At 58.0% G+C, this 56,408-nt stretch carries 52 protein-coding genes, 3 tRNA genes, 6 pseudogenes and 1 other annotated feature (2 of these 62 running past the window's edge); of the genes and pseudogenes, 27 read left to right on the top strand and 34 right to left on the bottom strand.

Annotation, left to right across the window (positions count from 1 at the left end; genetic code table 11):
* The 4 genes from FFH21_RS08335 to FFH21_RS08320 form a co-directional block, all read right to left on the bottom strand.
* On the bottom strand, positions 1-324 hold the 5' portion of the coding sequence (locus FFH21_RS08335; RefSeq protein WP_011168116.1) for a helix-turn-helix domain-containing protein. It extends 18 nt beyond the left edge of the window; only the first 324 of its 342 coding nucleotides appear in the window; the start codon lies at positions 322-324; the stop codon falls past the left edge of the window.
* Between the two features lie 100 nt (positions 325-424).
* Entirely contained in the window at positions 425-877 is a 453-nt protein-coding gene (locus FFH21_RS08330; protein WP_004667796.1) for a YkvA family protein, read from the bottom strand.
* Between the two features lie 365 nt (positions 878-1,242).
* On the bottom strand, positions 1,243-2,013 hold the full coding sequence (locus FFH21_RS08325) for an FKBP-type peptidyl-prolyl cis-trans isomerase (RefSeq protein ID WP_005743816.1): 771 nt from the start codon (positions 2,011-2,013) through the stop codon (positions 1,243-1,245).
* Positions 2,014-2,219: 206 nt separating this feature from the next.
* A complete protein-coding gene (locus FFH21_RS08320) occupies positions 2,220-3,629 on the bottom strand; it encodes a DUF4329 domain-containing protein (protein ID WP_054073203.1) in 1,410 nt (469 codons plus the stop codon).
* Between the two features lie 246 nt (positions 3,630-3,875).
* On the opposite strand from FFH21_RS08320, the gene FFH21_RS08315 reads away from it, so the two are divergent.
* On the top strand, positions 3,876-4,394 hold the full coding sequence (locus FFH21_RS08315; RefSeq protein WP_005732893.1) for a hypothetical protein: 519 nt from the start codon (positions 3,876-3,878) through the stop codon (positions 4,392-4,394).
* 10 nt (positions 4,395-4,404) lie between these two features.
* Here FFH21_RS08315 and FFH21_RS08310 read toward each other — a convergent pair whose 3' ends face one another.
* The gene (locus tag FFH21_RS08310) at positions 4,405-5,325 is read right to left on the bottom strand and encodes a LysR family transcriptional regulator (protein ID WP_011168113.1); all 921 of its coding nucleotides are present in this window, start codon (positions 5,323-5,325) and stop codon (positions 4,405-4,407) included.
* A 134-nt stretch (positions 5,326-5,459) separates the two neighbouring features.
* Here FFH21_RS08310 and FFH21_RS08305 point away from each other — a divergent pair, with 134 nt between their 5' ends.
* Positions 5,460-6,515, top strand: coding sequence for a tartrate dehydrogenase (locus tag FFH21_RS08305; RefSeq protein WP_004657745.1), 1,056 nt, complete (start codon positions 5,460-5,462; stop codon positions 6,513-6,515).
* 105 nt (positions 6,516-6,620) lie between these two features.
* Entirely contained in the window at positions 6,621-7,964 is a 1,344-nt protein-coding gene (locus tag FFH21_RS08300; RefSeq protein WP_004664300.1) for a dicarboxylate/amino acid:cation symporter, read from the top strand.
* A gap of 1 nt (position 7,965) precedes the next feature.
* Here the strand turns inward: FFH21_RS08300 and FFH21_RS08295 are convergent, their stop codons facing one another.
* The 3 genes from FFH21_RS08295 to FFH21_RS08285 form a co-directional block, all read right to left on the bottom strand.
* Positions 7,966-8,343 carry a VOC family protein gene (locus tag FFH21_RS08295; RefSeq protein WP_002552629.1) on the bottom strand — a complete coding sequence of 126 codons (378 nt, stop codon included), beginning with the start codon at positions 8,341-8,343 and terminating at the stop codon, positions 7,966-7,968.
* Between the two features lie 55 nt (positions 8,344-8,398).
* A complete protein-coding gene (locus tag FFH21_RS08290) occupies positions 8,399-9,589 on the bottom strand; it encodes a CaiB/BaiF CoA-transferase family protein (protein ID WP_011168112.1) in 1,191 nt (396 codons plus the stop codon).
* Between the two features lie 119 nt (positions 9,590-9,708).
* A complete protein-coding gene (locus FFH21_RS08285) occupies positions 9,709-10,104 on the bottom strand; it encodes a hypothetical protein (protein ID WP_004643774.1) in 396 nt (131 codons plus the stop codon).
* A 334-nt stretch (positions 10,105-10,438) separates the two neighbouring features.
* Between FFH21_RS08285 and FFH21_RS08280 the strand changes: the two are divergent.
* A pseudogene (locus tag FFH21_RS08280) lies at positions 10,439-10,579 on the top strand (isocitrate lyase/phosphoenolpyruvate mutase family protein); the annotation flags it as partial.
* Positions 10,580-10,707: 128 nt separating this feature from the next.
* Here the strand turns inward: FFH21_RS08280 and FFH21_RS08275 are convergent.
* Both FFH21_RS08275 and FFH21_RS08270 read right to left on the bottom strand, forming a co-directional pair.
* Positions 10,708-10,784: transfer RNA gene (locus FFH21_RS08275), tRNA-Asp, on the bottom strand.
* A gap of 21 nt (positions 10,785-10,805) precedes the next feature.
* Positions 10,806-10,881, bottom strand: a tRNA-Val gene (locus tag FFH21_RS08270).
* 171 nt (positions 10,882-11,052) lie between these two features.
* On the opposite strand from FFH21_RS08270, the gene rdgC reads away from it, so the two are divergent.
* Positions 11,053-11,973 carry a recombination-associated protein RdgC gene (gene rdgC / locus FFH21_RS08265; RefSeq protein WP_002552626.1) on the top strand — a complete coding sequence of 307 codons (921 nt, stop codon included), beginning with the start codon at positions 11,053-11,055 and terminating at the stop codon, positions 11,971-11,973.
* Between the two features lie 89 nt (positions 11,974-12,062).
* Positions 12,063-13,010 (top strand): bile acid:sodium symporter family protein, encoded by a 948-nt coding sequence (locus tag FFH21_RS08260; RefSeq protein ID WP_004657741.1) that lies wholly within the window; start codon positions 12,063-12,065, stop codon positions 13,008-13,010.
* Between the two features lie 97 nt (positions 13,011-13,107).
* On the opposite strand, the gene FFH21_RS08255 is transcribed toward FFH21_RS08260, so the two are convergent.
* On the bottom strand, positions 13,108-14,970 hold the full coding sequence (locus FFH21_RS08255; RefSeq protein WP_011168111.1) for an MFS transporter: 1,863 nt from the start codon (positions 14,968-14,970) through the stop codon (positions 13,108-13,110).
* A 243-nt stretch (positions 14,971-15,213) separates the two neighbouring features.
* Between FFH21_RS08255 and FFH21_RS08250 the strand changes: the two genes are divergently transcribed.
* Positions 15,214-18,687 carry a PAS domain-containing hybrid sensor histidine kinase/response regulator gene (locus tag FFH21_RS08250; protein ID WP_004664297.1) on the top strand — a complete coding sequence of 1,158 codons (3,474 nt, stop codon included), beginning with the start codon at positions 15,214-15,216 and terminating at the stop codon, positions 18,685-18,687.
* 54 nt (positions 18,688-18,741) lie between these two features.
* Here FFH21_RS08250 and FFH21_RS08245 read toward each other — a convergent pair whose 3' ends face one another.
* Both FFH21_RS08245 and cysK read right to left on the bottom strand, forming a co-directional pair.
* Positions 18,742-19,680: an aspartyl/asparaginyl beta-hydroxylase domain-containing protein gene (locus FFH21_RS08245; protein ID WP_004657737.1), complete on the bottom strand. Its 939-nt coding sequence runs from the start codon at positions 19,678-19,680 to the stop codon at positions 18,742-18,744.
* Between the two features lie 177 nt (positions 19,681-19,857).
* Positions 19,858-20,832 (bottom strand): cysteine synthase A, encoded by a 975-nt coding sequence (gene cysK, locus FFH21_RS08240; protein ID WP_011168110.1) that lies wholly within the window; start codon positions 20,830-20,832, stop codon positions 19,858-19,860.
* A gap of 126 nt (positions 20,833-20,958) precedes the next feature.
* On the opposite strand from cysK, the gene FFH21_RS08235 reads away from it, so the two are divergent.
* Positions 20,959-22,026, top strand: a complete 1,068-nt coding sequence (locus FFH21_RS08235) for a DUF748 domain-containing protein (protein ID WP_011168109.1) — start codon at positions 20,959-20,961, stop codon at positions 22,024-22,026.
* Here the strand turns inward: FFH21_RS08235 and FFH21_RS08230 are convergent.
* Positions 22,023-22,511, bottom strand: coding sequence for a DUF2442 domain-containing protein (locus tag FFH21_RS08230; protein WP_004657733.1), 489 nt, complete (start codon positions 22,509-22,511; stop codon positions 22,023-22,025). The two genes, FFH21_RS08235 and FFH21_RS08230, sit on opposite strands and share 4 nt — an antisense overlap.
* On the bottom strand, positions 22,508-22,738 hold the full coding sequence (locus FFH21_RS08225) for a DUF4160 domain-containing protein (protein WP_004657732.1): 231 nt from the start codon (positions 22,736-22,738) through the stop codon (positions 22,508-22,510). Before FFH21_RS08225 ends, FFH21_RS08230 begins: the two co-directional genes overlap by 4 nt.
* 205 nt (positions 22,739-22,943) lie before the next feature.
* Here FFH21_RS08225 and FFH21_RS08220 point away from each other — a divergent pair.
* Both FFH21_RS08220 and FFH21_RS08215 read left to right on the top strand, forming a co-directional pair.
* Positions 22,944-23,776: pseudogene (locus FFH21_RS08220) on the top strand (AAA family ATPase).
* Between the two features lie 39 nt (positions 23,777-23,815).
* On the top strand, positions 23,816-24,994 hold the full coding sequence (locus FFH21_RS08215; RefSeq protein WP_011168108.1) for a VWA domain-containing protein: 1,179 nt from the start codon (positions 23,816-23,818) through the stop codon (positions 24,992-24,994).
* Between the two features lie 61 nt (positions 24,995-25,055).
* On the opposite strand, the gene FFH21_RS08210 is transcribed toward FFH21_RS08215, so the two are convergent.
* The 3 genes from FFH21_RS08210 to FFH21_RS08200 all read right to left on the bottom strand — a co-directional run bounded on the left by FFH21_RS08210 (position 25,056) and on the right by FFH21_RS08200 (position 26,967).
* Positions 25,056-25,580: a DUF2937 family protein gene (locus FFH21_RS08210; RefSeq protein ID WP_011168107.1), complete on the bottom strand. Its 525-nt coding sequence runs from the start codon at positions 25,578-25,580 to the stop codon at positions 25,056-25,058.
* 45 nt (positions 25,581-25,625) lie between these two features.
* Positions 25,626-26,414, bottom strand: coding sequence for a class II glutamine amidotransferase (locus FFH21_RS08205; protein ID WP_004657722.1), 789 nt, complete (start codon positions 26,412-26,414; stop codon positions 25,626-25,628).
* Positions 26,415-26,490: 76 nt separating this feature from the next.
* Positions 26,491-26,967: a hypothetical protein gene (locus tag FFH21_RS08200; RefSeq protein WP_011168106.1), complete on the bottom strand. Its 477-nt coding sequence runs from the start codon at positions 26,965-26,967 to the stop codon at positions 26,491-26,493.
* A 131-nt stretch (positions 26,968-27,098) separates the two neighbouring features.
* Between FFH21_RS08200 and FFH21_RS08195 the strand changes: the two genes are divergently transcribed.
* The 7 genes and pseudogenes from FFH21_RS08195 (at position 27,099) to FFH21_RS08165 (ending at position 33,972) form a co-directional block, all read left to right on the top strand.
* Entirely contained in the window at positions 27,099-29,159 is a 2,061-nt protein-coding gene (locus FFH21_RS08195; protein WP_011168105.1) for a S9 family peptidase, read from the top strand.
* 80 nt (positions 29,160-29,239) lie between these two features.
* Complete coding sequence (locus tag FFH21_RS08190; RefSeq protein ID WP_002552612.1) at positions 29,240-29,716, top strand: cyclic nucleotide-binding domain-containing protein; 477 nt, start codon at positions 29,240-29,242, stop codon at positions 29,714-29,716.
* A gap of 66 nt (positions 29,717-29,782) precedes the next feature.
* Complete coding sequence (locus tag FFH21_RS08185) at positions 29,783-30,157, top strand: YajD family HNH nuclease (protein WP_002552611.1); 375 nt, start codon at positions 29,783-29,785, stop codon at positions 30,155-30,157.
* Positions 30,158-30,243: 86 nt separating this feature from the next.
* A pseudogene (locus FFH21_RS08180) lies at positions 30,244-32,022 on the top strand (copper resistance system multicopper oxidase).
* 11 nt (positions 32,023-32,033) lie between these two features.
* Positions 32,034-32,918: a copper resistance protein B gene (locus FFH21_RS08175; RefSeq protein WP_041924757.1), complete on the top strand. Its 885-nt coding sequence runs from the start codon at positions 32,034-32,036 to the stop codon at positions 32,916-32,918.
* Positions 32,919-32,992: 74 nt separating this feature from the next.
* Positions 32,993-33,493: an RNA methyltransferase gene (locus tag FFH21_RS08170; RefSeq protein WP_002552608.1), complete on the top strand. Its 501-nt coding sequence runs from the start codon at positions 32,993-32,995 to the stop codon at positions 33,491-33,493.
* Between the two features lie 98 nt (positions 33,494-33,591).
* Entirely contained in the window at positions 33,592-33,972 is a 381-nt protein-coding gene (locus FFH21_RS08165; RefSeq protein ID WP_002552607.1) for a DUF2892 domain-containing protein, read from the top strand.
* A gap of 4 nt (positions 33,973-33,976) precedes the next feature.
* Here FFH21_RS08165 and FFH21_RS08160 read toward each other — a convergent pair whose 3' ends face one another.
* The gene (locus FFH21_RS08160) at positions 33,977-34,426 is read right to left on the bottom strand and encodes a YcgN family cysteine cluster protein (protein ID WP_011168103.1); all 450 of its coding nucleotides are present in this window, start codon (positions 34,424-34,426) and stop codon (positions 33,977-33,979) included.
* A gap of 211 nt (positions 34,427-34,637) precedes the next feature.
* On the opposite strand from FFH21_RS08160, the gene FFH21_RS08155 reads away from it, so the two are divergent.
* Positions 34,638-35,231 carry a nitroreductase family protein gene (locus FFH21_RS08155; RefSeq protein WP_004657710.1) on the top strand — a complete coding sequence of 198 codons (594 nt, stop codon included), beginning with the start codon at positions 34,638-34,640 and terminating at the stop codon, positions 35,229-35,231.
* Positions 35,232-35,312: 81 nt separating this feature from the next.
* On the opposite strand, the gene FFH21_RS08150 is transcribed toward FFH21_RS08155, so the two are convergent.
* The 6 genes from FFH21_RS08150 to gvpU all read right to left on the bottom strand — a co-directional run bounded on the left by FFH21_RS08150 (position 35,313) and on the right by gvpU (position 42,292).
* Positions 35,313-36,245, bottom strand: a complete 933-nt coding sequence (locus FFH21_RS08150; RefSeq protein ID WP_004664280.1) for a D-2-hydroxyacid dehydrogenase — start codon at positions 36,243-36,245, stop codon at positions 35,313-35,315.
* A 70-nt stretch (positions 36,246-36,315) separates the two neighbouring features.
* Complete coding sequence (locus tag FFH21_RS08145; protein WP_003407219.1) at positions 36,316-36,609, bottom strand: YcgL domain-containing protein; 294 nt, start codon at positions 36,607-36,609, stop codon at positions 36,316-36,318.
* Positions 36,606-37,739 (bottom strand): ribonuclease D, encoded by a 1,134-nt coding sequence (gene rnd, locus FFH21_RS08140; RefSeq protein ID WP_011168102.1) that lies wholly within the window; start codon positions 37,737-37,739, stop codon positions 36,606-36,608. The genes FFH21_RS08145 and rnd overlap by 4 nt, the downstream gene beginning before the upstream one ends.
* A 188-nt stretch (positions 37,740-37,927) precedes the next feature.
* Complete coding sequence (locus FFH21_RS08135; RefSeq protein ID WP_004664278.1) at positions 37,928-39,571, bottom strand: phosphoethanolamine transferase; 1,644 nt, start codon at positions 39,569-39,571, stop codon at positions 37,928-37,930.
* A gap of 235 nt (positions 39,572-39,806) precedes the next feature.
* Positions 39,807-41,498, bottom strand: coding sequence for an NAD-dependent malic enzyme (locus FFH21_RS08130; RefSeq protein WP_005732877.1), 1,692 nt, complete (start codon positions 41,496-41,498; stop codon positions 39,807-39,809).
* Between the two features lie 311 nt (positions 41,499-41,809).
* Positions 41,810-42,292: a gas vesicle accessory protein GvpU gene (gene gvpU, locus FFH21_RS08125; RefSeq protein ID WP_004657701.1), complete on the bottom strand. Its 483-nt coding sequence runs from the start codon at positions 42,290-42,292 to the stop codon at positions 41,810-41,812.
* A 268-nt stretch (positions 42,293-42,560) separates the two neighbouring features.
* On the opposite strand from gvpU, the gene FFH21_RS08120 reads away from it, so the two are divergent.
* Together FFH21_RS08120 and FFH21_RS08115 are read left to right on the top strand one after the other, a co-directional pair.
* Positions 42,561-42,809, top strand: coding sequence for a CopG family ribbon-helix-helix protein (locus tag FFH21_RS08120; protein WP_002552596.1), 249 nt, complete (start codon positions 42,561-42,563; stop codon positions 42,807-42,809).
* Entirely contained in the window at positions 42,787-43,098 is a 312-nt protein-coding gene (locus FFH21_RS08115; RefSeq protein ID WP_004657697.1) for a type II toxin-antitoxin system RelE/ParE family toxin, read from the top strand. The genes FFH21_RS08120 and FFH21_RS08115 overlap by 23 nt, the downstream gene beginning before the upstream one ends.
* A gap of 134 nt (positions 43,099-43,232) precedes the next feature.
* Here FFH21_RS08115 and FFH21_RS08110 read toward each other — a convergent pair.
* The 5 genes from FFH21_RS08110 to dapA form a co-directional block, all read right to left on the bottom strand.
* Positions 43,233-43,322: transfer RNA gene (locus FFH21_RS08110), tRNA-Ser, on the bottom strand.
* Positions 43,323-43,413: 91 nt separating this feature from the next.
* Positions 43,414-44,124 carry a phosphoribosylaminoimidazolesuccinocarboxamide synthase gene (gene purC / locus FFH21_RS08105; protein WP_002552594.1) on the bottom strand — a complete coding sequence of 237 codons (711 nt, stop codon included), beginning with the start codon at positions 44,122-44,124 and terminating at the stop codon, positions 43,414-43,416.
* 28 nt (positions 44,125-44,152) lie between these two features.
* A complete protein-coding gene (locus FFH21_RS08100) occupies positions 44,153-44,911 on the bottom strand; it encodes an MBL fold metallo-hydrolase (protein WP_002552593.1) in 759 nt (252 codons plus the stop codon).
* Positions 44,912-46,030 carry an outer membrane protein assembly factor BamC gene (bamC, locus tag FFH21_RS08095; protein WP_011168101.1) on the bottom strand — a complete coding sequence of 373 codons (1,119 nt, stop codon included), beginning with the start codon at positions 46,028-46,030 and terminating at the stop codon, positions 44,912-44,914. It abuts the gene before it with no gap.
* A gap of 18 nt (positions 46,031-46,048) precedes the next feature.
* Positions 46,049-46,927 carry a 4-hydroxy-tetrahydrodipicolinate synthase gene (gene dapA, locus FFH21_RS08090; protein WP_004657692.1) on the bottom strand — a complete coding sequence of 293 codons (879 nt, stop codon included), beginning with the start codon at positions 46,925-46,927 and terminating at the stop codon, positions 46,049-46,051.
* 325 nt (positions 46,928-47,252) lie between these two features.
* Here dapA and FFH21_RS08085 point away from each other — a divergent pair, with 325 nt between their 5' ends.
* Both FFH21_RS08085 and FFH21_RS08080 read left to right on the top strand, forming a co-directional pair.
* A complete protein-coding gene (locus tag FFH21_RS08085) occupies positions 47,253-47,816 on the top strand; it encodes a glycine cleavage system protein R (protein WP_003317383.1) in 564 nt (187 codons plus the stop codon).
* 9 nt (positions 47,817-47,825) lie between these two features.
* Complete coding sequence (locus tag FFH21_RS08080) at positions 47,826-48,299, top strand: peroxiredoxin (protein WP_011168100.1); 474 nt, start codon at positions 47,826-47,828, stop codon at positions 48,297-48,299.
* 54 nt (positions 48,300-48,353) lie between these two features.
* On the opposite strand, the gene FFH21_RS08075 is transcribed toward FFH21_RS08080, so the two are convergent.
* Both FFH21_RS08075 and FFH21_RS08070 read right to left on the bottom strand, forming a co-directional pair.
* A complete protein-coding gene (locus FFH21_RS08075) occupies positions 48,354-49,424 on the bottom strand; it encodes an AI-2E family transporter (RefSeq protein WP_011168099.1) in 1,071 nt (356 codons plus the stop codon).
* A 35-nt stretch (positions 49,425-49,459) separates the two neighbouring features.
* Entirely contained in the window at positions 49,460-49,711 is a 252-nt protein-coding gene (locus tag FFH21_RS08070) for a sulfurtransferase TusA family protein (protein WP_002552587.1), read from the bottom strand.
* A 140-nt stretch (positions 49,712-49,851) separates the two neighbouring features.
* Here FFH21_RS08070 and FFH21_RS08065 point away from each other — a divergent pair, with 140 nt between their 5' ends.
* Positions 49,852-51,285 carry a M48 family metalloprotease gene (locus FFH21_RS08065; RefSeq protein WP_004664274.1) on the top strand — a complete coding sequence of 478 codons (1,434 nt, stop codon included), beginning with the start codon at positions 49,852-49,854 and terminating at the stop codon, positions 51,283-51,285.
* A 51-nt stretch (positions 51,286-51,336) separates the two neighbouring features.
* On the opposite strand, the gene nadA is transcribed toward FFH21_RS08065, so the two are convergent.
* Entirely contained in the window at positions 51,337-52,395 is a 1,059-nt protein-coding gene (gene nadA, locus FFH21_RS08060; RefSeq protein ID WP_041924482.1) for a quinolinate synthase NadA, read from the bottom strand.
* 394 nt (positions 52,396-52,789) lie between these two features.
* Here nadA and FFH21_RS08055 point away from each other — a divergent pair.
* Positions 52,790-53,263, top strand: a pseudogene (locus FFH21_RS08055) (polygalacturonase); the annotation flags it as partial.
* Positions 53,264-53,424: 161 nt separating this feature from the next.
* On the opposite strand, the pseudogene FFH21_RS08050 reads toward FFH21_RS08055, so the two are convergent.
* A pseudogene (locus FFH21_RS08050) lies at positions 53,425-53,610 on the bottom strand (ATP-binding protein); the annotation flags it as partial.
* A gap of 48 nt (positions 53,611-53,658) precedes the next feature.
* Here FFH21_RS08050 and FFH21_RS08045 point away from each other — a divergent pair.
* The 3 genes and pseudogenes from FFH21_RS08045 to xopAD form a co-directional block, all read left to right on the top strand.
* Positions 53,659-54,884, top strand: a protein-coding gene (locus FFH21_RS08045; protein ID WP_086004861.1) for an IS3 family transposase whose coding sequence is annotated in 2 segments (ribosomal slippage) — positions 53,659-53,944 and positions 53,944-54,884 — 1,227 coding nt in all. Because the reading frame shifts where the segments join, the coding sequence is not laid out codon by codon here.
* Positions 53,937-54,053: a sequence feature (AL1L pseudoknot), on the top strand. It overlaps the preceding gene by 117 nt.
* A 38-nt stretch (positions 54,885-54,922) precedes the next feature.
* Positions 54,923-55,090: pseudogene (locus tag FFH21_RS08040) on the top strand (helix-turn-helix domain-containing protein); the annotation flags it as partial.
* Positions 55,091-55,657: 567 nt separating this feature from the next.
* A protein-coding gene (gene xopAD, locus FFH21_RS08030) for a XopAD/skwp family type III secretion system effector (protein WP_145119521.1) crosses the window boundary here: on the top strand, positions 55,658-56,408 show its 5' portion. Its footprint extends 6,965 nt past the window's final position; 751 of the gene's 7,716 nt are visible here — the first part of the coding sequence; its start codon is at positions 55,658-55,660; the stop codon falls past the right edge of the window.

The following is a 56,408-nucleotide window of genomic DNA, read 5'->3' as shown; positions in this document are numbered from 1 at the left end:
GCCCGGCACTCCAAGCTCCCATGCCAGGCTGCGCTTTATTGCAGCATCCGGCTGACGAGTACCATTCTCGATCAACTCCAGATAAGACGGACTGATGCCGACCGTACGCGCCAGGCTGGCCACTTCAAGACCTTTGGCCTCGCGCAGTGCCCGCAACTCATCGAACCCTGGAAGCTCACCGGCAGCGATGCCGGAAGTCGATGCAACCGGTTCCTGGCGCGGCTTGCCGACCAACCCGGCAGCCTTCAGCAGTGCCTGGTACTGAGCCAAGGGCAGCACTGCATATTCCGGCTCACCGTCACGGGATATCACTTGAAGATCCATAGAGTCACCTTGTACTACACGACCGCACACTGATCAGGCTTGATTCATAGGCTGGCATCTTAACAGCGGAACGCTATGGCTTGTGTTCAATCAGTGAGACTTACACCTTACCCCGCTCTTTCTCCAGCAGCGCCTGAGTCTTGGGCAGCTGCTCGACCACGATGAGTTTCTCGGGCGGTTGCTGCTCGCGCCACGCACGAAAAGCATCCAGTTCGTCGCTCAAATGCTTGGTGACCCAGGCCAGCACTGCGATGTCATCGAACATACCCAAGCCTGGAATCCAGTCAGGAATAGCATCCAGCGGGCTAAGGAAATACATCAGGCCCGCGACAATGGACAAAATGGCTTTAGGACTGATGCTTCGGTACTCACCACGCCAGTAAGCCAGACACAAGGCCTGGAGCAAACGCAGATCTTCCTTGAGCTTGCCCAGACGATTACCTTCACTGTTGCCCTTGCGTGCGACAGCAAACAACAACCCTGGCAGTCGCCCCGCTGCCAGCAGACGCCGGGCTCCGGGCAGATAACGAATAAAATTCCACGGTGCTTTCATACCCACTCCCGTTCAGCAAAATGTCTTTCGATAAAAGCAGATCCGGCGAACCTGCCTGGCCGGTACCGCAAGGTTATCCACAATAATTGTGGATAACCTTGTGAACAGTGGCTTTTTTCATGCCTGAACTCCCCGTTATCGGGGGACCACAGTCAAATCGGGCGTTTTTTACTCACAAAAAAGCTACAAAGGTGTGAAACCGCCCCCTCGCTCAAGCGAGTGCCGTTACCTTGCCGGACTGTCGGACAATGCTACTGCGCGCTTCCATGATAGTGGGACTGCCCGAATGGCCAAGCGTTCGGGAAATAAGCCGGACACAAAAACGCCCTGTCGAGACAGGGCGTTTTCTGTAGCCAGGTAGTGCGTTACTTCTTGGCCGGAGCGGAAGCGGCAGGAGCTGCCTCTTCTTCGTCAGCATCAGCACCAGCTGTCGGAGCAGCTGCCGGGTCTTTGATGCCAAGCAACTCAAGGTCAAAAACCAGTACCGAATTTGCCGGGATCGCAGGGCTCGGGCTCTGCGCGCCGTACGCCAGATCACTAGGGATGAAGAGTTTGATCTTCTCGCCTACGTGCATCAGTTGCAGACCTTCGACCCAACCCGGGATAACGCCGCCTACAGGCAGGTCAATCGGGCTGCCGCGTTCAACGGAACTGTCGAAGACCTTGCCGTCAATCAGTTTGCCTTCGTAGTGAACAGTCACAACATCGGTAGGCTTAGGCTGAGCGCCATCCGCTTTCTTGATGATTTGATACTGCAAGCCGGAAGCAGTGGTGACCACGCCATCCTTTTTGCCGTTCTCTTCGAGGAATTTCTTGCCAGCGGCCGAAGCCTCTTCGCTCATCTTGGCCAGACGCTCCTCGGAGCGCTTCTGCAGGGCCGAGAAGGCTTCAACCAGCTCTTCGTCTTTGAGTTTCTGATCTTTCTTGCCGACTGCGTCTTCGATACCCAGGGCCACAGCCTTGGAATCCAGATCATCCATACCTTCCTGAGCCAGGCTTTTGCCCATGTTCAGACCGATGCCATAAGACGCTTTTTGTGCCGGAGTTTTCAGCTCTACGGTGCTGGCTTGCTTGTCACAACCTGCGAGTACCAGACCGACCAGGGCAATCGCCGCTGCCAACCGATGCTGTTTCATGCTAATTCCTTGTTCATGCGCCAAAAGGGCAAACGAGTAAAGCCGCGAGCTTATCAGGCAGCCGCGATCAATGGCTACCGGCATGAGAGGGAGAAAACGCCGATAAGTTCAGGTATCCAAAGGTTTTCCCGGCGCGGCACTGGATTGTTCAGTTGGAGTTCAGTTTGTGATTCGCACGGGAAACACGCGGATTTGCAGCGAAGGGCTCATGACACGGGGCTGACCACCCCGGCATGAGGCCAGCGCTTACTGGTCTGCAGCACGCGCAGGTGCCCGGCTCGTGCCACTGCGCGAACAAAGTCCTGCACATTGATCGTACCTGCGGCGAGTTGCGCCTGGATGGACTCAGCCCCCGAGTACACGCGCGATACGCTTCGTAAAAGCCGAAGCTCCTCGTCGGACCGGCTGGGTGTGTACGCGAGCAGCGCACCATCGGCTGCCGAGAAATAAACTGCCGACATCTCGAAGCCGTAACGAATTGGCGAGCCTTTGGGTCGCTGTGCAGGCTTGTACCGATAACTGAACATGCGATGCAGATCGTCCGGGTCGAAGAAATCACTCACTACTTCACGCCCGCCCTCAGCTACGAGGTTGGCAGATGAAAAATACATGCCGTCAACACGATAGCCATCAGGTAATGCAGGCCGGTAGTAAGCATCGGGGTGAAACGCCGAACAGGGTGCGTAGACCGGAGCACCCTCTTCAAGGATCGGCTCGGCGATCAGATAAGCGCGCGTTACCGGGTTGAACAGTAGGAAACCGATGATCTGCGAATGAATGCGAGTACAAATCCGGCCGTGCGCGTAACGTGCAGCTTCATCAGCACGGGTAAACGGCACGCTGAGGCTCAGAGGCCTGGGTGGCCATTGCACGGCGCAGCTTGCAGGCGATGTCACAGGAGGCGTGCGAGTGGCGGCATCGTCCGGATAAGGGCGCCAGTCATTAGACACTTTCCCGACCCGCCCCCACAGACGACTGGGCACTATCACTTCCAGGTTCCCGGCACCTGCCAGCAACCGGACTACATCACTGGGCAGCATGGTGAGGTTCTGCAGCGCCTTGTGGATCTGACTGAGTTCACTCAGGTGCGGCATGCCTGGCGGTCCGGCTACGCGCGCGAACAGCGTGTCTTCGGCGGCAGAACGGGACAGCGTGTATTTGATCAAGGAGCCGTCAGGTCCGGAAAGATAAGTCGCCGGACAAACCTCCTGGTCATCGATCGCTGCATAGATGTCGCCCGCTGAAAAACTGTTCGGGTAAGTAACCTTTTCACGCTCCGGCCATTCTTCAAGCCCGGCCTGAAGTGACGGGTGAGAATGGTAAATCGCATAGTCGTCATACCCTTGCGGGTAGAGCACATACCCCTCCTCATCGTTGCGCGGAAAGACTTCGTTGGGGTCAAAGCTGAACCGGCTGCCGTTCATGGGTTCGGTCGCAACGTACTTGCCATCCTTGCGAACCAGAATAAAGCCGCCGTATTCACGGTCACGCCGATTGCCGATCCGCTCATGGGCATAGCGCGCCGCATCATCAGGATGATCGAAAGGCACGCTAAACGCTGGCATGCCGGGATGATGGTCAACGGACCGTTTTTCAATTCTTTTTCTGGGATGCATCCGAGGCTCCTTGAAAGCCTGACTGATTGAGTCATTAGCGTAAGGAAACTCAGGGTGGCGGGTGACATAGATGAATATGACAACAGGTAGACGCCGCGGCACCCGGCAACATGAAACTAAAGATAATTTTTAACCGTTAACGGATGTGGTTCGATCCGCTGCGTGGGCGAATCTGCCCAGCCCCTGTTTCGATCACCACGACTGGCGATCAGGGCTTATGCAGTTTGTCGTGCTCAGGAACGTTTTATGCAATCGAACAATCGTTTTCGCCTGATGCGCTCGACGGCTTGCCAGTTGGCAGGCCTTGCAGCCATCACCGCAGCAGTCATGTTGCCGGTCAGCTCAGCCTACGCGACCAAGAAGCCACCTATTGTTGTAACCGAGGGCATCAAGGCATACAGGCTGTGCACAGGCCCCGACAATCTGTCACACGTCATCGAAGGCTCGATTGATCAAAAGGCAATGACCGATGTCAACGCCCTGCACTTCAAGGAAACCCCGGCGCACTCGCAATATGACTGGCACGCCGCACCGGAAGAGCAATACGTGATCACCCTTTCAGGCACGCTCGAATTTTCCACCACGGGTGGAGAGAATTTCGTACTGCGCCCAGGGGAAATATTACTGGCACAGGACACCACCGGCCCTGGCCATCGCTGGAAACTGATCGACGACCAGCCGTGGCGACGCGCTTACGTCATTACCAAACCAGGCGACAAGGCTGCATTCGTACCAAAGGACGGAGCTGCTTCGAAGGGCTGCTGACCTCCAGAGCTCAATGCGGGTCTTGCAGCGGGACAACCTGATCCAGACTGGCAAAACGCTCCACCAGAAAATTGATCAGATAACGCACCCTGGCGGACAAATGCAACTGCTGCGGATAGACCGCGTAGACGTCCGCCCGAGTGGGTGTCTGGTCTTCAAGCACCAGACGCAGACGGCCACTGCGCACGTACCGGGCAATGTCCCATTCAGCCCGCAGCAAAATGCCGAACCCTTCCAGCGCCCAGTTCAGCGCGACCTCACCGTCATTGCAGCCCAATGCGCCATGAACCTTGACGTTCTGCGTACGCCCCCCGTTGCTGAAGCTCCACACCCCGTAGGGTGTTTCGTTCTGACGCAGAAAAATACAATTGTGGTGCTGCAGTTCCGCCAGACGTGTCGGCGTACCGTGCTTTTCCAGGTACAGCGGTGATGCGCAGAGCAGACGCCGATTGGATGCGATCTTGCGCGCATGAAAGGCCGCGTCCGGAAGGCTGCCGAAACGAATGCCCAGATCAAAACCATGGATGGCCAAATCCAGTGGGTGGTCACTGATTTCCAGCTGGATCTGAACCTCGGGGTAACGGGCAAAAAAAGCCGCCAGTGCAGGGCCTATGTGGCGGCGACCGAAACCCAGTGAAGCGTTGACCCTTATGAGTCCTTTGGGGCTGGCAGAACTGCTGGTGATCAACTGCTCGACTTCATCGATCTGGGTCAGAATCCGCGCCGCATGGCTGAAATACAACTCGCCCTCGGCAGTCAGACTCATGGACCGCGTGGTGCGATTCACCAGGCGTGTGCCGAGCCGCGCTTCCAGAAGGCTCAAGCGTTTGCTGATGGCGGGCGGCGTCACGCCCAGTTCGCGGGCTGTCGCGGCAAGACTGCCCTGCTGAGCCAACAGATGGAAAAACGACAGGTCCTGTGTCTGGTTCATTGGTAACTCAAAGTTAATTATGTAGTGATTTCGAGTAACTCATACGTTCCGGTTCACTACATATACTCCGTCCACACCCTGTCGAACAGAGCGTTCGCAGGCACAACAAAAAGCACCGGACAGTGGAGTGGACCATGAACAGTTACAACATTGCAGCAGTACCCGGCGACGGCATTGGCGTGGAAGTGATCGCCGCAGGTGTTGAAGTCCTGCAGGCGCTGTCGAAAAAATCCGGCTTCGACCTGACCTTCAAACACTTTGACTGGAATTCGGATAACTACCTGAAGAACGGCCACTACATTCCTGAAGGCGGTCTGGCCGAACTCAAGACATTCGATGCGATTTTCTTCGGCGCAGTGGGTGCCTTGAATGTACCCGACCATATTTCCCTGTGGGGTTTGCGCCTGCCGATCTGCCAGGGCTTTGACCAATACGCCAACGTACGTCCAGCGCGCGTTCTGCCTGGCGTAAAGAGCCCGCTGCACAACGGCCACGAGATCGACTGGGTCGTCGTTCGCGAAAACTCCGAGGGCGAGTACTCCGGCAATGGCGGGCGCGTGCATCGTGGTTTGCCAGAGGAAGTCGCAACCGAGGTTTCGGTGTTCACACGGGCCGGTGTAGAGCGCATTCATCGCTTCGCTTTCGAACTGGCGCGCACTCGCCCGCGCAAGCACCTGACCATGGTCACCAAGTCCAACGCGCAGCGCCATGGCATGGTGTTGTGGGACGAGATTTTCTACGAAGTGGCCAAGGACTTCCCGGACGTCAGGATCGACAAGGAGCTGGTGGATGCCGTGACCACGCGCATGGTGCTCAAGCCATCGTCGCTGGATGTCATCGTCGCCACCAACCTGCATGCCGACATACTTTCCGATCTGGCTGCCGCCCTGTCCGGCAGTCTGGGCATCGCCCCTACCGCCAACCTCAACCCAGGCCGCAACTTCCCGTCGATGTTCGAACCGATTCACGGCTCGGCCTTCGATATCACCGGCAAAGGCGTCGCCAACCCGATTGCAACGTTCTGGACCGCTGCGATGATGCTTGAGCATCTGGGCGAATCGGCAGCGGCCAAGACCCTGATGTCGGCCATCGAGGCGGTCACCGAAAGCGGTCTGCATACCCCGGACCTCGGTGGCACGGCCACCACCAGGCAGGTCACCGACGCGGTACTGCAACTGATCAACCGCTGAGGCGCGTTCGCCAGATCATCGTCGTATGGCGGTACAACGCCACGGAGACCGGCCTGCCGAGTCTCCGGGCATTTCCTGACAACAATAAAAACTCAGGACCCGGTCATGAAAAGCATTCTAGGCAAACTGTACGTACAGGTTTTACTCGCGGTCATTCTAGGCGCCATCGTTGGCGTTGTGGCACCGGAAACCGGCGCAGCGCTCAAACCCATCGGCGATGCATTCATCAAGCTGATCAAGATGCTGCTCGCACCAGTGATTTTCCTGACAGTGGTGTCCGGCATCGCGCGCATGGAAAACATGAAGGAGCTGGGCCGCGTCGGGTTTCGGGCACTGATCTATTTTGAAGTGGTGTCGACCCTGGCGCTGGTCATTGGTCTGGTCGTGGTGGATGTATTCAAACCCGGTGCCGGGATGAACATTGATGTGGCAACGCTGGACTCTTCCAGCCTGAGCACCTACACCAGCGCGGCGAAGCATTCGTCGTTCATGGACTTTTTGATGGGCATCATTCCCGACACCATCATCGACGCATTCGCCAAGGGCAATATTCTGCAAATCCTGCTGTTCTCGATCCTGCTCGGGATCGCTCTGGCTCAGGTAGGTCCGCGCGCCAAACCTTTTGTCGATGCGCTGGACAGCCTGATGCAGGGCATGTTCAGAATCGTCAACATGGTCATGCGCCTGGCACCGCTCGGCGCATTCGGCGCAATTGCCTTCACCATCGGCAAATATGGTTTCGGTTCGCTGTTTTCTCTGGGCAAACTGATGGCCTGCGTCTACCTGACCTGCGCAGTGTTCGTGATCTTCGTACTCGGGCCGATATGCCGCTACAGCGGGTTCAGCCTCTGGAAATTCCTGCGTTTCATCAAGGAAGAACTGTTCACGGTGCTGGGCACCAGTTCATCTGAATCGGTGCTGCCACAGATGATCTCGAAAATGGAGAAAGCCGGCGTGTCAAAACCGGTCGCAGGAATGATCATTCCATCCGGCCTGACCTTCAATCCGGACCGCCAGGCGATCTACTATACGATTGCTGCGATCTTCATCGCCCAGGCGACCAACACGCCACTGACCCTGACCGACCAGTTGATCGTACTGGTGGTGCTGATGTTCACCTCCGAGGGTTCGGCGGGTGTCACGGGCTCAGGCTTCATCATTCTCGCCGCGACCCTCGCGTCACTTGGCACCATCCCTGTCGCGGGCATGGTGCTGTTACTGGGCGTGGACCGTTTCATGTCCGAAGCGCGGGCGATCACCAATACCATCGGCAACGGCGTCGGCACCATGGCCATCGCCAAATGGGTCGGCGCACTGGACAGCGAGAAGATGCACCGGGCGCTGAATGGCGAGGACGAGCCGAAACAACCCGAGCCTTTGCCCCTGCCGAAAACCGGTCAGGCCAGACCTGCCGCGATCACGGAAGGGATCAGTCCGTCGCCGACCTGAATCAGGCCAATTCGGAAATTTCGATCAGGTTCAGATCAGGATCGCGCACGTACACAGAACGAATCGGCCCGGTGGCGCCGGTACGCTCCACCGGACCTTCAACGATAGGCCAGTCCTGCTCCTGCAGGTGCGCGATGACTTGAGCCAGCGGGATGCTGGCAATGAAACACAAGTCCAGCGCACCTGGCACAGGCAGATGGGCCTTGGGCTCGAACTCTTTACCACGCTCATGGACATTGATTTTCTGATTGCCGAAGCGAAACGCCAGTCGGCCCTGGCGAAAGCGTTCAGGGGCCATACCCATGACACGTACGTAAAAATCCTTGCAGGCGTCAACATCAGCAGTGGTCAATACAAGATGGTCCAGATGATCAATCACGGGATCAGCTCCGTTTGGAATAGAGTTCTGTTTACGGCAAAGGCCGCATTTCGGATCAGATGATGCCAAGCCGACGCCATTCGGCGCGAGTGGCTGCGTCTATACCATGTGCTTCGAGAACGGCGTCGGTGTGCTGACCCAGGGTCGGCGCGGGCGTTCTTACCTGGCCCGGCGTGCCTTGAAGTTTAGGCACAATCCCCGGGAGGGTAACGAGCGTGCCGTCATCCAGCGCGCTCTGCAACAACATGTCACGCGCCTGATAATGCGGGTCGCCGGCGATATCGGCAGCGTCGTAGATCTTGCCTGCCGGGATACGCGCCTCGTTGAGTGCAGCAAGAACTTCGTCCATCGAGCGCTCGGCGGTCCAGGTCGAAATGGCAGCATCAATGCGTGCCACATGCCTGACCCGCCCGTCGTTGTGCTCAAGCTCGGGGTCATTGGCCAGATCCATTCGACCGATTTTTTCCATCAACCGGCGGTAGATACTGTCGCCATTACCTGCGATCAGCGCGTACTTGCCATCATTGCAGCGGTAGGCGTTGGTCGGTGCAATGCCTGGCATGCTGCTGCCTGCTGGTTCACGGACAGTATTGAATACCGAATACTCGGGAATCAGGCTTTCCATCACGTTGAACACTGACTTGTACAACGCGATATCTATCTGCTGCCCATCACCGCCATTCTGCTCGCGGTGACGAAGCGCCAGCAGAATGCCGATCACGCCGTGCAACGCTGCAAGCGAATCGCCGATCGACACACCGACACGCACCGGCGTACGCCCTGGCTCGCCCGACAAATGACGCAAACCGCCCATCGCCTCGCCTATTACGCCAAAACCCGGCCTGTCACGGTACGGGCCGGTCTGCCCATAGCCGGAGACGCGCAGCATGATCAGTTTCGGATTGAGGGCATGTAGCTCTTCCCAACTGAGCCCCCAACCCTCAAGCGTACCGGGGCGGAAATTCTCCACCAGCACATCGGCATCACGGATCAGCTGGCGGGCCATCTCCTGCGCCTTTGGTTGACGCAGGTCGAGGGTCACCGACTGCTTGTTGCGCGACTGCACCGCCCACCATGCGGAGGTGCCGTTGTGCAGTAAACGCCATTTGCGCAAAGGATCACCGGTCAGCGGCGGCTCGACCTTGATGACCTCGGCACCGAACTCGGCAAGGATCTTCGCCGCAAAAGGTCCGGCAATAAGCTGGCCCAGCTCCACCACCTTGATGCCCTGAAGAGGTAAGTTCATGACACGTCCGTTCTTGTTGGGAATGGATAGATGATCTGCGCAAATGCGGTGGATGGAAAGCCGGAGGGGTTTGACAAGGTTCTGCCCTCGCCCCCCCCAACCCGGTGAGGCTCATTCAATCAGTTGCTGCACGCCAGCTGAAAACTCATAGAAGCGTCACCCGAGGCACCGTCCTTACCGACCATAAGACCTAACACATTGACTTCTTTTGTGGTGGCAGCGCCACCCAACTTGACGTGACCGTAGAACAACCGTTCATAGTCACTGGTATCAATAGAAGATGCCGAGCAGAAACCAGGCGAGCGCTTGAAGTGGTCTTCATTGAAAATCACTTTATACGTTGCGAAATAGTCGCTCTTACTACTGTAACTTACGGACTTGATCCACGGAGACGACTGAGCAACGACAGTGCCGTGCTGATCGATAGTCGCGGTGTGCAGCACAGGCAAGGCCAACGCGCTGACGGAGGCGGCCATGACAGAGGCAGCCATGAGCAGTTTAAGACCAGTGTTCATATAATTTCCTTATTTAAATATAGAGCATTCAACCGCCCTGACAGGGCGACCTTACAGAATCAGATATAAGACATTCGATCAGCACACTGAAGGCGCCAACCGACAAAACCAGCTAATACCAGCGAAGATGAGAACTCAAGGACCTGATCGCGTCAAACAAAGAGCTAGTCATAAACTTCAATAAATAAGGAAATAACTTACATCGGCTAAGAGGAAGTCTTACCTGATGATGCGTGGAAGCACACAACGTTGTATCACATGAAAACAGCGCTCCTCTGCAACAATCAACCAGACCGTGCCGTCAGAAACCAAACGTCAAGGGTATTGAACTGCGATGACTGCACTGAATATTGTTTTCACAACGCGCATCAAAATGGACTGCTGACCCTGGCCAACGTGGCCGATGCAGATGGCCCGCGCATGGTCGAAAGCCTGGGCGGAAATAGCTTGGTCGTATGGTTACCAGGATGGCTCGGTAGCTGCCTGTCACACCCCGATGAATGAACGAAGACTTCATCGTTTCAGGAAAGCAGAAAGCAGAAAGCCCGCACTAGGCAGGCTTTCTGTTTGCTTCAAGGAGTTCAAGGGCCTTGAAGCTGAATATGGCGCAGCGGACGGGACTCGAACCCGCGACCCCCGGCGTGACAGGCCGGTATTCTAACCGACTGAACTACCGCTGCGCGTAACACTAAAAGCGAGTTTGGTGGGTGATGACGGGATCGAACCGCCGACCCGCTGCTTGTAAGGCAGCTGCTCTCCCAGCTGAGCTAATCACCCTTCACTCTCGGTGTGGCGCGCATTCTACGGAGCGACCTGCACTCTGGCAAGCACTTTTTTAAATAATTTTTATAATCCTTCCAAAGGCTTACAAACGCTCTGTGCAGGGTTGGCCGCAGCCGCCGAGGAGCGAATAATGCCCGCCTTTGTATAGAAAGAGAGACTCACCTCATGTGGTTCAAAAACCTGCTTGTCTATCGCCTGACCCAGGACGTGCCTTTCGATGCCGAAGCGCTGGAGACAGCACTGGCAACCAAACCGGCTCGTGCCTGCGCCAGCCAGGAGGTGGCCACCTATGGTTTCGTCGCTCCTTTCGGCAAGGGCGAGGACGCTCCATTGGTACACATCAGTCAGGACTTCCTGCTGATTGCTGCACGCAAGGAAGAGCGCATTCTGCCGGGCAGCGTTGTACGCGACGCGCTCAAGGAAAAGGTCGACGAGATCGAAGCCGAGCAGATGCGCAAGGTCTACAAGAAGGAACGTGATCAGCTCAAGGATGAAATCATCCAGGCCTTTCTGCCGCGTGCGTTTATCCGCCGCTCCGCTACTTTCGCTGCAATCGCGCCAAAGCAGGGCCTGATTCTGGTCAACGCCTCCAGCCCGAAACGCGCCGAAGACCTGCTGTCGACACTGCGTGAAGTGATCGGCTCGTTGCCGGTACGTCCGCTGACCGTCAAGGTTTCGCCGAGTGCGACCATGACCGACTGGGTCAAGACCCAGAAAGCGGCCGACAACTTCTTCGTGCTTGACGAATGCGAACTGCGCGACACCCACGAAGACGGCGGCATCGTACGTTGCAAGCGTCAGGACCTGACCAGCGACGAAATTCAGCTGCACTTGAACACCGGCAAGGTCGTCACCCAGCTGTCGCTGGCCTGGCAGGACAAACTGTCGTTCGTGCTGGACGACAAGCTGGTGGTCAAGCGCCTGAAGTTCGAAGACCTGCTGCAGGATCAGGCGGAACAGGACGGTGGCGACGAAGCACTGGGCCAGCTGGACGCCAGCTTCACACTGATGATGTTGACCTTCGGCGAGTTCCTGCCGGAACTGTTCGACGCGCTGGGCGGCGAGGAAATCCCGCAGGGGATCTGATCCCCGCCCGTCACTGCCTGCAACACCGCGCCGTCCTGTGAGACGGCGCGTTCATTTCACACAGGTTTTTTTACAGGAGGGAGCACCCCATGCGTGCGTTGGCAGCCTTGAGTCGGTTTGTCGGTAATACCTTTGCTTATTGGGTGCTGCTGTTCGCCATCCTGGCGTTTCTGTTCCCGCAGGCCTTTATCGGTCTGAAAAGCTGGATCGTACCGCTGCTGGGTCTGGTCATGTTCGGCATGGGTCTTACCTTGAAGCTGGAAGACTTCTCTGAGGTGGCGCGAAACCCGTGGCGCGTTGCGCTGGGTGTGGTCGCGCACTTTGTAATCATGCCCGGCGTGGCCTGGTTGCTGTGTCAGGTGTTTCAACTGCCGCCGGAAATCGCTGTGGGTGTGATTCTGGTCGGCTGCTGCCCGAGCGGTACGTCATCCAACGTCATGGCCTGGCTGGCCAAAGGTGATCTGGCGCTGGCGGTGGCAATCGCGGCGGTGACCACCCTGCTCGCCCCGCTGCTGACCCCGACCCTGATCTGGTTCCTGGCGTCGGCGTGGCTGCCGGTGTCCTTCCTCGATATGTTCTGGTCAATCCTGCAACTGGTCATGCTGCCGATCGTGCTCGGTGTGGTTGCACAGCGTCTGCTGGGTGCGCGGGTCAGCTATGCCGTGGACGTGCTGCCTCTGGTCTCGGTGGTGAGCATCGTGATGATCGTCTGCGCCGTAGTTGCCGCCAGCCAGGCGAAAATCGCCGAATCGGGCTTGTTGATCATGGCCGTGGTGATCCTCCATAACACCTTCGGCTTTTTGCTGGGTTATTTCACCGGCAAGGTCTTCAAGCTGCCATTGGCGCAACGCAAGTCACTGGCGCTGGAAGTCGGCATGCAGAACTCCGGCCTGGGCGCTGCGCTGGCCAGCGCACATTTCTCGCCGTTGGCGGCGGTGCCGAGCGCGCTGTTCAGCGTCTGGCACAACATTTCCGGTGCGTTGCTATCGACGTATTTCAGGAAGATGCCGGAGGAAGAAACCAAGCCGGGCCTTTGATCAGCGGCGGCACCTGAAGGTGACGCAGAGCGTCACGAAATGCCTGCCTACGAGCATTGGCACGATAGTCATATCGTGCCAATGCAGCGCGGAGCGCTTATTGCACCTTCCCTCTCAGCGCCTTCACCTCTTCACGCACATCCACCGGCGTTGCAACATCTGCTGCAATGGGCGAACCCGCGACCAGCACCACACGCGACCAGAGGCGACGGAACAGGGTCTTGCTCGGGTCACGGCTGAAAAAGCTGCCCCACAACCCTTGTAGTGCCAGCGGAATGACCGGCACCGGGGTTTCCTCAATGATGCGGCTCATGCCGCTCTTGAAGCCGCTGATCTCGCCGTCGGTGGTCAGCTTGCCTTCCGGGAAGATGCACACCAGCTCGCCTTCCACGAGGTACTGAGCGATGCGCTTGAACGATTGCTCGTAGATGTCCATGTCCTCGTTGCGCCCGGCAATCGGGATGGTCCCGGCCGTGCGGAAGATAAAGTTGAGGACCGGCAACTGGTAGATCTTGTAGTACATAACAAATCGGATCGGCCGCCGCACGGCACCGGCAATCAGCAACGCATCGACAAAGGACACATGGTTGCAGACCAGCAGCGCTGCGCCCTCATCTGGTATCCGGTTCAAATCGCGATGCTCGACGCGGTACATGGAATGGCCCAGCAGCCAGATCATGAAGCGCATGGTGAACTCGGGGACGATTTTGAAGATGTAGATATTGACGGCGATGTTCATCAGCGACACCGCCAGAAACAGCTGCGGAATCGACAGTTTGGCGAAGCTCAGCAGCAGGATCGAAACAATCGCCGAAACCACCATGAACAGCGCGTTGAGGATGTTGTTGGCAGCAATGACCCGTGAGCGCTCTTTCACCGGTGTTCGCGACTGGATCAGGGCGTACAACGGCACGATATAGAAGCCGCCGAACACGCCAATGCCCAGGATATCGAACAACACCAGCCAGCCCTGCCCGTAGGAAAGGACCGCCAGCCAGTCGTTGGCCTGCACGTTCTGCGGGAAACCACCGGAATGCCACCACAGCAAAAGACCGAAAATCGTCAGCCCCATCGAGCCAAACGGCACCAGCCCGATCTCGACCTTATGCCCGGATAACCGCTCGCAAAGCAGCGAGCCCAGCGCGATGCCAATGGAGAACACGGTCAGGATCAGCGTGACGACCGTTTCGTCGCCGTACATCCACTCTTTGGCGTAAGCGGGGATCTGCGTCAGGTAGATAGCACCGAAAAACCAGAACCACGAGTTGCCGACAATCGAGCGCGAGACTGCGGGCGTCTGTCCAAGCCCCATGCGCAGGGTCGCCCATGACTGGGTGAAAATATTCCAGTTGAGTTTCATCTCGGGCGAGGCGGCAGTCGCGCGCGGAATACCGAAGCTGGCAACGAACCCCAGGCAGGCGACCAGCACGATAGCGGCCGCAACAACCCAGGCATAGTGCGCAGAAGACATCATCACGCCAGCACTGATGGTGCCAGCCAGAATCGCCAGAAAGGTGCCCATCTCGACCAGCGCGTTGCCACCGACCAGTTCGCTCTCGCGCAGGTGCTGGGGCAGGATCGAATATTTGACCGGCCCGAACAGCGCTGAATGCGTGCCCATGGCGAACAGCGCCGCCAGCATCAATTCAAGGTGATCGAACAGAAAGCCCGCAGCCCCGACCGCCATGATGACGATCTCGCCGAACTTGATAATGCGGATCAGCGTGTCCTTGGGGTACTTCTCGCCGAACTGCCCGGCCAGCGCCGAGAACAGGAAGAACGGCAAGGCACACAGATTGACATAGATCGAACGATCCCCGTCGATGCTCAGCTTATAGAGGATGGCGAGGATCAATGACTGCTTGAAAATATTGTCATTGAACGCCCCGAGGGACTGCGTGATGAAAAACGGCAGGAAACGGCGTTTCCCGAGCAAGCTGAATTGTGACTGTTGGCTCATCGTCCGTGGTCCTGAGAGGCTGGGGTGAACTGACGTAGCCGCCAATCCGAGGCACATTGAAGACGTAACGCTGCCGAATGTCGATAGGACATTTCTTTTTACAAAACACCCCGCACCTTTTTTCATCCTTACTAGCGTTTGCGTAACAGCTGCGACACCCCGCCACGCTCGACCTTGGTCGACAAAGACGAAGCGCGGCCATCGTGCGAGACTGCGCGCTATCGATACGGTGTGGAATTTCATATGTCGCTGTCCAGCGGGCTGATTGCGGCCGTTGCCCTTACCTACATGGCCATCATGTTCGCCATCGCCTTTTACGGCGACCGGTACAGCGCATCGCTGCGCCCGACCATGCGCGCCTGGGTCTACAGCCTGTCGCTGGCGGTGTATTGCACCAGCTGGACGTTTTTCGGTGCGGTGGGTCAGGCCGCCGAACAGCTGTGGTCGTTCCTGCCGATTTATCTGGGGCCTATCGTGCTGATGGTGCTGGCGCCATGGGTGCTGCAGAAGATGGTGCTGATCAGCAAGCAGGAGAACATCACCTCCATTGCCGACTTCATCGCGGCACGCTACGGCAAGTCCCAGTCACTGGCGGTCATGGTCGCGCTGATTTGCCTGATCGGCATGCTGCCGTATATCGCGCTGCAACTGAAAGGCATCGTGCTGGGCGTGAATATCCTGATCGGTGCCGTGGCTGATTCCACCGGCACCCGCGCTCAGGACACCGCGCTGGTGGTGTCGCTGATTCTGGCGTTGTTCACCATCGTCTTCGGCGCACGCAATCTGGATGTGACTGAACACCATCGCGGTATGGTGCTGGCTATTGCTTTCGAAGCGCTGGTCAAGCTGTTCGCGTTCATGGCAGTCGGCGTGTTTGTCACGTTCGGCCTGTACGACGGATTCGACGACCTGTTCAATCAGGCCAAACTTGCGCCACGCCTCGAGGAATACTGGCAAGACACGATCAACTGGCCGTCGATGTTCGTGCAGACCGGTGTGGCGATGATGGCGATTGTCTGCCTGCCGCGACAGTTTCACGTCACGGTGGTCGAAAACATCGAGCCTCAGGACCTGAATCTCGCCAAATGGGTGTTCCCGGCCTATCTGGCACTGGCTGCATTGTTCGTCGTGCCGATTGCGCTGGCCGGACAAATGCTGCTGCCCGCGTCCATGCTGCCCGACTCGTTCGTGATCAGTCTGCCACTGGCGCACGCTCACCCGTCACTCGCCCTGCTGGCCTTCATCGGCGGCGCATCGGCGGCAACCGGTATGGTGATCGTCGCCTGCGTGGCGCTGTCGACGATGATATCCAACGACATGCTGCTGCCCTGGCTGTTAAGGCGCAAAAACACCGAGCGGCCGTTCGAAGCGTTTCGTCACTGGATGCTCTCGGTAAGGCGCATCAGCATTGTGATGATTCTCCTGCTGGCCTATGTCAGCTACCGGATGCTGGGCTCAACGGCCAGCCTGGCGACTATCGGGCAGATTGCCTTCGCCGCGATCACCCAGTTGGCACCGGCCATGTTCGGTGCGCTGTACTGGAAGCAGGCTAACCGGCGTGGTGTCTTTGCAGGCCTGGCGGCGGGGATCTTCATCTGGTTCTACACCCTGGTATTGCCGGTCGCGGCGCATGGCATGGGCTGGTCGCTGAGCAATTTCCCGCTACTGTCCTGGCTGCACAGCAACCCGTTCGACCTGCCGATCTCACCGATGACTCAGGGCGTGGTGCTGTCGATGGCTGGCAACTGCACGCTGTTCGCCTGGGTGTCGATGTTGTCGCGCACCCGAGTGGCGGAGCACTGGCAGGCAGGTCGTTTCATTGGCCAGGAAACCCAGGGGCGCGACTTCAGCCGACCGCTGCTCGCCGTCCAGATAGAAGACCTGCTCAACCTCTCGGCGCGCTTTGTTGGTGAAGACCGGGCGCGTCAGAGCTTCATTCGCTTCGCCTACAGACAAGGCAAGGGTTTCAACCCCAGTTTGAATGCCAACGGAGAGTGGATCGCGCACACCGAGCGGCTGCTGGCTGGCGTGCTCGGCACTTCCTCGACCCGCGCCGTGGTCAAGGCTGCTATTGAAGGGCGCGACATGCAGCTGGAAGACGTCGTACGCATCGCCGACGAAGCGTCCGAAGTCTTGCAGTTCAACCGTGCGCTGTTGCAGGGGGCCATCGAAAACATTACCCAGGGCATCAGTGTGGTGGATCAGTCCTTGAGGCTGGTGGCCTGGAATCGCCGCTACCTCGAGCTGTTCAATTACCCCGAAGGCCTGATTGGCGTCGGCCGGCCGATTGCCGACATCATTCGCTACAACGCCGAACGTGGGCTGTGCGGGCCGGGTGAGGCCGAAGTGCATGTAGCGCGACGCCTGCACTGGATGCGTCAGGGCCGCGCGCACACCTCGGAGCGGCTGTTCCCCAACGGGCAGGTGATCGAGCTGATCGGCAATCCGATGCCCGGCGGCGGTTTCGTCATGAGTTTCACCGACATCACCGCGTTTCGTGCCGCCGAACAGGCCCTCAAAGGCGTCAATGAAAGCCTTGAGCAGCGTGTCGCCGCACGTACCCATGAGTTGTCGCAGCTCAATCAGGCGCTGACCGAGGCCAAGGGCACCGCCGAAGCCGCCAACGAATCGAAAACCCGCTTTCTGGCCGCCGTCAGCCATGACCTGATGCAGCCGCTGAATGCTGCAAGGCTGTTTTCTGCTGCGCTGTCGCATCAGCAGGACGGAATTTCCAGCGACGCCCAGCAATTGGTCCAGCATCTGGACAGCTCGTTGCGTTCTGCCGAAGACCTGATCAGCGACCTGCTGGACATCTCGCGCCTGGAAAACGGCAAGATCACCCCGGACCGCCAACCATTCCCGCTCAACGCGCTGTTTGACACCCTGGGCGCCGAATTCAAAGCGCTGGCCCAGGAGCAAGGTCTGAATTTTCGTGTCAGAGGCACTTCGCTGCGCGTCGACAGCGACATCAAGCTATTGCGCCGGGTCCTGCAAAACTTCCTGACCAATGCTTTCCGCTATGCCAAAGGCCCTATTCTGCTGGGTGTCAGGCGTTACGGCGACAGCCTGAGCCTTGAGGTCTGGGACCGCGGGCCGGGCATCCCCGAAGATAAGCGCCAGGTGATCTTCGAAGAATTCAAACGCCTCGACAGCCACAAGACTCACGCAGCGAAGGGGCTGGGCCTGGGGCTGGCTATTGCCGATGGTTTGTGTCGCATTCTCGAGCACCCTTTGCAGGTGCGTTCGTGGCTTGGCAAAGGCAGCGTTTTCAGCGTGCGGGTGCCACTGGCAGCAGCCCCGGCGACAATGCCCGACACGCTGCCGGATATCAGCCGACCCGCGCTGAACGGCACGCAGGTGCTGTGTGTCGACAATGAAGACAGCATCCTGATCGGCATGAACAGCCTGCTATCACGCTGGGGTTGTCAGGTGTGGACCGCTCGCAGTCGTCAGGAATGCGAAGCACTGCTGAACAATGGCGTCAGGCCGCAGATTGCGTTGGTGGATTACCATCTGGATGAGGGCGAGACCGGCACTGAACTGATGGCCTGGCTAAGAACACGCCTGGGGCAACCAGTGCCGGGCGTGCTGATCAGCGCTGATGGTCGTCCGGAGTTGATCGCTCAGGTGCACGCAGCAGGACTCGATTACCTGCCAAAACCGGTCAAGCCTGCAGCGCTGCGAGCGCTGCTGAGCCGGCATGTGAATCTGGACTGAGAAAGGGCTGACGGTTGTTCGCCGTGCCGCGGACAACCGGATCAAAGCTGTTGCTTAACCAAACAACCAGTAGCCCAACAATGTCAGCACCACCACCGCCAGCACAGGCCGCAAAACGCGGTAAGCCTTGGGGTTGGCGCGCTTGAACTGCTTGACCTTGCCACTGAAGCCGTCGCTGAAGCGCTTGCTGAACGCATACGCCTGATTGATCCCGCCGACCCGCTCGTCGTCCAGATTCTGCGGCGCGGTTGCGCGGCCCAGAAACGCACTGACGCTGCGGTTCACACGCGTCATGAAGCGGTTGGTCAGCGGACGCTCGACGTCACAGAACAGAATCACCCGGGTCTGCGGCGTTTCATTCTTGACCCAGTGCACGTAGGTCTCGTCGAACATCACGTCCTGGCCGTCACGCCAGGCATATTCCTTGCCATCGACAAAGATCCGGCAGTCATCGGAGTTCGGCGTGGACAGCCCCAGGTGATAACGCAAGGAACCGGCGAACGGATCGCGGTGCGGATTGAGGTGGCTGCCGCCCGGCAACAGCGCGAACATCGCGCCTTTGACGTTGGGAATGCTGTTGACCAGCTCAACGGTCTTCGGGCACAGCGCTTCGGCAGATGGCAGTGCCTTGTCATACCATTTCAGATAAAAACGCTTCCAGCCCTTCTTGAAGAACGAGCCGAAACCGGCGTCGTTATTCTTCTCGGCCGCACGAATGTAGCCTTCATCGAACAGGTGCATGGCTTCGTCGCGAATGGTTTCCCAGTTGTCCTTGAGGATATCCAGCTCAGGGAATTTGCTGCGATCCAGATACGGCTCGGACGGCACACGGGAAAACAGGTACATCAGTGCGTTGTAAGGCGCGAACAATGCCGAATGGTTGACGAACTGCCGCAACAGGGGCAGCCGGGCCCGACCGCGCAAATGAACGTACAGCGTGCTGCCCAGAAACAGCATCAGGATCGATGCCTTGGCAACAAATGAAAGGGTCATGAAGCTCTCCTTGAAGCGGGCAGATAACGCCAAACGTCACGCGGGCAGTACTGATGCATGATTCTGAATGAAGGACCGCAAGCACCGGACGAACAGAGATAATCGTCCGGTGACGCGTAAGCTGGCCATCATAAACCCTTGCGTTGCCCGCATGAAGTGCACACTTGCGAAGATGTGTTACTGAGAAAGCTCCTGATCGGTAAACAGGTCGCTGAACAGCATGCTGGACAGGTAACGTTCGCCAGAGTCAGGCAGGATCACCACGATAGTCTTGCCCTGCATCTCCGGTTTTTCAGCCAGACGAACGGCTGCCGCCATGGCCGCGCCGCAGGAAATACCACAGAGAATGCCCTCCTCCTGCATCAGACGCCGGGCCATGGCCTTGGACTCTTCATCGGTGACACGCTCTACCCGGTCGACAATCGACAGATCGAGGTTTTTCGGAATGAAACCGGCACCGATGCCTTGAATCTTGTGCGGGCTGGGTTTGATCTCTTCACCGGCCATCGCCTGGGTGATAATCGGCGAACCGTCTGGCTCGACCGCAACCGACAGGATCGGCTTGCCTGCGGTGTACTTGATATAGCGGGAAATACCGGTGATAGTCCCGCCAGTCCCGACGCCTGCCACCAGTACGTCGATAGCGCCGTCGGTGTCCGCCCAGATTTCAGGGCCGGTGGTCTTTTCATGGATGGCCGGGTTGGCCGGGTTCTCGAACTGTGCGAGCATGAAATATTTTTCCGGATCGCCCGCCAGCAGCTCTTCTGCCTTGGCAATCGCGCCTTTCATCCCCTTTGCCGGTTCAGTCAACACCAGTTCGGCACCCAACGCCTTGAGTACCTTGCGACGTTCTATGCTCATGGAAGCGGGCATGGTGAGCATCAATTTGTAACCACGGGCGGCGGCAACGAATGCCAGGCCAATCCCGGTATTGCCCGAGGTCGGTTCGACGATGGTCATGCCGGGCTTGAGTTTGCCGCTGCTTTCAGCGTCCCAGATCATGTTGGCGCCGATACGGCACTTGACGGAGTAGCCCGGATTACGTCCTTCGATCTTGGCCAGAATCGTGACACCGCGGGGTGCAATACGATTGATCTGCACCAGCGGCGTATTACCGATGGAATGGGCGTTATCAGCGTAGATACGGCTCATGAAAGTGTCCTTGTGCACATCGGTTAAAGACCCAAAGCCTATGCCGCCAACCCTGGGGCGTCCAGTCTGACCGAACGGATGACCGCGTACGCAGTCAATCCCTCATTGAAACAGGAGACTCATGTCATGAAACGTCGCTACAGCTGGCCGCTATGGACCCTGGCCGCTCTGGTAGTCCTGCTGATCGCTGTCAATATCGCCCTGCCGTATCTGGTGCGTGACTATCTGAACGACAAACTGGCCGACATGGGTGACTACCGGGGCGAGATCACCGATGTGGACCTGGCACTGTGGCGAGGGGCGTACCGGATCAAGGGGCTGAAGATCGTCAAGACCGACGGCAAGGTCCCGGTGCCCTTTTTCGACGCACCGATGATCGAACTGGCTGTCAGCTGGCATTCACTCTGGTATGACCATGCAGTGGTCGCGAAAGCCCTCTTCACCGGCCCGCAGATCAACTTCGTGGACGGCGGCAGCAAGCAGAACTCGCAGACCGGTCAGGGCACCGACTGGCGCACCCAGATGGACAAGCTGCTGCCCATCACCCTCAACGAATTGCGCATCGATAACGGGCGCATCACGTTCAATAACTTCAACTCCACGCCCAAGGTCAAAATCGAGGCGGATCAGGTCAATGCCAGCATCTATAACCTGACCAACGTGGTCGACGTGGAAGGCAACCGCGATGCCGAGTTCAAGGGCAAGGCACGTCTGCTGGGCCATGCCGATCTGGAGAGCTCAGCCAGATTCGATCCGTTCAGCAACTTTGAAGATTTCGACTTCAAACTGCGCGCCACCGGCATTCAGCTCAAGAAGCTCAACGACTTCTCGTCGGCGTATGGCAAGTTCGACTTTAACGCCGGTGACGGCGATCTTGTGATTGAAGCGCAAGCGGATAAAGGGCAGCTCAGCGGCTACATAAAGCCCCTGCTACGCAATGTGGACGCGTTCAACTGGCATCAGGACGTCGAGAACAAGGACAAGGGCGTTTTCCGCTCGATCTGGGAAGCGCTGGTCGGCACCAGCGAGACCGTGTTGAAAAACCAGCGGGAAAACCAGTTCGCCACCCGTGTCGACCTGAGCGGCAGCGTCCATCAGCAGGACATCAGCGGCTTCCAGGCGTTTCTGCAGATTCTGCGCAACGCCTTCGTACAGGCATTCAATGCGCGGTATGAGAGCAGCAAGGGGTCTTAGTGGTTTTTTTTATCCACGGAATAAACGCCCCGCTCCTCGGCGGCATGTGCCTGTTGCTGCAATGCATCCCAGCCCAGGCAAGCCAGCGCAAGGGTACGTGGCGTAGCTTCGCGAGAGTTGCTGTAGCGAGTGATACTGCGAGGGCTGACACCCAGCGCCTGTGCGGCCTTAGCCAAGGGCAAACCCGTGCGGGCACGCCACCCGATGAAAATACGCGTGTTTTCGTCGGTGGCAGCTTGAGCCTGAGCGTCGAGATACAGGGTATCCGCACCGATCTGGATATCCAGTTCCGGCCATTCAACCGTCCAGCCATCATCGCCCACTTGGGCGTGGGCGAAAGCTTCAGCAGCAATCAAGGGTCGTAACCCCGGAAAAGCCTGCACATCAGCGCTCATGTCGAGGACGAATTGTTGATCGTCGATGAATGTCAGGGCCAGCCGGTATCCGGACTGCGCCTGAACATCCTTGAGCCGGGGTCGTTTCATGGATGCCATCGTTTCCACTCCTCCATCAGTTCGTCGCGGTGAATTCGTATCCATTCGATAGCTTCCTTAAGCACAACAGTCGGGGCATGTCCGCGCATGGGCTCTACGAGCTCAAGGCAAATCAGTACATCCAGACCACCACCGGTCAGATGCACATGCGGCGGCAGGTGGTCTTTTTCCCTCAACTGAATCCTGTATTTATCCCTGAATCTGTATTTAGTCGACATGAAGCGTATGGTATAGCCAAATTAGCCATACCAAAAGCAGCGTTACAATTTCGACCCGGTCACTGCGTGACGCCCCATTCAAGAACTGAATGAGGCGTCTGCGTTCACAGCCGTCCGGCAGCCACGTTATAGTTCCGGCATTGCTTGCCCCTGTTACGGTGTGCGCACCGACAGGCTGCGCCTACCCACGTGAAAAGGATTGATCATGAAGTTCGAAGGTACCCCGGCATACGTCGCCACTGACGATCTCAAGCTGGCGGTCAACGCGGCCATCACGCTGGAGCGTCCGCTGTTGGTCAAGGGCGAGCCCGGCACCGGCAAGACCATGCTGGCCGAGCAACTGGCCGAGTCCTTTGGCGCGAAGCTGACCACCTGGCACATCAAGTCCACCACCAAGGCGCATCAGGGCCTTTACGAATACGATGCCGTCAGCCGTCTGCGTGACTCGCAACTGGGCGTCGACAAGGTCCACGACGTACGTAATTACCTTAAAAAGGGCAAGCTCTGGGAAGCCTTCGAGTCCGATGAGCGGGTCATTTTGCTGATCGACGAGATCGACAAGGCCGACATCGAGTTCCCCAACGACCTGTTGCAGGAACTCGACAAGATGGAGTTCTACGTCTACGAAATCGATGAAACGATCAAGGCCAAAAAGCGCCCGATCATCATCATTACTTCCAACAACGAAAAGGAATTGCCGGACGCCTTCCTGCGTCGCTGCTTCTTCCACTACATCGCCTTCCCGGACCGTGCCACGCTGCAACGCATCGTCGACGTGCATTAAAAGACCTGGTGAGCGAAGCGCTGGACGTGTTTTTCGACGTGCGCAAAGTGCCGGGCCTGAAGAAGAAGCCCTCCACGTCCGAACTGGTGGACTGGCTGAAGCTGCTGATGGCCGACAACATCGGTGAAGCCGTACTGCGTGAGCGCGACCCGACCAAGGCGATCCCGCCGCTGGCCGGGGCGCTGGTCAAGAATGAACAGGATGTGCATTTGCTTGAGCGTCTGGCGTTCATGAGCCGCCGCGGCAACCGTTGAGCGCCTCCATCAACCCCGTTACGTAAAAGGGCGACAGCCATGCTGCTCAACCTGTTCAACGAAATGCGCGCGGCCAGGGTGCCGGTGTCTCTGCGTGAACTGCTGGACCTGATCAATGCGCTGAAACAGAGGGTTATCTTTGCCGATATCAATGAGTTCTACTTTCTTGCGCGCACGATTCTGGTCAAGGACGAGCGCCATTTCGACAAATTCGACCGGGCCTTCGGTGCGTATTTCAAAGGTCTGGAAAATCTCGACGATCATTTGCAGGCATTGATCCCCGAAGACTGGCTGCGCAAAGAGTTCGAGCGCTCACTGAGTGACGAGGAACGCGCGCAGATTCAGTCCCTCGGCGGCCTCGACAAGCTGATCGAGGAATTCAAGAAGCGTCTGGAAGAGCAGAAGGAGCGTCATGCCGGTGGCAACAAATGGATCGGCACAGGCGGCACTAGCCCTTTCGGCTCGGGGGGCTATAACCCTGAAGGCATTCGTGTCGGCGACGCAGGGGAACGCAAGGGCAAGGCAGTCAAGGTGTGGGATCAGCGCGAATATAAAAACCTGGACGATCAGGTCGAGCTGGGTACGCGCAACATCAAGGTGGCCCTGCGCCGTCTGCGCAAGTTTGCCCGTCAGGGCGCTGCGGATGAACTGGACATCGACGGCACCATTGATCACACCGCACGCGACGCGGGCCTGCTGAACATTCAGATGCGCCCTGAGCGGCGCAACACCATCAAATTATTGCTGCTGTTCGACATCGGCGGTTCGATGGACGCGCACGTCAAGATCTGCGAAGAGCTGTTCTCGGCCTGCAAGACCGAGTTCAAGCATATGGAGTATTTCTACTTCCATAATTTCATCTACGAATCGGTGTGGAAGAACAACCTGCGCCGCGGCTCGGAGCGGACCGCCACTCAAGACCTGCTGCACAAGTACGGCGCAGACTACAAAGTGATTTTCATCGGCGACGCTTCGATGGCACCGTATGAAATCACCCAGCCCGGTGGCAGCGTCGAACACTGGAATGAAGAAGCAGGCTATGTATGGATGCAGCGCTTCATGGCCAAATTCAAGAAGATCATCTGGATCAATCCCTACCCCAAGGATGCCTGGGACTACACCACGTCCACGCATATCGTGCGCGACCTGATTGAAGGACAGATGTACCCGCTAACCCTGCGCGGCCTGGAGGAAGGCATGCGTCATCTGGCGAAATAAGCATGACGGGCGCGTGCTGACTCTACGCAACGCCCGTTCTCGTTATTACCCTCTCCAGCGATCAGCGCCAGTCCCGCTCAAGTTGCGGCTTGCGTCGTCCACCGTGGATCACCCAGCCGAGTAACAGCCCGACGCTTTCCACCACAAGAGCCAGCAGCAATGCACTGATGATGCCCCAGGCAATGACTTCGGGGGCCAGCAGGACTTGCCACGTATAACCGTTGAACGTTTCCCGGCGAATATCCGCATCGGCAGACGTGACGACGAACAGGGCTTTGGAATACCACGGTCCCTGGAGTCCGAGCCACTGACGCTCAAGGATATGGGTACGACTCATCAACGTATCGATGTTGTCCGCATCGGCTCGGAAAACCGGGTCTTCGCTGCTGCGATAGTGCTGGATCAGCGCCTGTATATCGCCCTTGAAGAACTGCTGCGCAGTAGCGGTGTAGCCCTTGACGGCCTGTTGCGCCTCGATCAGATGCGCTTCGACACGCTTGCTGTAATCACTGATGAATCCGGGGATCTGTACCCCGAACAGCAGGCCTGTGGTGAACATGACCAATCGCAGATAACTTCGCAGCATCAATATCCCTCTTCTTTTTTATCCAGTATGCCGGTGGAGGCGCTGTTACTGCACTACTGTCTCGACCGAGCCTTGCGCCACGCACTCACCCTTGCGCCACAGGCTCCACTGGCCCGGTTCATAGCGCTTCCAGTTTTCGTTCTCGGTCAATGGCTCGGTGGCGATAACAGTGACCACGTCGTGCGGCGTTGTTTCAGCCTGAAAATCGACAATCACGTCGACATCTTTCAACCTTGCCGGGCCGAACGGCGCGCGCCGGGTGATCTGGACCAGTTTGGTACTGCAAAAGCAAAACAGCCAGTCGCCATCGCTCAACAGGCAGTTGAACACGCCTTTACTACGGTATTCAGTGCAGGCCTGGATCAGTGAAGGCAGTAATTGCTCAACCTCAACCGGCTCGGGAAAGGCTTCGCGAACGCGATTGAGCAGGTCGCAGAATGCAGCTTCGCTGTCGGTATCGCCCACCGGCCTGTAAAAGGTGGCAACGGGGGTGAAATCCGCCAGCTGGCCATTGTGCGCAAAGCACCAGTTGCGACCCCAGAGTTCACGCACGAAAGGATGTGTATTGGACAGACACACCTTGCCAACGTTGGCCTGACGAATATGGCCAATTACCACTTCGCTTTTGATCGGATAGCGCTGCACCAGTTGCGCAACTTCAGACTCACTGCTGGCTGCGGGGTCCTGGAACAAGCGCAGGCCGCGACCCTCGTAGAAGGCAATGCCCCAGCCATCGCGATGCGGACCAGTACGCCCGCCACGCTGCATCAGCCCGGTAAAGCTGAAGACTATGTCGGTCGGGACATTGGCGCTCATGCCCAGTAGTTCACACATGCTCAGGTTCTCGCTTCAAGACGTTTTGCAGCAGGTCATGCGCCGACAATGACGGCGCATGCCAACGAAGCGGGATCTACAACCGCGGTTCGACTCGCGCAGCCCTGGTCGGAGGAAGCGGCGCAGCGGATTTGCGAGGGTAATGATCGTCCTCGGCAAACGGTTCGTCAGCGGGGTCTGTGTCGACAGGCTGAGCGGCGGGCCAGGGCTGGCGAGCCTTGCGGCTGCGCTCGATCGGCCAGCGGATAAGCACGAACAGCGCGTACGCAGCGAAGGCGAACATGCCATACATGGCCAGATCCGACACCGCGGTCCAGACATTGCTGCCGACCTTGAACATCAGGTCGAGCGCGGTGATCGCCACGGCTGGCACCATCGCATCCTTGGCAGGGTCGACCATGGTCGGCGTAAACAGCAGCACCGCGACTGCTACCAGCAACGGTTCCTTGAGATAACGCCACATCCAGCGGGTCATCAGGAACCATACCAGCAGGCAACCCAACGCGGCGAAGGCGTAGACGCTCCAGGCGATCAGATAGTCGTTTTCGGTCATGACGTCCGTGGTAATGCAGGTAAAGAGGCGCTTATGATAACGGCTTTTGCCTGACGCGGCTTGCCTCGCTTCAGTAATCGGTTCAGCGTGTACCGAATTTCCATGATTGATGCCTAAACAGAGAGCCCAGCATGTCCTTCTCGAATGCAACCTCCAGCGCCCCGATTGCTCGCAAGGCCGACGGTTCCGATCCCTATGCCTGGCTACAGAACCGCGACACTGACGAGGTGCTCGACTACCTCAAGGCGGAAAACGCCTGGCAGGAGCAGCAACTGGCAGAGCAGACCGGGTTGCGCGAAAACCTGTTTCAGGAGATCAAGGGCCGTATCCTTGAAACCGATCTGTCACTGCCCTCCCCTTGGGGGCCGTACCTTTATTACACGCGCACCACACAAGGCGATGAATACGCCCGTCACTATCGCTGCCCGCGCCCGGCCGACGACTCCAATACCGTGGACGAAAGCTGTGAAGAACTGTTGCTGGACCCGAACGCCATGGCCGATGGCGGCTTCTTTTCGCTGGGCGCGTTCAGCATCAGCCCCGACCATCAGCGCCTGGCCTACAGCCTGGACACCAGTGGCGACGAGGTGTACCAGCTTTACGTCAAGGAACTGAGCACCGGCCAGATCAGCAGCCTGCCGTTTGAGGACTGCGACGGAAGCATGACCTGGGCCAACGACAGCCAGACCCTGTTTTTCGGTGAGCTGGACGAGACCCATCGCCCCGGCAGGCTGCATCGCCACACATTGGGCAATGCATCGGCAGAGCTGGTGTTCGACGAGCCGGACGGTCGATTCTTCCTGCACTGCTTCCGCAGCAGTTCCGAACGCCAACTGATCATTCTGCTCAATAGCAAAACCACCAGCGAAGCGTGGGTGCTGGACGCCGATCATCCGCAACAGGCATTCACCTGCCTCGCGCCGCGCAGCGAAGGGCACGAGTATTATCCGGATCACGGGCTGCTCGATGGTGTGTGGAGCTGGTTCATCCGCAGCAATCAGAGCGGCATCAACTTCGCGCTGTATCACGCAGCGGAACAGGCCAGTGGCGCCCCGGTTCGCGAAGACTGGCAAACCCTGGTTGCGCACGATGACAAGGTCATGCTCGAAGGCGTGAGCCTCAACACCAAGGCGATCAGTCTGAGCCTGCGCGAAGGCGGCTTGCCGATCATCGAAGTACGCCCGCAGGATCTGCCTGCCTATCGCGTGCAGTTGCCCGACGCCGCGTACAGCCTGTATGTGCAGGACACCCTGGAGTTCGACAGCGACAGAATTCGCCTGCGCTATCAGTCGCTGAACCGTCCGGCACAGGTGCGTCAACTGACCCTGGCCAGCGGCGAGCAGGTAGTGCTCAAGGAAACGCCGGTGCTGGGCACTTTCAACGCCGACGCCTACGTCAGCCAGCGTCTGTGGGCGACCGCCAGTGATGGCACTCAGGTGCCGATCAGCCTGGTGGTCAAGCGCGAACTGGCCGGCAAGGCGACCCCGCTGTATCTGTACGGCTATGGTGCCTACGGCGAAAGCCTCGACCCGTGGTTTTCCCACGCGCGCCTTAGCCTGCTTGAACGTGGCGTGGCCTTTGCCATCGCCCATGTACGCGGCGGTGGCGAGCTGGGCGAGGCCTGGTATCGCAATGGCAAGCAGGAACACAAGCAGAACACCTTCGGCGACTTCATTGCCTGCGCCGAACACCTTGTTGCTCAGGGCCTGACCAGCGCCGAACAGCTTGTGATAAGCGGCGGCAGCGCCGGTGGCCTGCTGATCTGTGCCGTGCTCAATCAGCGACCCGAGCTGTTCAAGGCAGCAATTGCCGAAGTGCCGTTCGTCGATGTGCTGAACACCATGCTCGATCCGGACCTGCCGTTGACCGTCACCGAATACGACGAATGGGGCAACCCGCAGGAGCCTGAGGTCTATGAGCGCATCAAGTCCTACGCGCCTTATGAGAACGTCAGCGCTGAGGCGTACCCGGCCATGCTGGTCATCGCCGGTTACAACGACAGCCGTGTGCAGTATTGGGAAGCCGCCAAATGGGTCGCGAAGTTACGCGCCCGCAAAACCGACGATAATCTGCTGCTGCTCAAGACCGAACTGGGTGCCGGACACGGCGGCATGAGCGGTCGCTATCAAGGGTTGCGTGACGTGGCGCTGGAGTACGCGTTTATCTTCAAGGTATTGCAGATCGCCGAATGAACTTGGCGTGAAACACCTGTCTTACTAGCATCGGGGAGCACGGAGCTGCCCCCTTCGTATCAGGATTGAAAGACCGAACCATGTCAGAACCATTGTCCAACCTGAACAACGCCATACGCGACATGCTGCTGGACTGCGGCCTGTTCGACACGCTGCTGCCCGGCGACTTCGTGACTGTAGCCGGGTATTTCAGCATTACCGACATCGAAAAAGGCGAGACCATCTTTGCCGAGGGCGATGCCGGGACATTCATGTGCATCATTCATCAAGGCACTGTGTCTGTGCAGAAACTTGCCGCAGACGGTCAACAGGTCGAAATCGCCGTTCTGCGGCGCGGGCGGGCGTTCGGGGAAATGGCTGTACTGGATGGCGAACGTCGCTCGGCCAGCTGTATCGCGGCCACCCAATGCCAGTTATTGAACCTGGGACGCGACTCTCTGGACAAGATGCTCGACGAGGCGCCGAAAATCGCCGCCAAGATCATTCGTGCCCTGGCCATCTCGTTGTCCAGGCGCCTGCGCATGGTCGACGGCCAATTACTGTCGCAGCAGGTGTGAGTTTGCCCATCTGGCGCTAAACTTGCCGATATTCCGCTTTCAATGCGCACACGCACAGGTGACACCATGAGCACGGCCAATCCTCCTTCCCATACTGCCAAGCTGGACCGCATTCTGGCCGACGCCCAGCGCGACCGAGAAATGGGTTACCGCGACAAGGCGTTGCGCATGTACCCGCACGTTTGCGGCCGTTGCGCCCGCGAGTTCGCTGGCAAACGCCTCAGCGAACTGACCGTGCACCACCGCGACCACAACCATGACAACAACCCGCAGGACGGTTCCAACTGGGAGCTGCTGTGCCTGTATTGCCACGACAACGAGCACTCGCGTTACACCGATCAGCAGTATTTCGCCGACGGTTCGCTGAGCACTCCGAAAACCGCCAAGGCAACCCACAACCCGTTCGCTGCACTGGCCGGGCTGATGAAAAAGGACGAGTGACCTCGGTACCTCCAACGCCCCACGCTCCCCCGCCCTACCCGCACTTCTCCTGGCCTGCGGCCACCCGACCGACCGGATATTTCGCCATGCCCACCCGAACCTCAAGACGAACCTTTGTGAAAGGGCTGGCCGCCAGTGGCCTGCTCGGCGGCCTGGGGCTATGGCGCAGTCCGGCATGGGCGGTTCCGAACCCGGGTCAGCCGGCCGGGCTGTCCGGCACCGAGTTCGATCTGTATGTCGGCGAAACCCAGGTCAATATCACCGGTAATACCAGAACCGCGATGACGATCAACGGCGGTATTCCAGGCCCGCTGTTGCGCTGGCGCGAAGGTGATACGGTGACCATCAGGGTAAAAAACCGTCTCGACGAAGCCACCTCGATCCACTGGCACGGCATCATTCTGCCCGCCAACATGGACGGCGTGCCGGGGCTGAGCTTCGACGGTATCGCGCCCGATGGCATGTACGTCTATCGCTTCAAGGTCAAACAAAACGGCACCTATTGGTACCACAGCCACTCGGGCTTTCAGGAACAGTCGGGGGTTTACGGGCCGCTGGTGATCGACGCCAAAGAGCCAGAGCCATTCAAATACGACCGCGAACACGTGATCATGCTCAGCGACTGGACCGACGAAGAGCCGCTTCAACTGATGAAAACGCTCAAGAAACAGTCCGATTATTACAACAATAACAAGCGTACTGTCGGCGACTTCATCAACGACGTCGGTGAGAAAGGCTGGAGCGAGACCACTCGTGATCGCTGGATGTAGGCGAAAATGGGGATGGAGCCGACCGACCTGGCGGATGTCAGCGGCGCGACCTACACCTACCTGATGAACGGCCAGGCCCCGGACATGAACTGGACCGGGCTGTTCGTTCCCGGTGAGCGGATTCGACTGCGCTTGATCAACGGCTCGGCCATGACGTATTTCGACGTGCGTATCCCGGGCCTGAAAATGACCGTAGTCGCCAGCGATGGCTTGCACGTCAAGCCAGTAACGGTCGATGAATTGCGCATCGCAGTGGCAGAAACCTTCGACGTGATCGTCGAGCCTGCCGAAGGAGCCTACACGCTGTTCGCCCAGTCGATGGACCGCACCGGCTACGCCCGCGGCACCCTGGCCAGCAGGCCCGGCTTGCAGGCCGTCGTCCCGCCCCTGGATCCACGCCCATTGCTGAGCATGGATGATGTGGGCATGGCGGGTATGGATCATGGCAGCATGAACCACGGCGCAGCCCCGGCGATGGATGACATGTCAGGCATGGACCATAGCAAGATGGGCCATGACTCGATGCCCGGCCTGGACCACAGCAAGATGCCGATGAAAGAAACACCTGCCATGCAGTCACACCCGGACAGCGAACAAAACAATCCGCTGGTCGACATGCAGGCCATGAGCACCTCGCCCAAACTCGACGATCCGGGCATCGGCCTCAGGAACAACGGGCGCAGAGTTCTGACTTACGCAGACCTGCGCAGCACCTTCGAAGACCCGGACGGTCGTGAGCCCAGCCGCACGATCGAGCTGCACCTGACCGGGCACATGGAAAAATTCGCCTGGTCGTTCGACGGTGTGAAATTCTCGGACGCCAAACCGCTCATGCTCAAGTACGGCGAGCGAGTGCGTGTCGTGCTGGTCAACGACACGATGATGTCTCACCCCATCCATCTGCACGGCATGTGGAGCGATCTGGAAGACGAAAACGGTCAGTTCATGGTGCGCAAACACACCATCGACATGCCTCCGGGGTCACGCCGCAGCTATCGCGTCACCGCTGACGCACTGGGCCGTTGGGCTTATCACTGTCACATGCTGTACCACATGGAAATGGGCATGTTCCGCGAAGTACGGGTGGAAGAATGAGGATTTTACCGGTGAATGGATTGCGCAACTCGTCCTGCCTGCCAACCCTGCTGCTGACGGCAGGCCTGGCCATAACACGCTGGGCAACCACGCTGGCTGCCGGAATGGATAGCATGGAAGGCATGGATCATGGCAGCCACTCGATGCCTATGGACGCCAGCGAGCACAATGCCGTCCCCATGCAGAGCCGGACACCAATCCCGCCCGTCACCGACGCCGACCGGGCTGCGGTGTACACCAGCCATAGCGGGCATCAGGTCCACGACAGCGCCATCAACAGTTACTTTCTGGCCGACAAGCTGGAATGGCAGGACGCAAACGACGGCAGCGCGCTGGCCTGGGACCTGTCCGGCTGGATTGGCGGTGATGTCGACCGCTTGCTGTTGCGTTCAGAGGGCGAGCGCAGCAACGGCAAGACCGAGGAGGCGGAAATCCAGGCGTTATGGGGTCATGCCGTCAGCTCATCGTGGGACGTAGTCGCTGGGGCACGCCAGGACTTCAAACCTGGCGCGCCACAAACCTGGGCGGCTTTCGGCCTGCAAGGGCAGGCGATTTCGGATCTTGATATCGAAGCCACCGCATTCATCGGTGAAGCCGGGCAGACCGCGGCGCGCCTGGAAGCCGACTACGACCTGTTGCTGACCAACAATCTGATTCTTCAACCCACTGCCGAGCTGAATTTCTACGGCAAGAACGACCCGCAACGCGGCAATGGCTCGGGCTTGTCGACCAGTGAGTTCGGCCTTCGGCTGCGCTATGAAATCACCCCGCAATTCGCTCCTTACGTGGGCGTAACCTGGGATAGGTCCTACGGCAATACTGCCGATTACGCACGCGAAGACGGTGAGGACGTTGCCGATGCGCGTCTGGTCGTCGGTTTACGCATGTGGTTCTGAGAGCGTCGGAATTGAAAATGGCATTGCTCTGACGCTGCCGTATAATCCCCGGTTTTCTTCAGAGCACCCTCCCCGTGGCCAATAAACGGTACGCCTGCATCGGTCTTTACAACCCCAAGTCCCCGGAAAATGTCGGCTCCGTCATGCGAGCAGCCGGCTGCTACGGTGTGGCGTCGGTGTTCTATACCGGTAAACGCTATGAGCGTGCGCGGGACTTCATCACCGACACCAAGAAAATCCATCAGGACATCCCGCTGATCGGCATCGAAGACCTCAAAAGCATTCTGCCGCTGGGTTGCATTCCGGTGGCCGTTGAACTGGTCGACGGCGCCCGTGCCCTGCCTGAATACACGCACCCTGACCGCGCGTTGTATATCTTCGGTCCGGAAGACGGCTCGCTGGATCAGGACATTCGCGACTGGTGTGAAGACGTGGTCTATATCCCGACCGAGGGCTGCATGAATCTGGCCGCAACCGTCAACGTTGTGCTCTACGACCGCATGGCCAAAGGCATCAATACCCGCTCGGGGCCACAGTTCGGTCGCGAGAAAATCGATCCGGCCAGCGACCGCTGACGGAAAAGCATTGAACCTGTGTCGCGGGCGAGCAGTCAGTTTCTCTGAACCGGGTTACTACCTACTTCCTGCGAATTACCGCCTCATGGAGAGCCATCATGCGCGACACCCCGATTATCGAACGCATCGACACACCTGAACTGCTGCAGCGCAACCCTGATCAGAACGTCCACGGCTGGGAGCGCATTGGCTCACTGGCTGGCGGTGTACTGATGATGGGCAAAGGTGTCCGTCGTGGCGGCTTTCTGGGCCTGATCCAACTGGCCATCGGCGGCGCAGTGCTGGCTCGCGGCATCAGCGGTCACTGCTCGGCCAAAAGCCTGGTGGAAAAAGGTCGCAGCGACCTGCACAGCGCCCGCTCGACTATCGAACGTGCCGGTGCCCAGTTGAACAACCTGAAAGACGACGCCGAAAACGCGGTGAAAAACGCTGCCGTCAAAGGTGTGGAAGCGCTGGCCGAGCCAAAGCCGGTCGTTTAAACGCTCAACCTGCGCGAAAGATCAGGTAATCCTCCCAGTCGTCTTCAGCCACACTGTTCTCGCTGAGCATGCGGCCTGACTGGGAGATACGCTCGTGATGCACAGCCGTGCGATCACCACACACCAAATGATGCCAGAGCGGCAAATCCTTGCCCTCGCTGACCAGCCGGTAGCCACAGGTGGGCGGTAGCCATTTGAATTCATCTGCCTGCCCCGGCGTCAGCTGAATACAGTCAGGCACCGATGCACGACGATTGGCGTAGTCGGAGCACTGGCAGGTCGTCAGGTCCAGCAGCTTGCAGGCGATCCGCGTGTAATAAACGCTGTTATCTTCTTCGTCTTCCAGCTTTTGCAGACAGCACAAGCCACAGCCATCGCACAACGATTCCCACTCCTCGGTGCTGAGCTGGTCGAGGGTTTTGCGAATCCAGAAGGGTTCAACTTTAGCGGCCATGGTTCGGACAACGGTATCGAAAATGAAAAGGCCGTCAGTCTAGAGGTACAAGGGGTGCGGGCCAAGCACTTGCGACTGCCGGTAGCCGGGACTTGTCAGCGACAGGGCAAAACAGTAGCGTTAACGGGTTTTCCAGTGCGCTCAAGCGATGCCTGCCGTCCACGGCCCATCAAGCCACGCTCGTTTTTCACCTTCGCTATCAAGGACTTTCATGAGCACGAACCCTCGCATCGCCGATCACCCTATCGACCCGCAATTCACCGAACGCTGGTCGCCACGTGCATTCAGTGGCGAAAGCATCGATCAGGAAACCCTGCTGAGCTTTTTCGAAGCGGCACGCTGGGCACCCTCGGCCTACAACACGCAGCCTTGGCGTTTTCTGTATGCACGTCGCGACACGCCTAACTGGGAGCGTTATCTGGGCCTGCTCAACGAGTTCAACCGCAACTGGGCGCAACATGCAGCAGCATTGGTGATCATTGTCTCCAAGACCACCTTCGTCGCGCCAGGCGCAACCGAAGAAAGCCCGGCCTTGTGGCACACCTTCGATACCGGCTCGGCCTGGGGTTATCTTGCACTGCAAGCGAGCCTGAGCGGCTGGCACACCCACGGCATGGCGGGCTTCGATCAGGACCTGACCCGCAAGGAGCTGAACATTCCCGAGGATTACGCACTGCACGCCGCGGTGGCCATTGGCAAGATCGGTGACAAGTCGACGCTGCCGGAATACCTGCAAGGCCGCGAAGCGCCAAGCCCGCGCAAGCCACTGGCAGAACTGGCCGCTGAAGGTGATTTTTCGCTGTAACTGACTGTTCTCTGCAATCGATGCCGACGAGCCGACGAGCCGACGAGCCGACGCCTAAACGTCGGCTCGTTCGGAACGGCTTCAATAACCTCGCGAAAAATCGACCTCTCCGCGCAGTGCTTCTCCAGCCTGAAACGCCTTGAGGTTTTCAACGAAAAGCTCGGTCATGGCTACCGGCGATGTCGGTGCCGAACTGTGACCGGTCAACAGCAGACCATAGGCGGTCCAGAATGGATGGCGCTGCGGCAAAGGCTCCTGACGGCAGACGTCAATGACCGCACCGGCCAGATGGCCTTCCTTCAACGCCTCGACCAGATCTGCGTCCACAACCGCTACACCGCGCCCAACGTTAATGAACAGCGCCGTTGGCTTGAAGCTGGCGAACAGCTTCGCGTCATACAGGTCGTGGGTCTCAGGTGTGTTGGGCAGTAGATTGATGACGTAATCCATCTCGCCAAGCAGCCGCGTCATGTCAGACAGCGCTGTTACCTCGATGAACGGCGCCTGAGTGCGCGCACTGGAGGCAACGCCGTAAACCTGCACACCGAACGGCAATAGAAACTCGGCAACACGCTGGCCGATATCACCGGCGCCCACGATCAATACCTTGCGACCAGACAGGCTCTGGCCAGTACGATTGTCCCACTTGCGCTCGACCTGACTCATCAAACGCGCCAGCACCTCACGCTCGTGACCGAGCATGTAGGTCAAAACGAATTCGGCCATGACCTGACCGAAAATCCCGACTGCACGTGTCAGGCGATATTCGCGCGACAGGCTGTCGGCCAGCAGTGGCGTAATACCCGCCCAGGTGGATTGCAGCCACTGAGGCTTGTGCCCTTGACGCAGCAGGTTGGCCATCAGGTCCGGCTGTCCCAGCCAGACCGGGCAATCGCTGGCCATTCGCGACAGCTCGGCAGAGTCGCCCGTGCTGAAGACTTCCAGATCAGGCGCAGCCTTGCGCAACAATTGGGTGTAAACGTGATAATCGTGCTCGGCAATCAGAACGCGCATGTTTCAAAAACCTTAAAAACAGGACAGGCAGCCCACGGCGATGTGGACCGCTTTACAACGTGAGCAACTATTACATCGGATCGTTGCGGCGCAGCAGCTCTTCCGGCAAATGCTCGATGTAGTCATCTTCGGCAGGGGGCATCTGCAGGTGATAGCCCTGGCTGTCGAGATTCTCCAGCACCACATTGATGTCCTCGCGCGACAGCGCACGCTCGGGACTCAGGACCAGGTCAAATGCATGAACCGGCTTGCCAAACGCGACCAGCAGTTCAGGCGGCACGCGTTTGAGGACATCGCTTTTCAAGACGTAAAGGTACATCTCGTTTCTTTTCGGGCTGCGATAAATCGAGCAGATACGCTTCAAGACTGTTCTCCGGGGGTGGCCAGGCTGTCCAGCAGCGCCTGACCCATCAACTCGCGACGCCAGCCACGCAGCGAGTCGGGCAATTGGTAAGGACCGTCGGGGTAGCCGCTCTTGAGCAGCGCTTCGAGAGTCTTCTTGCGCAGCATCAACTCCGGGGCCATGTCCAGTTGCTCGGCGTATTGCTGACCGATTGCACGCAGACGCTTGATCGACCCGGCCGCATCAATGGGCAGTGGCTCAGGCAATGCAGGAGGCCACTGTTCTGGCGGAAGCGTGCCTGCGGTCTTTATCAGCTCAAGCAGAAACTCGCCGTCATGGCGAACGGTGCGCGGGTGCATGTCTTCGATACGCCCCAGTGCAGCGAGGTTATCCGGCTGCGTCTTGGCCAATGGCCACAGCGAGTGCTCACGCACAATGCGGTTGCGCGGCAGGTTGCGGGCGCGCGCCTCGCGCTCACGCCAGGCACACAACTCACGCAGCACCGCCAACTGGGCACGGGACAGTTTCCAGGCCAGTTTGGCCTCACGGTACACCTCGTACGGGTCAACTTCGCGGCGCAGGTTGGCGACCAGTTCGGCACCGTCATCCAGCAGCCAGGCGTATTTGTCATCGGACAAACGCGGGCGCAGGATGGAGAAAAGCTCGGCAAGGTGCACTGCATCTTCAGCGGCATAGCTGATCTGCGTTTCCGACAGCGGACGTTGCAGCCAGTCAGAACGGGTTTCGCCCTTGGGCAGGTCGATGTTGAGGACCTCCTGCACCAGACGCGAATAGCCCATGGAAAAACCGAGGTTCAGGTAAGCGGCTGCCAACTGGGTATCAAACAACGGCACCGGCAGGCTGCCAGTCAGACGCAGCAAAACTTCGAGGTCCTCGCTGCACGCGTGCACTACCTTGATGACGTCGGGGTTTTCGAGCAACGCAGACAGCGGCTGCCAGTCGTTGATCAGCAAAGGATCAATAAGCCAGGCGCTTTGCCCGTCGCCAATCTGCAGTAGCGCTGCTATCGGATAAAAAGTATCGACCCGCATAAACTCGGTGTCGAGCGCGACAAAAGGCAGCAACTGCCATTCTGCGCAATGCCGGGCGAGGCTGTCGTCGTCGCGAATCCAGTGAATATCGATGGCCACACGGCTCTCCCTTCAACAATGGCGCGCAGTATATATCGTGATGGGAGATTATCGCGCGTCTGTCGTCCCGGTCTGGCGTATCTTCACGCAAATGACGGACAGGAGGAACTGTTGCCTGGCAAAAGGGCCAAGGATGAGCGTCCCCACGCAAGCGTGGAAACGATCTCTATCCTGAGCAAGCACAGATTTTACTGCTTGTCAGCGGCCGCCAGCTCAGTGCGGCACTCGGAGAACATATCCAGGCTTGGGTTGTAGACCTGAGTGTCGACTTTCAACAAGCCGAGCATTGAATGAAAGAGATTGTCCTGGCTCAACGGCGCATTGCGCTGTTTGGCCAGGCACTCCGGGCTGACTGCAAAGGACTTCTGATAGGTATCGGACAACCAGATAAGCATCGGCACATGCTTTTGCTGATCAGGAGCCAGTACATACGGTGTGCCGTGCAAGAACAAGTTGTACTCGCCAAGCGACTCACCATGGTCCGACAGGTACACCATGGCAGTGTCGACCTTGTTTTGATTACTGCGCAACAGATCAATCAACGTGGCCAGTACGTGATCGGTATACAACAGTGTGTTGTCGTAGGCATTGACGATGCTGTCCCGGCTGCAATTGTTCAAGGCATTGCTTTCACACACCGGCGTAAACTTTTCAAACTCTTTAGGGTAACGCTTGAAGTATTCAGGGCCATGGCTACCCATCTGGTGCAGCACCAGAACAGTGTCCTTGTCGAGGCTGTCGATAAAACCCTGCAGGTTTTGCAACAGTATCTCGTCGCGGCATTCATGGCTGTTGCACAACAACGGGTCCTTGAGATTACTGACATCCTGGAAGGTCACTCGATCACAGGTCCCTTTGCAGCCCGCCTGATTATCACGCCACACCACTTCTATACCGGCACGCTTCAGGACATCCAGCAAACCTTCCTGATTACGGGCCTTGGTTGCGTTGTAGTTCTTTCGACCCATGTTGGAGAACATGCACGGCACCGACACTGCGGTTTCGGTGCCGCACGAGTAAACATCGGTAAACGCCACCAACCCGCTCTCCTTGTTCAGGTTGGGCGTGGTGTCGCGACCATAGCCAAGAATTCCGAAGTTTTCGGCACGGGCACTTTCACCCACGACCAGTACGGTCAACGACTTGCGGGCATGCGTGGCCCAGTCCGCCGACCGCTTGGCGTCCTCGCCAATCTTGGCGAACGGGCGCTGTGCGGAGATCACTTGCTCGCTCAGGTAGCCAAGCGAGGCACCGATGTAATTGCTTGGCACGACCATCAGGCGCAATTCGTGATGGTTGCGGAACAACGAGGACAAACCTTGATAATTCGCCAGCGCAACGCCGCCTATTGCCACGCAACAGACCACGCCTACCACCAGCTTGCTGAACAGTTCCAGGTGCCAGCGACGGTAGCTGATCGGCAGTTTCCACAGAATCAGCGAAGGCAGTACACCCAACAGAACGATATACAACGCCAGTTTAAAAGACAGCAGCCCCTGCACTTCCGTCACGTTGGTTTCGGCAAAGTTTCGGAACATCCCGGCGTCAATCATGACACCGTACTCGGTCATGAAATACACCACCCCGGCGCTGATCATAAACAGAGCGATCACCACAGGCTTAAACACACGGCGAAATGCCAACAGCGTCAGAACGATATTGAATACGCAGAAAATCATCAGCCCGAATGCAAAGCGCATGGCCAGGCCTTTGGCATCGGAGCTGGTAATCGCGAAAAGATGCTGCCACAGATTTATATTGAAACCCAGTAACAGAAAGGCACTGGCAAGTAAGGTAACAACCTCTGGACGAACAGTTCTGGGTGTCGGCATCGTGGTCTGCTTATCGAATTAATATGCATCGGGCATTCAGAAGCCAGATAACTCCCGATGGCGCGCACTCTAGGCAGCGCTTCATCAATTTTATGTGAAAACGGTGAGAGGATTGGGTTGAATGAAGCTTATTTCACCGTGAAGCAATACGCGCCCATAAACGTGCAGTTAGCCCGCCAACAAAGCGTCTGCGCAAGCAAGCTCGCGCAGACGCTGTCACTCTGGAAACGCTCGATCAGACCGAACGACGGCGATAGGCACGATAGCCCGGCAGCCAGAAATTACGCTCGATGGCTTCAAGCAGTGCCTCTTCGGAAGTTTCCAGTGCCAAGCCTTCAGCCTGGGCCTCTTTGGCAACAGCCAGAGCAATTTTACGGCTCACCTGCTGAATTTCCTTGAGTGGCGGCAACACCGCATCGCCCTGCCCCGTGACCATCGGCGAACACTCGGCCAGCGCATTGGATGCCGCCATCAGCATACGGTCGGTGATGCGCGACGCCTTGCAAGCCACCACGCCGAGGCCGATGCCCGGAAAGATATAGGAGTTGTTGCACTGAGCGATGTGCACGGTGCGACCGTTGATCTCCACCGGCGCGAACGGACTGCCGGTAGCAACCAGCGCATTGCCATCCGTCCAGCGCAGGATTTCTTCCGGGGTGGCTTCTACCTTGGAAGTCGGATTGGATAGCGGCATTACCAGTGGTTTGGCGCAATGCTTGTGCAGTTCGCGAATCACTTGCTCGGTGAACAGACCACGCTGCCCGGACACGCCGATCAACACCGTGGCCCCGGCGTTCGTCACCACGTCGAGCAACTGCGGGAAGGCTTCTGTGCCAGCAGTCCAGCCAGACACATCGGCGGTCTTCTGCGCCAGACGCTTCTGGAAATCGAGCAGATTGTCCATACCCTCGGTCAGCAGGCCGAAGCGATCAACCATGAAGATACGTTTGCGCGCTTCGCTTTCACTCAGGCCTTCGATGCGCATCGCTGCGATGATGTGCTCGGCGATCCCGCAGCCCGCCGAACCGGCACCGACAAACACCACCTTCTGCTGGCCGAGGGTTTCATTCTTGGCCTTGCAGGCCGCCAGCAACGTACCCACGGCAACCGACGCGGTGCCCTGGATGTCATCGTTGAAGCAGCACAGCTCGTCCCGATACTTTTCGAGCAGCGGCATGGCGTTGGACTGGGCAAAATCTTCAAACTGCAACAGCACGTCCGGCCAGCGACGCTGCACCGCGTCGATGAACAGCGCGATGAAGTCTTCGTATTCCTTGCCCGATACCCGCTCGTGACGCCAGCCCATGTACATCGGGTCATCCAGCAGCTCACGGTTGTTGGTGCCCACATCCAGCACGATCGGCAGCGTGTACGCCGGGCTGATGCCGCCACAGGCGGTGTACAGCGACAGTTTGCCAATCGGAATGCCCATGCCACCGATACCCTGGTCGCCCAGACCGAGAATTCGCTCGCTGTCGGTCACGACAATGATTTTGATCCGGTCTTTGGTGGCGCTGCGCAGAATGTCATCGATGCGGTCGCGCTCGGGGTAGGAAATGAACAGGCCACGGTGCGTGCGGTAGATCTTGGAGAATTCCTGACACGCCTGACCCACCGTCGGGGTGTAGATAATCGGCAGCATCTCGTCCAGATGCGAGTCCAGCAGGCGGAAGAACAGAGTTTCGTTGTTGTCCTGGATCGAACGCAGGTAGATATGCTTGTCCAGATCGCTCGCGCACTGCTTGTACTGGCTGTAGACCCGGGTGACTTGCTCTTCGATGGTCTCTACGTTCTGCGGCAGGAGCCCGATCAGATTGAATTCGACCCGCTCTTGCGGGGTGAAGGCACTGCCTTTGTTCAGCAGGGGCATTTCCAGCAGTGAGGGTCCTGCATAGGAAATATACAAAGGTCGCGAAGTTTTGGTCATTTTCTCTAATCGCCTTTTTCGTCTACTCATTAATTCTTTACGTCGACCGGGGCGGGCAGCCTGGCTCGTTTCTTGTTATTTTTTCTTGTCGCCAGTTCTCTATCAGGCCATGCCGAAAACCATTCGGCGTGTAAGGTCAGGGCGAACATATTACCCGGCTAAAGGCCCATTGCGACATTTTGTCGCGCAAAGAATGGCTAAGTGACGCTACTACCGGCGCAGCTTTCCAGACCAGCGGGTGCACATAGCACGCTGGAGACCGTCATCAGAATGGATGAGAACGCCCCGACGAAAGCCGGGGCCTGAAAAGGTCAGGACACGCCTGGTTTTTCAGCGATGAGCCCGATGGTGAAGCCGTCCACCGCCGAGATCCTGCCGCGCCACAACACACCTGCGTCGCAAATCGGATTACCGTCAGTGGAATAGGTCCGGCAATCCTTCAGGTGAATGAAATGGAATGCTGGCGTGTCTTCGGAAGACTCTCCCGGCTTGAAGGACAGAATCATTTCTTTCATCGTCACGTCAGTGCCATTGGCAAACGAACTGAACGGCGCCGAAATATCGTCGGCCAACTGCTCAAAATAGGTGTCGTGAGAAATCAGGTGCCCGGAAACCAGATTCCCGCCCACCGACAGCGTCACGCCCAGCTCCACCTTGGTGTTCGCGACAAACTTGACCAGCCATTGCAGCAACCAGTCGATCTGCTTGCCCTGCCACTTGAACTGGGCAATCACATCATCATGGCTCTGACTGGGAGAGGGTTGCGACTTTTGTACCTGATCTACGTCCGACATCTGATAGCTCCTCGCCTCACAAAACGTTGAACCCAAGGTATAGATCAGAAAGGGCTAAAGGGGAAACCGGGAGGGGTGAATAGTTTGGGAGTGGTGATGGGGCGGCATCGTCCCGACTTCGCTCAAGCGTTCGGGGTTGCTGTCGATTTCCAAAAAGTGAATAGCAACTCGGCGAAAAGCACACAAATTTGTTGCGCAATCAAGGCCTCAAGTATACTTTTCAGGAGTCTGTATACACTGTTTACAATCACCACCCGTGGAGGCCAATATGGCATCGCCTGTTTTGTCATTCCGTGTCGAAGAAGGCTTGGTCGAAATGCTCGACCAGCTAGCGCTTGCCACGGACCGTGATCGTCAGTACCACCTGAAACGTGCCTTGTCCCGCTATGTCGAAGCAGAAGCCTGGCACCTGAAAGCCATTGACGAAGGCTTAGCCGACATTGATGCAGGAAAGACGATCAATCTGGAAACGGTTAAAGCCAAGTGGGTAGCACGTGCCGCAAATCGAGTTAAGTGAAAAAGCCGATAGCGATCTGGAAGCGATTCATGAGCATTATGCGGGGCTGATGGGCCATCAGAGAGCTGACGAAGTCGTCAGCACCATTCTGGAATCCATTGAGCAGCTCGCAACGTTTACAGGTATGGGACGCCCTTCCCAAGCCCCGGACGTACGCGAGCTGGCACTTACTCGCTACCCCTTCTTAGTGAGCTATGTGGTTCGCAGCCAGGTCGTGTTCATCGTCCGCGTGCTGCATGAACGGAACGAGCGCCTGAACACTTCAAAAATCCCGGATCAATTCAGCTAGTTCTGACCGGCCAGCTATCTTCGACTGCGGAAAAAACGGAGTCGGGGAAGGGGAAAATCTGGGAACGAGGGAGGTAGTACAGCCTAAAAACAAAAAAACCCGTGAATCAAATATTCACGGGGCTTTTCAAATAATGGCGGAGAGATAGGGATTCGAACCCTAGGTACCGGTGAAGGTACAACGGATTTCGAATCCGTCCCATTCGGCCACTCTGGCATCTCTCCAACGGCGCGCATCATAACAGTATCAGCGCAGAAGGCGAAGCCCTTCTGCTGTTTTTTTTCGTGCTATCAAGCGCTTGCGTGTTTTTTCCGCTTATAGCGGCACGCCCAGACGGTTTGCGACCTCTTCGTAAGCTTCGATGACATCGCCCAGACCCTGGCGGAAGCGGTCCTTGTCCATTTTCTTGCGAGTGTCCTTGTCCCAGAGGCGGCAGCCGTCCGGGCTGAATTCGTCGCCGAGGACGATCTCACCGTGGAATACGCCGAATTCGAGTTTGAAGTCGACCAGCAGCAGGCCAGCGTCGTCGAACAGTTTGGTCAGGACTTCATTGACCTTGATCGACAACTCTTTCATGCGAACCAGTTGCTCGGCAGTGCCCCAGCCGAATGCCACAACGTGGGATTCGTTGATGAACGGGTCGCCCTTGGCGTCGTCCTTGAGGAACAGTTCGAAGGTGTAAGGATTGAGCCTGGTACCCTCTTCGATGCCCAGACGCTTGACCAGGCTGCCGGCAGCGTAGTTACGCACGACGCATTCGACCGGGATCATGTCGAGCTTCTTGACCAGGCACTCGTTGTCGCCCAGCAGCTTGTCGAATTGGGTCGGAACGCCCGCTTCTTCAAGCTTTTGCATGATGAAGGCGTTGAACTTGTTGTTCACCATGCCTTTACGGTCCAGTTGTTCGATGCGCTTGCCGTCGAACGCCGAAGTGTCGTTACGGAACAGCAGGATCAAGCGGTCAGCGTCGTCGGTCTTGTAAACCGATTTGGCTTTGCCGCGGTAGAGTTCTTCACGTTTTTCCATGATGGGCTCCGCTTGCTAAGTAGTTGGGCTAGGCGATATGTCGCCAGTCGAGCCCTGAATCTTGATCGGCCAGTTGCAGCCAGTCCGGGTCGCACCCAAGGGTGTCGACAAAACATTGCCGGGCCAGATGCGGCAGGTTGTTCTTGCTGCTCAGATGCGCCAGCACCAGGTGCTGAAGGTCCTGCCATCCCAGCTCGCTCACCAGGCTGGCGGCCTGGTGATTGTTCAAATGACCTGTTTCACAGCCAACGCGCTGCTTGAGAAAGACCGGATACTGGCCTCGGGCAAGCATGTCGCGACAGTGATTGGCCTCGATCATCAAGGCATCCAGGCCTTGATAACGCTGCAATACGTTAGAGCAGTAAGAGCCGAGGTCGGTCAGCAGACCGAAGCGGCGCTTGCCGTCGTTGAAGACAAACTGCGTCGGTTCAAGCGCATCATGAGCGACAGACACCACATCGATGCCCAGCGCGCCAACCTGCAAGCTCTCTCCGCCCGCCAGCAAACCGGCAACTTCAACCGGTTTGCGCATACCGCGCAATGTGCCGCTGCTGAGGTAGACCGGCACATTGTAGCGCCGCGACAGCAAACCCACGCCATGCACATGATCGGCATGCTCATGGGTTACCAGAATCGCACTCAACTGGTTTGCAGCGACGCCCAGACGCGCCAGGCGGCGCTCGGTTTCCCGTAGGGAGAAACCGCAATCGACCAGTACGTACGTATCGTTGCTTGCGACCAGCGTGCCGTTGCCACGACTGCCGCTGCCGAGAACCGCGAAACGCACTTAACCCAGGTTGTCTTGAATAACGCTCAACACCCGACGCGCGATATCCGCAGGCGCAACGGTATTGATGTTCTTCTCGACGGTCACTTGAACGTTATCACCCACCTTGCTCAGGCGAACCTGATAACGCTCGGCACGGGCATCGATCTCTTCCTTGCTCGACTTGCTGCCAAACAGGCGACCGAAGAAACCAGGCTCGTTTTCAGGCGTTTTGGCCTTTTCAGCCAGGTTGATGTAGTACAGACCCAGGCTGCGGTTGATGTCCTCGACGCGCCAGTCACCTTGATCAAGCGCACGGCCGACGCTCGACCACGCACGGTCGAGATCGGCACCGAGGTTCAAGACCGGGTTGCCACTACCGTCTTCGCTCAAGGCAACACGGCTCGGGGTGTCGTAGTCACGTGCCGCCAACAGGGAAATAGAACCGCCCTTCTCGGCGTTGCGACCCATGCTGGCCAGCAGGTCGTCGGTCAGTGCGGCATCGAGGCCCAGGTTGGTGGTGCGCGTCGGGAACGCCACATCGGCAGTGCTGCCGGCAGGACGCTCGACGCTTACCACATAGACTTCACTGGTATTGCGCTGCACGCCCGGCTCAATACGAACCCGCACGCGGGTTTCAGCGTCGGCTGAAACGCCAGCGGCGCTCAGGCGCTTGGCAACCGAGGCGGACAGCTCATCAAGACGCTGCCACGAGGAGCTGAATTCGCCAGTCTGCGGGCGCTCTTCAGCGATACGGAAACCATTGTCTTCAAAGTATTGATGAGCCACCGGCCAGACTTCGGCTGGCTGACGCTGAGCCAGAATCCAGCGCGCATCGCCGCTTTTCTGCAGACTGAAATCGCTCGACTCGGAAGTCGTGCCCAGTGGCAGAGGGCGAGGAACCGTGTATTCACCTTCTTTCTGGGTGCTGTCAGCCACATTGCGCGGGATCGGCAGCAGCGGGTCGAGGTGCTTGACGCCGGACACATCGGCAGGCACCTGCATGGGTGGGGTCTGGGTGGCCTGGAGGTAATCGCTACCGCGATCACGGAAGTAACCATCTTCGCCCCAGAGCCAACCGCAACCGCTGGTGCTGGAGATAATAAGAGCAAGTGCGGAAAGTCCGGCCAATCGCTTCATTGCGTGATACTTCCTCAATTAAACCAGGACGCCGGACTGGCGCAGGGCCTGACGCAGCGGTTCGTGACAGGCTTCGCTGAGCCAGGTAAGCGGCAGACGGATACCGGCTGGCATCTTACCCATTTCATGCAAGGCCCACTTCACGGGGATAGGGTTGGATTCGATAAACAGGGTGTTGTTGAGCGGCATGAGCTTTTCGTGAATCGCCCGCGCCGTCTCGGCATCGCCACGCATGGCCGCTGCGCACAGATCGCTCATGAGGCGTGGTGCAACGTTGGCGGTGACGGAAATATTGCCCTTGCCGCCCAGCAGCATCAATTCGACTGCCGTAGCGTCGTCACCGGAGTACACCAGAAAATCACTGCTGACGCTGGCCAGAATGTCCTTGGCGCGCTGCAGGTTGCCGGTGGCTTCCTTGATGCCGATGATGTTTTTGACCGTGGAAAGACGCGCAACAGTCTCTGGCAGCATGTCGCAAGCCGTACGGCCCGGCACGTTGTAGAGGATCTGCGGGATATCTACGGCGTTGGCGATGTGGCTGAAATGCTGAAACAGGCCTTCTTGCGTCGGCTTGTTGTAATAAGGCGTTACCAGCAGGCACGCATCGGCGCCAGCGGTCTTGGCGTTGGTGGTCAGCTCGACGGCTTCGCGCGTCGAATTGGCGCCTGTACCGGCGATGACCGGAATACGTCCTGCAACCTGGGCAACCACACGGCGGATGACCTCGATGTGTTCGCTCACATCCAGCGTCGCCGATTCACCGGTGGTGCCGACGGCAACAATGGCGTTGGTGCCCTCTTGCAAGTGGAAGTCAACCAGTTTGCTCAGGCTGTCCCAGTCCAGACGACCTTGTGCATCCATTGGTGTGACCAGTGCCACCATACTGCCCGCAATCATGCAACCGCTCCTGCCGGAAAAAGAGAGCCGTAATGGTACTGGCGCTATCAGCCTTGTACAAGCGAAGTACCGCGCTCTGAGCATTCCCCTGAGCGATGGTTTTCGCTACCCTTCGTCCTTTGATCGGTACTGGTCACCTGCGCACCTCGCTCAATCGGTCGAATTTGTCGCCAGAAGCCCTGCCCCAGTGCACTCCAGCCCCGTCATGGTACTTCCATGCAAGGCAGGCGCTCCGGGACCCGGGAAGGTATCTCGCGCCATCGATTGTCGAAACAGCCCCGCAAGTCCGAAAAAGTACCGACCGCTCATCGTCTAGGAATGCTGCATGTCGTCCACTCCCACAGTTCGCGAACAATTCCTTGTCATCAGTGCCCTTGGCGCAAACCCCATGGAGCTGACCAACGTCCTGTGCCGTGCCAGCCATGAAAACCGCTGCTCGGTAGTCACCTCGCGCCTTACTCGCCACGGTGAGTGCAGTGCGCTGATTCTTCAGGTGTCAGGCAGTTGGGACGCTCTGGCGCGCCTTGAAACCGGCCTGTCGAGCCTCTCCAAGAAGCATGCGTTCACCACCAGCGTGGTACGCAGCGCTACCCTGGAGAACCGCCCGGAAGCCCTGCCCTACGTGGCTTACGTCAGCTCGGCGTACCGCCCGGACATCATCAATGAGCTGTGCCAGTTCTTCATTGACCACAACGTCGAGCTGGAAAATCTGATCTGTGACACGTATCAGGCTCCGCAGACCGGTGGCACCATGCTTAATGCCACATTCACGGTGACACTGCCTGCAGGCACACAGATCAGCTGGCTGCGCGATCAATTCCTCGATTTCGCCGACGCGCTGAATCTCGACGCACTGATCGAACCCTGGCGCCCACAAGCCCCAATGTAAGGAGTTCCCATGACCGTCACAGTAGATCAACCGGTTCCCGACTTTCAGGCACCTGCGACCAGCGGACAGACCGTAGAGCTGTCCGCGCTCAAGGGTCAGCAGGTCGTGATTTATTTTTACCCGAAAGACAACACGCCCGGCTGCACCACGCAGGGTCAGAACTTTCGTGACCATATCGCGCAGTTTCAGGCGGCCAATACGGTTGTGCTCGGTGTTTCCCGAGACAGCCTGAAGACCCATGAAAACTTCAAGGCCAAGCAGTCTTTCCCGTTCGAGCTTATTTCGGACAAGGACGAAGCCGTCTGCCAGTTGTTCGACGTCATCAAGCTCAAGAAGCTGTATGGCAAGGAATACCTGGGCGTTGACCGCAGCACCTTCCTGATCGACAAGGAAGGCGTACTGCGTCAGGAATGGCGCGGCGTGAAAGTGCCGGGCCATGTGGCTGAAGTACTGGCGCAGGCCGAGGCCCTGAACAAAGGCTGATATTCCGATAAGCGTTGCGGCACGCAAGGTGCCGCAACGATCCAGACTTGCTGCTTAAAGCAGTGGTGCCACAGTGGGTTCATTACGCGGCCAGGCATCGAGGACGGCCTTGAACAACGTGGCCAGCGGAATCGCAAAGAAGATCCCCCAGAATCCCCACAGCCCGCCAAACAGCAGCACGGCGCAAATGATTGCAACCGGGTGCAGGTTGACGGCCTCGGAAAACAGCAACGGCACCAGAACGTTGCCATCCAGCGCCTGAATGATGCCGTGGGCAATCATCAGGTAGATGAACTGATCACCCCAGCCCCACTGGAACAATCCGATCAACGCCACCGGCACTGTGACCACCACCGCGCCAACGTAAGGCACGACCACAGATATGCCGACCAGCATCGCCAGCAGCGCTGCGTAGTTGAGCCCGAGCGCGGCGAACGCGATGTAGGTCACGCCACCACAGATGAAAATCTCGATGACCTTGCCGCGAATATAATTGGCAATCTGACGCTTCATCTCATCCGCCACCCGGTTGATCAACGCACGCTCGCGAGGCAGATAGCCGCGCGCCCAGCGGCCGATCATGTGCCGATCCTTCAGAAAGAAGAACACCAGAATCGGCACCAGCACCAGGTAGATCATCAGGTTGACCAGCAATGGCAGGCTGGAGATCGAGAAGGTCAGCGCCAACTGACCGATCTTGCCCACTTCACCACGGGCGACTTCGATCGCCAGCAACACTTGCTCGTCGGAAACCAGATGCGGGTAACGTTCGGGCAGCAACAGCAGTACAGACTGCCACTTGGCAAGCATGCCCGGTGCTTCGTTGAACAGCGTGATCAACTGGTGCCAGAGCAGTGGTACCAGCACCAGCAGGAACAGCAGCAGCACACCGATGAACAGCGTGAAGACCAAGCCGACTGCGGCCAGTTCAGGCATGCGCAGGCGCTCCAGAACACTGACCAACCCGTGCATCAGGAAGGCCAGCACCAACCCCGCAATGACCGGCGCGAGCATTCCGCCCAGGGTCAGGACAAGGGTAAACGCCAGAAACAGCAAGACCGCCAGTACCACCGCTTCCTCATCGGAGAAGTAGCGCTGCACCCAATTGCGAAGCACATTGAACATCAAACATCCTTTTCAAAAAAAACGGCAGTGGTGGTTCAAGCCTTGCGCAGCCAATAAAGATAAGTGCCGGCGTCGACCTCTTCATGCAGCAACTCATGCCCGGAAAGTCTGGCAAAAGTTCGAAAATCCCGCTGCGATCCGGCGTCAGTCGCGATCACCTTCAGCACCGCGCCACTGGCCAGACGATTGAGTTCCATCTTGGCTTTCAGCAGAGGCAGCGGGCAGTTGAGGCCACTTGCATCCAGTTCGGCGTCGCACACCTCGGGGCGCACTACAGCGTCAGACATCGTTTCTCTCCAGGCGGACACATCGAATTACAAACCATGTCCGAAAAGGCATGGCGGATAAGGCGGCAAGAATACCTCACTCTGGTCAGCACGCCATTGAGCCAGCTACAGTACAGGTTCTTCTGACCAGAGCTTCGTGCATGAATTTTTTGCGTCCTACACTGCTCACCCTCGCTTGCCTGTTCGCTACGCATGGCATGGCTGATGACCTGCCTTCACTTGGCGACGCCAGCTCCTCGATTGTCTCTCCCGAACAGGAGCACCGTCTGGGCCGTGCGTGGCTGGGGTTGCTGCGCGGCCAGGTGGCGCAGCTGTCGGACCCGCAACTCAAGGACTACGTCGAGACCTCGGTGTACCGCCTGGCCGAGACCAGCCAGGTTCAGGACCGGCGTCTTGAATTTATCCTGATCAACAGCCCGCAACTCAACGCCTTTGCCGCACCCGGCGGGATCATCGGTGTCAACGGCGGCCTGTTCCTCAACGCCCAGACCGAGGGCGAATACGCGTCGGTACTGGCCCACGAGCTGGCTCACTTGTCGCAACGCCACTTCGCCAGAGGCATGGAGGCCCAGCAACGCATGCAGGTGCCAGTCATGGCCGCGATGCTGGCAGGTATCGTCATGGCAGCCGCAGGCGCCGGTGATGCGGGTATCGCCACCATCGCCGGCTCACAGGCGGCTGCAATCCAGGAGCAACGTCGCTTTTCGCGCCAGAACGAGCAGGAGGCCGACCGTATCGGCATTCTCAATCTGGAGAAGGCCGGCTATGACCCGCGCAACATGCCCACCATGTTCGAGCGTTTAATGCGTCAGTATCGGTTTGATGCAAGGCCACCAGAGTTTCTGCTGACTCACCCGGTGAGCGAATCGCGGATCGCCGACACACGCAACCGCGCCGAGCAGGCCAAGCCTGGCGGCAAGGAAGACAGTCTGCTGTATCAACTGATGCGTGCCCGCGTTGCGTTGATATACGAAGAAACGCCAGGTATTGCCGCCAAGCGTTTTCGTGCGCAACTGGTTGAAAACCCGAAATCCGATCCGGCTCGCTATGGTCTGGCCATCGCGCAGATCAAGGGTGGGCAACTGAACGAAGCCAGAGAAGCCCTCAAGCCATTACTCGAAAAAGTGCCAAACGACATCACCTACAATCTGACGCAGATCGACCTGGACATCACCAATAACCGCTTGGCCGATGCCCAGCAACGGGTCGATCGCATGCTGACGCTATACCCCGGCAGCTACCCGCTCAATGACGTGCGCATTGACGTGCTGCTCAAGCAGAACCGCACCGCCGAAGCTGAAAAAAGCCTTGAAGCGCTGCTCAAGACCCGCCCGGATGATCCCGACATCTGGTACGTCGTGGCGGAAACCCGTGGCCTGAACGGCAACACCATCGGCCTGCATCAGGCGCGCGCCGAATATTTCGCACTGGTCGGCGATTTCCGTCAGGCAATCCAGCAACTGGACTTTGCCAAACGCCGTGCGGCCAACAACTTCCAGTTGGCGTCACGTATCGATGCACGGCAAAAGGATCTGATTGAACAAGAGCGGATGGTCAAGGACATGATGAACTGATGTCCGAATGAGAAAGCCCGACGCAAGCGTCGGGCTTTCTCATCACCGCTGTCAGGCATTACCCGCTTGTCGCAAGCGCGCCGCCTGAGTGAAGTCCAGCATGCGCTGCAACGGACGTACGGCGTTGGGGATCAGAGCCGGGTCAACGAATATCTCATTGCTACCCTCGCGCAGGCACTGCAAGGTGCGCTCAAGCGTATTCATCGCCATCCACGGACAATGTGCACAGCTTCGGCATGCAGCGCCGTTACCGGCCGTAGGCGCCTCGATGAAGATCTTGTCCGGGCACAGCTGCTGCATCTTGTAGAAGATGCCCCGGTCGGTGGCCACAATGAACGTCTTGTTGGGCAAGCGCTGCGCGGCGGCAATCATCTGACTGGTGGAGCCGACCACATCAGCCAGCTCGATCACTGCTTCCGGCGATTCCGGGTGAACCAGAATCGCAGCCTCGGGATACAAGGCTTTCATGTCTTCAAGCTGCTTGGATTTGAATTCTTCGTGGACAATGCAGGCACCGTCCCACAGCAACATATCGGCACCGGTTTCACGCTGGATATAGCGACCCAGATGCTTGTCTGGAGCCCAGATGATTTTCTCGCCGTTGTCCATCAGGCTTTCGACGATCTCCAGCGCACAGCCAGAGGTCACTACCCAGTCCGCACGGGCTTTGACCGCTGCAGAGGTGTTGGCATACACCACCACGGTACGCTCCGGGTGCTGATCGCAGAACGCGGAAAACTCATCGACCGGGCATCCTACGTCAAGCGAACAGGTGGCTTCGAGCGTGGGCATGAACACACGTTTTTCCGGGTTGAGAATCTTCGCGGTTTCGCCCATGAAACGCACGCCTGCGACCAATACAGTACTGGCAGCGTGGTTATTGCTGAAGCGGGCCATTTCCAGAGAGTCGGCCACGCAACCGCCGGTTTCATCGGCCAGGGCCTGAATGACCGGGTCGCAATAATAGTGAGCGACCAGCACGGCATCCTGCTTCTTGAGTTCGGCAGCAATGTCGGCTCGGTAACGCGCCTGCTCTGCCGGGCTCAGCGCTTTGGGCTGCTTCGCATCGAGATGAGCCTGCACCAGGAAACGTTCGGAGATCTGTGTCATGTTCGCGGGACCTGAAGGCGCTAGAGCGCGAAAGGCAAGTTTACACCCGAAATACAGGCAATAAAAAAGCCGGAAACCCTTATCAACCAAGGCCCTCCAGCTTTACGCATACATCGCCTGACAAAGGCTGCGCCATGTGCAATCAAGCATATGGCTGATATTCAGTAAATATCGGCCCGACTTCTGAAGGCGCGCCGATTCTAACGCCAAAAAACCGATTTACCAGAAGTTTCTGGCTTGCCCATAGCCGATGAGAATCGTTCTTGAAACCGTCTAGAGATCCATTAATAGCGAAGCATGACAAAGAAATAATTTGTAGCGGCTTTCTATTTGACACATCTCTAAAATATCTTGGCCGACCCAACATGGTTACTCACTATCACAGGTCTCATAGATGCCGGGTCCCCTACACTTCGCCATGCACACTTTTCGGCAGACCTCCTGGATGGCCGCTTCCGCTGCTATGTCACTGACCCTCATACTGCCCGCGCAGGCGGCCAGTGAGGCAGCCGTGGTGACGCCATGGGGCACTATAAGCGAGCCAACCAGCCCACCAGTCTGTAAGCAACTTCAAGCGCACCTGACTCCCAGAGACGGCTCGCTGGACAGCGCTGACGGTTCGGCGCTCGACTCCAGGCCTGACCAGGAGAATATCCAGAATGCAATCAATGGGTGTGCTGCCGGACAAGCCGTAAAGCTTGTAAAAGGTGACGGCGACAACTCGGCATTCCTCAGCGGGCCGCTGCAATTGAAATCCGGCGTCACGCTCTGGATAGACGGGGGCGTAACGTTGTTTGCGTCACGTAACCCCAAGGACTACGACAACGGCAAAGGCACTTGCGGCGTGACTACAGTTGCCAATCAGGATTGTTGGCGCTGATTGAAAACTGACCCACCCTGCCGATTGAAAATTGACCCAGGACGGATTGCTGATTTTTGCCCCAGCAATTGTGGATAAGCTTAGCAGCAGTGTGCCGATTCAAGACGCATCAAGCCCCACCGCATGCAGCAGGGCATTTATGGTGCGGATCAAAATGGCTCATCGTCCTCGATATCATTTCCGTCCTTTCGCTTTCGTTCGCGTGTTTTGATCTTTGTCTGGGCAGCCAATGTGCTGTGTTGTAGGCGGTAGGACTCGTTGCCCGTTTCGACGATGTGGCAGTGGTGTGTCAGCCGATCCAGCAACGCGGTGGTCATCTTGGCGTCGCCAAACTGAACCGCCCCGGGTTTCTCGGAGACTCCAACCTTTGAGAGGATGGAGCGATGAAAAAACTACCGAAGTACTCCCCAGAGGTCCGTGAGCGGGCCATCAGGATGGTTTTCGAACACCTTCCTGAGTACGAGTCGCAGTGGGCCACCCTCAGTGCCATTGCCCCCAAGATCGGCTGCACGCCCGAGACATTACGGCTGTGGGTTCGCCAATCTAAGCGCAACAGCGGCCAGCGTGATGGGCTGAGCACAGTCGAACGTGAGCGAGTCAAGCTGTTGGAGCGTGAGAACCGTCAGTTGCGTCAAGCTAACGAGATCTTGCGTAAGGCCTCAGCCTATTTTGCCCAGGCGGAGCTCGACCGCCCATTCAAACGATGAAGACGTTTATTGATGAAAACCGCCAGTCTTACGGGGTCGAGCCGATTTGCAAGGTGTTGCCAATCGCCCCGTCGACGTACTACCGGTACGCTGCTCAGCAGGCTGACCCCAGCCAGCAGTCAGCGCGTGCGCAGCGTGACCAGGAACTGGGTGAGCACATCCAGCGAGTCTGGGATAAGCACTTCCATGTATATGGCATGCGCAAGGTCTGGCGACAGTTGCTGCGTGAAGGCCAGCAAGTCGCCCGCTGTACGGTGCAACGCCTGATGGGAGAGCTGGGCCTGCAAGGCGTGGTACGCGGCAAGCCCGTCAAGACGACGGTCAGCGACCAAGCCAGGCCGTGCCCGCAGGATCATGTCAACCGTCAGTTTGTTGCTGAGTGCCCGAACGCCCTATGGGTATCGGACTTTACCTACGTCAGTACCTGGCAGGGTTTTGTTTACGTGGCCTTCATCGTTGATGTCTTTGCCCGATTCATCGTCGGTTGGAAGGTGTCCAGTTCAGCGCGTACCGATTTTGCACTCGATGCACTGGAGCAAGCCCTTTACGCCCGTCGCCCAGTCAAGCAGGGTGGACTCATTCACCACAGTGACCGTGGCGTGCAGTACGTGTCCATTCGCTATACCGAGCGTCTTGTCGAAGCCGGTATTGAGCCATCGGTCGGGAGTGTCGGTGACTCTTACGACAATGCCTTGGCTGAGACCATCAATGGTCTTTACAAGGCTGAAGTGATTCATCGACGCTCTTGGCCCACACGGGGGGGGGCGGTGGAGCTGGAAACGCTGAAATGGGTGGACTGGTTCAATCACCGCCGCCTGCTGGAGCCAATCGGTCATATTCCACCGGTCGAGGCAGAAGCCATCTATTATCAGCAACTCACCGAGTCTGCCCACGTGGCATGACTCAAACAAAAGGGTCTCCGAGAAACCCGGGGCGGTTCAGTGCCGGTCGGTACGCTGGGCGTAAACCGGATACCAAAATGCATGAACGGGTCATCGCTCTTAAAAGCGGTGGATGTAGCATTGCGGAAACTGCAAGGCTGGCCGGTGTCAGTGTCAGCCAGGTAAAGCGTGTCTGGGCACAGAACCAGACTAAAGATAAGGTCTGAATGTAGCAAGAACCCTCGTTTTCACGCACGGTCTCCCGGGCGGCGCGCATTTGATGTTTCGTTGCTCCCTGACGTGCCCCCAACCGATCCGCCGTTTAAGAACGCTTTGGCTAACTGCGCCAAATAAAACTTTGGCGTTGACCTACGTTTGCATGGAACCAAATCCGTCCAAAAGGCCACACAACGCGACATTTTTAATGAAAATTTGGTGGCTACATAACTTCAGCGTCAGTGGTCAAAAACCTCTTTAAGGAACGCTGCAAAAATAGCCAACCGCTCAGCAGGCCTGGCAAGAGGCTGGCTCGCTCATTACACAGCCGCGCAGAGACATCACTGCAGTTCGAACGCGAGGCGTGAGCGGCCAAACGGCACCTTGGCTGGACGCGCCACTGAGGCGGCCCTGTTGGATGAGCGGATCCTCGCTCAAATATCAGCGTCGGTACGAAGATCAGGTGCAAGAGCTAAAGGTCGTATTGCGTCAGCAAACAACGCCTTGACCGCCAAGAACCACGGCCCAGTACAACTCAACCGTGACAACGACTACATTCGGATGGACTAATTGCAGGCATGAGAATCCCCAACGTCAATCTAAACGCATTGAGCACAAACCGGTCTTTCAGTGAAGAGGACCAGCTCAAGCGGACCGGGGATCAGCCGGAAGCCAGTACCGGCACCAGGTGCAATGAGCGGCAGCCGGCCAAACGGCGACGGGTGGAGCAGGATGAACCTGGAGCCGGTGGCCGCGCACGGGACAGGGACGCTCGGCAACAGCCTACCATTCACGCGCACTTGCGCAACGATATCACCGACCGACATCGTACCAAGTCCGAGCGGCCCCATGACAGAGCGCCCGCTGACGTCAGTGCATCGTCATCGCATCGTAGGCCACAAAGAACAACGAATGGCTGGGAGGCGCGCCTGGCCGAACACACGTTCGACCGGGCGGCAGGAAAACGACCTCGGGAAGAGCGAGAGCCGTATCGGCAGCCAAAGCGGCCAATGCATGACTTGGAGTGGACGGCGGCGGATCTTCACCGGGCCGAACATCAGCTCGATCCAGCTGCAAAAGAACAGCTGCAGGAACAGCGAGAGCAGTATCGGAAATGGCTGAGTGCCCCCAGCCGAGTGCCTCAGAACCACAACGCTCGCTTGTGCGTGTCGGTGGCAAAGGAAAACGCGCTGGCGCGTCACATCGGTTGCGGGCTGGCGCTGCCTTTCCTGGATGAGAGCGTCAACGCGCAAACCAATGCGCAGTGGCTCGACAAATACCTTCTGATGATTGCCAGTGCAAGGCGCGCCACAGGGGCAGGCGTAACGC

This window comes from Pseudomonas sp. KBS0707 (assembly GCF_005937945.2).
In the GTDB taxonomy this organism is placed as follows: Bacteria; Pseudomonadota; Gammaproteobacteria; order Pseudomonadales; family Pseudomonadaceae; genus Aquipseudomonas; species Aquipseudomonas amygdali.
The sequence above is the reverse complement of the archived record's forward strand: the minus strand, read 5'-3'. Positions and strand labels throughout refer to the sequence as shown.

Coding starts and splice junctions, on each gene's coding strand:
- FFH21_RS08120 (WP_002552596.1), top strand. CDS start 42,561: ATGGCATCGCCTGTTTTGTCATTCCGTGTCGAAGAAGGCTTGGTCGAA.
- FFH21_RS08315 (WP_005732893.1), top strand. CDS start 3,876: ATGCAATCGAACAATCGTTTTCGCCTGATGCGCTCGACGGCTTGCCAG.
- FFH21_RS08080 (WP_011168100.1), top strand. CDS start 47,826: ATGACCGTCACAGTAGATCAACCGGTTCCCGACTTTCAGGCACCTGCG.
- FFH21_RS08330 (WP_004667796.1), bottom strand. CDS start 877: ATGAAAGCACCGTGGAATTTTATTCGTTATCTGCCCGGAGCCCGGCGT.
- bamC (WP_011168101.1), bottom strand. CDS start 46,030: ATGAAGCGATTGGCCGGACTTTCCGCACTTGCTCTTATTATCTCCAGC.
- FFH21_RS08065 (WP_004664274.1), top strand. CDS start 49,852: ATGAATTTTTTGCGTCCTACACTGCTCACCCTCGCTTGCCTGTTCGCT.
- FFH21_RS08245 (WP_004657737.1), bottom strand. CDS start 19,680: ATGACCCTTTCATTTGTTGCCAAGGCATCGATCCTGATGCTGTTTCTG.
- FFH21_RS08165 (WP_002552607.1), top strand. CDS start 33,592: ATGCGCGACACCCCGATTATCGAACGCATCGACACACCTGAACTGCTG.
- dapA (WP_004657692.1), bottom strand. CDS start 46,927: ATGATTGCGGGCAGTATGGTGGCACTGGTCACACCAATGGATGCACAA.
- FFH21_RS08305 (WP_004657745.1), top strand. CDS start 5,460: ATGAACAGTTACAACATTGCAGCAGTACCCGGCGACGGCATTGGCGTG.
- FFH21_RS08205 (WP_004657722.1), bottom strand. CDS start 26,414: ATGTGTGAACTACTGGGCATGAGCGCCAATGTCCCGACCGACATAGTC.
- FFH21_RS08260 (WP_004657741.1), top strand. CDS start 12,063: ATGCGTGCGTTGGCAGCCTTGAGTCGGTTTGTCGGTAATACCTTTGCT.
- FFH21_RS08225 (WP_004657732.1), bottom strand. CDS start 22,738: ATGTCGACTAAATACAGATTCAGGGATAAATACAGGATTCAGTTGAGG.
- FFH21_RS08230 (WP_004657733.1), bottom strand. CDS start 22,511: ATGAAACGACCCCGGCTCAAGGATGTTCAGGCGCAGTCCGGATACCGG.
- FFH21_RS08135 (WP_004664278.1), bottom strand. CDS start 39,571: ATGCCGACACCCAGAACTGTTCGTCCAGAGGTTGTTACCTTACTTGCC.
- FFH21_RS08285 (WP_004643774.1), bottom strand. CDS start 10,104: ATGAACACTGGTCTTAAACTGCTCATGGCTGCCTCTGTCATGGCCGCC.
- FFH21_RS08085 (WP_003317383.1), top strand. CDS start 47,253: ATGTCGTCCACTCCCACAGTTCGCGAACAATTCCTTGTCATCAGTGCC.
- FFH21_RS08255 (WP_011168111.1), bottom strand. CDS start 14,970: ATGAGCCAACAGTCACAATTCAGCTTGCTCGGGAAACGCCGTTTCCTG.
- FFH21_RS08310 (WP_011168113.1), bottom strand. CDS start 5,325: ATGAACCAGACACAGGACCTGTCGTTTTTCCATCTGTTGGCTCAGCAG.
- FFH21_RS08320 (WP_054073203.1), bottom strand. CDS start 3,629: ATGCATCCCAGAAAAAGAATTGAAAAACGGTCCGTTGACCATCATCCC.
- FFH21_RS08235 (WP_011168109.1), top strand. CDS start 20,959: ATGAAACGTCGCTACAGCTGGCCGCTATGGACCCTGGCCGCTCTGGTA.
- rdgC (WP_002552626.1), top strand. CDS start 11,053: ATGTGGTTCAAAAACCTGCTTGTCTATCGCCTGACCCAGGACGTGCCT.
- FFH21_RS08300 (WP_004664300.1), top strand. CDS start 6,621: ATGAAAAGCATTCTAGGCAAACTGTACGTACAGGTTTTACTCGCGGTC.
- FFH21_RS08325 (WP_005743816.1), bottom strand. CDS start 2,013: ATGAAACAGCATCGGTTGGCAGCGGCGATTGCCCTGGTCGGTCTGGTA.
- FFH21_RS08160 (WP_011168103.1), bottom strand. CDS start 34,426: ATGGCCGCTAAAGTTGAACCCTTCTGGATTCGCAAAACCCTCGACCAG.
- nadA (WP_041924482.1), bottom strand. CDS start 52,395: ATGACACAGATCTCCGAACGTTTCCTGGTGCAGGCTCATCTCGATGCG.
- FFH21_RS08210 (WP_011168107.1), bottom strand. CDS start 25,580: ATGCTGCGAAGTTATCTGCGATTGGTCATGTTCACCACAGGCCTGCTG.
- FFH21_RS08075 (WP_011168099.1), bottom strand. CDS start 49,424: ATGTTCAATGTGCTTCGCAATTGGGTGCAGCGCTACTTCTCCGATGAG.
- FFH21_RS08195 (WP_011168105.1), top strand. CDS start 27,099: ATGTCCTTCTCGAATGCAACCTCCAGCGCCCCGATTGCTCGCAAGGCC.
- FFH21_RS08070 (WP_002552587.1), bottom strand. CDS start 49,711: ATGTCTGACGCTGTAGTGCGCCCCGAGGTGTGCGACGCCGAACTGGAT.
- FFH21_RS08130 (WP_005732877.1), bottom strand. CDS start 41,498: ATGACCAAAACTTCGCGACCTTTGTATATTTCCTATGCAGGACCCTCA.
- FFH21_RS08215 (WP_011168108.1), top strand. CDS start 23,816: ATGCTGCTCAACCTGTTCAACGAAATGCGCGCGGCCAGGGTGCCGGTG.
- cysK (WP_011168110.1), bottom strand. CDS start 20,832: ATGAGCCGTATCTACGCTGATAACGCCCATTCCATCGGTAATACGCCG.
- FFH21_RS08185 (WP_002552611.1), top strand. CDS start 29,783: ATGAGCACGGCCAATCCTCCTTCCCATACTGCCAAGCTGGACCGCATT.
- FFH21_RS08190 (WP_002552612.1), top strand. CDS start 29,240: ATGTCAGAACCATTGTCCAACCTGAACAACGCCATACGCGACATGCTG.
- gvpU (WP_004657701.1), bottom strand. CDS start 42,292: ATGTCGGACGTAGATCAGGTACAAAAGTCGCAACCCTCTCCCAGTCAG.
- purC (WP_002552594.1), bottom strand. CDS start 44,124: ATGGAAAAACGTGAAGAACTCTACCGCGGCAAAGCCAAATCGGTTTAC.
- FFH21_RS08150 (WP_004664280.1), bottom strand. CDS start 36,245: ATGCGCGTTCTGATTGCCGAGCACGATTATCACGTTTACACCCAATTG.
- FFH21_RS08155 (WP_004657710.1), top strand. CDS start 34,638: ATGAGCACGAACCCTCGCATCGCCGATCACCCTATCGACCCGCAATTC.
- FFH21_RS08200 (WP_011168106.1), bottom strand. CDS start 26,967: ATGACCGAAAACGACTATCTGATCGCCTGGAGCGTCTACGCCTTCGCC.
- FFH21_RS08290 (WP_011168112.1), bottom strand. CDS start 9,589: ATGAACTTACCTCTTCAGGGCATCAAGGTGGTGGAGCTGGGCCAGCTT.
- FFH21_RS08250 (WP_004664297.1), top strand. CDS start 15,214: ATGTCGCTGTCCAGCGGGCTGATTGCGGCCGTTGCCCTTACCTACATG.